Annotated in this window: 55 protein-coding genes (2 of these 55 only partly in view); 25 read left to right on the top strand and 30 right to left on the bottom strand. The window is 69.4% G+C overall.

Translation table 11 applies throughout. The features are described 5' to 3' along the window. Both HNP51_RS03255 and HNP51_RS03250 read left to right on the top strand, forming a co-directional pair. Positions 1-1,037: the 3' portion of a PAS domain-containing sensor histidine kinase gene (locus HNP51_RS03255; protein ID WP_184267000.1), read on the top strand. Its footprint begins 1,276 nt before the window's first position; 1,037 of the gene's 2,313 nt are visible here — the last part of the coding sequence; the start codon falls outside the window, past its left edge; it ends in the stop codon at positions 1,035-1,037. 54 nt (positions 1,038-1,091) lie between these two features. Further along, on the top strand, positions 1,092-1,946 hold the full coding sequence (locus HNP51_RS03250; protein WP_114817173.1) for an HAD family hydrolase: 855 nt from the start codon (positions 1,092-1,094) through the stop codon (positions 1,944-1,946). A 60-nt stretch (positions 1,947-2,006) separates the two neighbouring features. Here the strand turns inward: HNP51_RS03250 and HNP51_RS03245 are convergent, their stop codons facing one another. The 8 genes from HNP51_RS03245 to HNP51_RS03210 all read right to left on the bottom strand — a co-directional run bounded on the left by HNP51_RS03245 (position 2,007) and on the right by HNP51_RS03210 (position 7,962). Beyond that, positions 2,007-2,789, bottom strand: coding sequence for a kinase (locus tag HNP51_RS03245; protein ID WP_184266998.1), 783 nt, complete (start codon positions 2,787-2,789; stop codon positions 2,007-2,009). A 1-nt stretch (position 2,790) separates the two neighbouring features. Beyond that, positions 2,791-3,111: a 2Fe-2S iron-sulfur cluster-binding protein gene (locus HNP51_RS03240; protein WP_184266996.1), complete on the bottom strand. Its 321-nt coding sequence runs from the start codon at positions 3,109-3,111 to the stop codon at positions 2,791-2,793. A gap of 115 nt (positions 3,112-3,226) precedes the next feature. Continuing rightward, positions 3,227-4,024 (bottom strand): succinate dehydrogenase iron-sulfur subunit, encoded by a 798-nt coding sequence (locus HNP51_RS03235; RefSeq protein ID WP_184266994.1) that lies wholly within the window; start codon positions 4,022-4,024, stop codon positions 3,227-3,229. Between the two features lie 13 nt (positions 4,025-4,037). Next, a complete protein-coding gene (gene sdhA / locus HNP51_RS03230) occupies positions 4,038-5,822 on the bottom strand; it encodes a succinate dehydrogenase flavoprotein subunit (RefSeq protein ID WP_184266992.1) in 1,785 nt (594 codons plus the stop codon). Positions 5,823-5,829: 7 nt separating this feature from the next. After that, a complete protein-coding gene (locus HNP51_RS03225; RefSeq protein WP_184266990.1) occupies positions 5,830-6,228 on the bottom strand; it encodes a succinate dehydrogenase, hydrophobic membrane anchor protein in 399 nt (132 codons plus the stop codon). Then, positions 6,225-6,602, bottom strand: coding sequence for a succinate dehydrogenase, cytochrome b556 subunit (sdhC, locus tag HNP51_RS03220; RefSeq protein ID WP_184267558.1), 378 nt, complete (start codon positions 6,600-6,602; stop codon positions 6,225-6,227). The genes HNP51_RS03225 and sdhC overlap by 4 nt, the downstream gene beginning before the upstream one ends. Positions 6,603-6,802: 200 nt before the next feature. Further along, positions 6,803-7,219 carry an HIT domain-containing protein gene (locus HNP51_RS03215; protein WP_184266988.1) on the bottom strand — a complete coding sequence of 139 codons (417 nt, stop codon included), beginning with the start codon at positions 7,217-7,219 and terminating at the stop codon, positions 6,803-6,805. Further along, the gene (locus tag HNP51_RS03210) at positions 7,216-7,962 is read right to left on the bottom strand and encodes an EcsC family protein (protein ID WP_184266986.1); all 747 of its coding nucleotides are present in this window, start codon (positions 7,960-7,962) and stop codon (positions 7,216-7,218) included. Before HNP51_RS03210 ends, HNP51_RS03215 begins: the two co-directional genes overlap by 4 nt. 142 nt (positions 7,963-8,104) lie before the next feature. Here HNP51_RS03210 and mdh point away from each other — a divergent pair, with 142 nt between their 5' ends. Further along, the gene (gene mdh, locus HNP51_RS03205) at positions 8,105-9,067 is read left to right on the top strand and encodes a malate dehydrogenase (protein WP_184266984.1); all 963 of its coding nucleotides are present in this window, start codon (positions 8,105-8,107) and stop codon (positions 9,065-9,067) included. A gap of 256 nt (positions 9,068-9,323) precedes the next feature. Here the strand turns inward: mdh and zapE are convergent, their stop codons facing one another. Next, entirely contained in the window at positions 9,324-10,457 is a 1,134-nt protein-coding gene (gene zapE / locus HNP51_RS03200) for a cell division protein ZapE (RefSeq protein WP_184266982.1), read from the bottom strand. A 161-nt stretch (positions 10,458-10,618) separates the two neighbouring features. Between zapE and HNP51_RS03195 the strand changes: the two genes are divergently transcribed. The 3 genes from HNP51_RS03195 to HNP51_RS03185 all read left to right on the top strand — a co-directional run bounded on the left by HNP51_RS03195 (position 10,619) and on the right by HNP51_RS03185 (position 13,417). Then, on the top strand, positions 10,619-11,665 hold the full coding sequence (locus tag HNP51_RS03195; protein WP_184266980.1) for an aspartate-semialdehyde dehydrogenase: 1,047 nt from the start codon (positions 10,619-10,621) through the stop codon (positions 11,663-11,665). A gap of 141 nt (positions 11,666-11,806) precedes the next feature. Further along, complete coding sequence (rarD, locus tag HNP51_RS03190; RefSeq protein WP_184266978.1) at positions 11,807-12,811, top strand: EamA family transporter RarD; 1,005 nt, start codon at positions 11,807-11,809, stop codon at positions 12,809-12,811. Between the two features lie 54 nt (positions 12,812-12,865). Then, on the top strand, positions 12,866-13,417 hold the full coding sequence (locus HNP51_RS03185) for a nuclear transport factor 2 family protein (protein ID WP_184266976.1): 552 nt from the start codon (positions 12,866-12,868) through the stop codon (positions 13,415-13,417). Here the strand turns inward: HNP51_RS03185 and HNP51_RS03180 are convergent. The 3 genes from HNP51_RS03180 to HNP51_RS03170 form a co-directional block, all read right to left on the bottom strand. Next, entirely contained in the window at positions 13,414-14,559 is a 1,146-nt protein-coding gene (locus HNP51_RS03180; protein ID WP_184266974.1) for a serine hydrolase domain-containing protein, read from the bottom strand. The genes HNP51_RS03185 and HNP51_RS03180 overlap by 4 nt on opposite strands. 31 nt (positions 14,560-14,590) lie before the next feature. Next, a complete protein-coding gene (locus tag HNP51_RS03175) occupies positions 14,591-16,255 on the bottom strand; it encodes a M28 family metallopeptidase (protein ID WP_184266972.1) in 1,665 nt (554 codons plus the stop codon). Between the two features lie 82 nt (positions 16,256-16,337). Continuing rightward, positions 16,338-17,564 (bottom strand): TIGR03862 family flavoprotein, encoded by a 1,227-nt coding sequence (locus HNP51_RS03170; protein WP_184266970.1) that lies wholly within the window; start codon positions 17,562-17,564, stop codon positions 16,338-16,340. Between the two features lie 48 nt (positions 17,565-17,612). On the opposite strand from HNP51_RS03170, the gene greA reads away from it, so the two are divergent. Next, positions 17,613-18,089, top strand: coding sequence for a transcription elongation factor GreA (gene greA, locus HNP51_RS03165; RefSeq protein WP_184266968.1), 477 nt, complete (start codon positions 17,613-17,615; stop codon positions 18,087-18,089). A 13-nt stretch (positions 18,090-18,102) separates the two neighbouring features. On the opposite strand, the gene HNP51_RS03160 is transcribed toward greA, so the two are convergent. Then, complete coding sequence (locus HNP51_RS03160; protein WP_184266966.1) at positions 18,103-19,746, bottom strand: leucyl aminopeptidase; 1,644 nt, start codon at positions 19,744-19,746, stop codon at positions 18,103-18,105. 123 nt (positions 19,747-19,869) lie between these two features. After that, positions 19,870-20,016: a hypothetical protein gene (locus HNP51_RS03155; protein WP_184266964.1), complete on the bottom strand. Its 147-nt coding sequence runs from the start codon at positions 20,014-20,016 to the stop codon at positions 19,870-19,872. An 89-nt stretch (positions 20,017-20,105) separates the two neighbouring features. Here HNP51_RS03155 and HNP51_RS03150 point away from each other — a divergent pair, with 89 nt between their 5' ends. Next, positions 20,106-21,050: a LysR substrate-binding domain-containing protein gene (locus tag HNP51_RS03150; RefSeq protein ID WP_184266962.1), complete on the top strand. Its 945-nt coding sequence runs from the start codon at positions 20,106-20,108 to the stop codon at positions 21,048-21,050. A 235-nt stretch (positions 21,051-21,285) separates the two neighbouring features. Here the strand turns inward: HNP51_RS03150 and groL are convergent, their stop codons facing one another. Together groL and groES are read right to left on the bottom strand one after the other, a co-directional pair. Continuing rightward, positions 21,286-22,929 (bottom strand): chaperonin GroEL, encoded by a 1,644-nt coding sequence (gene groL / locus HNP51_RS03145; protein WP_184266960.1) that lies wholly within the window; start codon positions 22,927-22,929, stop codon positions 21,286-21,288. 53 nt (positions 22,930-22,982) lie between these two features. Further along, the gene (groES, locus tag HNP51_RS03140; protein ID WP_008259448.1) at positions 22,983-23,270 is read right to left on the bottom strand and encodes a co-chaperone GroES; all 288 of its coding nucleotides are present in this window, start codon (positions 23,268-23,270) and stop codon (positions 22,983-22,985) included. Positions 23,271-23,507: 237 nt separating this feature from the next. Between groES and HNP51_RS03135 the strand changes: the two genes are divergently transcribed. After that, entirely contained in the window at positions 23,508-23,927 is a 420-nt protein-coding gene (locus tag HNP51_RS03135) for a hypothetical protein (protein WP_184266958.1), read from the top strand. Positions 23,928-23,985: 58 nt separating this feature from the next. On the opposite strand, the gene HNP51_RS03130 is transcribed toward HNP51_RS03135, so the two are convergent. Together HNP51_RS03130 and pgi are read right to left on the bottom strand one after the other, a co-directional pair. Beyond that, positions 23,986-24,384, bottom strand: coding sequence for a DNA breaking-rejoining protein (locus tag HNP51_RS03130; protein ID WP_184266956.1), 399 nt, complete (start codon positions 24,382-24,384; stop codon positions 23,986-23,988). 57 nt (positions 24,385-24,441) lie between these two features. Further along, on the bottom strand, positions 24,442-26,046 hold the full coding sequence (gene pgi / locus HNP51_RS03125) for a glucose-6-phosphate isomerase (RefSeq protein WP_184266954.1): 1,605 nt from the start codon (positions 26,044-26,046) through the stop codon (positions 24,442-24,444). A gap of 153 nt (positions 26,047-26,199) precedes the next feature. On the opposite strand from pgi, the gene HNP51_RS03120 reads away from it, so the two are divergent. Next, positions 26,200-26,676 (top strand): hypothetical protein, encoded by a 477-nt coding sequence (locus tag HNP51_RS03120; protein WP_184266952.1) that lies wholly within the window; start codon positions 26,200-26,202, stop codon positions 26,674-26,676. Between the two features lie 130 nt (positions 26,677-26,806). Here HNP51_RS03120 and HNP51_RS03115 read toward each other — a convergent pair whose 3' ends face one another. The 3 genes from HNP51_RS03115 to HNP51_RS03105 form a co-directional block, all read right to left on the bottom strand. Continuing rightward, positions 26,807-29,002, bottom strand: a complete 2,196-nt coding sequence (locus HNP51_RS03115; protein WP_184266950.1) for a protein-disulfide reductase DsbD — start codon at positions 29,000-29,002, stop codon at positions 26,807-26,809. A gap of 117 nt (positions 29,003-29,119) precedes the next feature. After that, positions 29,120-29,578 carry an OmpA family protein gene (locus HNP51_RS03110; protein ID WP_311769893.1) on the bottom strand — a complete coding sequence of 153 codons (459 nt, stop codon included), beginning with the start codon at positions 29,576-29,578 and terminating at the stop codon, positions 29,120-29,122. 122 nt (positions 29,579-29,700) lie between these two features. Continuing rightward, positions 29,701-30,051: a YMGG-like glycine zipper-containing protein gene (locus HNP51_RS03105; RefSeq protein WP_114817114.1), complete on the bottom strand. Its 351-nt coding sequence runs from the start codon at positions 30,049-30,051 to the stop codon at positions 29,701-29,703. 154 nt (positions 30,052-30,205) lie between these two features. On the opposite strand from HNP51_RS03105, the gene HNP51_RS03100 reads away from it, so the two are divergent. Then, a complete protein-coding gene (locus HNP51_RS03100; RefSeq protein ID WP_184266946.1) occupies positions 30,206-31,138 on the top strand; it encodes a diacylglycerol kinase family protein in 933 nt (310 codons plus the stop codon). Beyond that, a complete protein-coding gene (locus HNP51_RS03095; RefSeq protein ID WP_184266944.1) occupies positions 31,138-32,004 on the top strand; it encodes a metallophosphoesterase in 867 nt (288 codons plus the stop codon). The genes HNP51_RS03100 and HNP51_RS03095 overlap by 1 nt, the downstream gene beginning before the upstream one ends. Positions 32,005-32,070: 66 nt before the next feature. On the opposite strand, the gene HNP51_RS03090 is transcribed toward HNP51_RS03095, so the two are convergent. The 3 genes from HNP51_RS03090 to HNP51_RS03080 form a co-directional block, all read right to left on the bottom strand. Continuing rightward, positions 32,071-32,247, bottom strand: a complete 177-nt coding sequence (locus tag HNP51_RS03090) for a DUF1328 domain-containing protein (RefSeq protein ID WP_105562042.1) — start codon at positions 32,245-32,247, stop codon at positions 32,071-32,073. 107 nt (positions 32,248-32,354) lie between these two features. Further along, entirely contained in the window at positions 32,355-32,678 is a 324-nt protein-coding gene (locus HNP51_RS03085; protein WP_260398320.1) for a hypothetical protein, read from the bottom strand. Between the two features lie 68 nt (positions 32,679-32,746). Beyond that, entirely contained in the window at positions 32,747-33,091 is a 345-nt protein-coding gene (locus HNP51_RS03080; protein WP_184266940.1) for a glycine zipper domain-containing protein, read from the bottom strand. Between the two features lie 158 nt (positions 33,092-33,249). On the opposite strand from HNP51_RS03080, the gene HNP51_RS03075 reads away from it, so the two are divergent. The 9 genes from HNP51_RS03075 (at position 33,250) to HNP51_RS03035 (ending at position 45,191) form a co-directional block, all read left to right on the top strand. Beyond that, the gene (locus HNP51_RS03075) at positions 33,250-33,906 is read left to right on the top strand and encodes a fumarylacetoacetate hydrolase family protein (protein ID WP_184266938.1); all 657 of its coding nucleotides are present in this window, start codon (positions 33,250-33,252) and stop codon (positions 33,904-33,906) included. Beyond that, positions 33,903-34,535 carry a maleylacetoacetate isomerase gene (gene maiA, locus HNP51_RS03070; protein ID WP_184266936.1) on the top strand — a complete coding sequence of 211 codons (633 nt, stop codon included), beginning with the start codon at positions 33,903-33,905 and terminating at the stop codon, positions 34,533-34,535. Before HNP51_RS03075 ends, maiA begins: the two co-directional genes overlap by 4 nt. 70 nt (positions 34,536-34,605) lie before the next feature. Continuing rightward, positions 34,606-35,505, top strand: coding sequence for an aldo/keto reductase (locus tag HNP51_RS03065; protein WP_184266934.1), 900 nt, complete (start codon positions 34,606-34,608; stop codon positions 35,503-35,505). Between the two features lie 93 nt (positions 35,506-35,598). After that, the gene (gene mutS / locus HNP51_RS03060) at positions 35,599-38,307 is read left to right on the top strand and encodes a DNA mismatch repair protein MutS (RefSeq protein WP_184266932.1); all 2,709 of its coding nucleotides are present in this window, start codon (positions 35,599-35,601) and stop codon (positions 38,305-38,307) included. A 65-nt stretch (positions 38,308-38,372) separates the two neighbouring features. After that, positions 38,373-41,063, top strand: a complete 2,691-nt coding sequence (gene glnD, locus HNP51_RS03055; RefSeq protein ID WP_311769892.1) for a [protein-PII] uridylyltransferase — start codon at positions 38,373-38,375, stop codon at positions 41,061-41,063. 31 nt (positions 41,064-41,094) lie between these two features. Continuing rightward, positions 41,095-42,801, top strand: coding sequence for a murein biosynthesis integral membrane protein MurJ (gene murJ, locus HNP51_RS03050; RefSeq protein ID WP_184266928.1), 1,707 nt, complete (start codon positions 41,095-41,097; stop codon positions 42,799-42,801). Positions 42,802-42,959: 158 nt separating this feature from the next. Next, complete coding sequence (gene trpS / locus HNP51_RS03045; protein ID WP_184266926.1) at positions 42,960-44,018, top strand: tryptophan--tRNA ligase; 1,059 nt, start codon at positions 42,960-42,962, stop codon at positions 44,016-44,018. Between the two features lie 5 nt (positions 44,019-44,023). Then, complete coding sequence (locus HNP51_RS03040; protein ID WP_184266924.1) at positions 44,024-44,713, top strand: GNAT family N-acetyltransferase; 690 nt, start codon at positions 44,024-44,026, stop codon at positions 44,711-44,713. Between the two features lie 13 nt (positions 44,714-44,726). Next, positions 44,727-45,191: an OsmC family protein gene (locus HNP51_RS03035; protein ID WP_184266922.1), complete on the top strand. Its 465-nt coding sequence runs from the start codon at positions 44,727-44,729 to the stop codon at positions 45,189-45,191. On the opposite strand, the gene HNP51_RS03030 is transcribed toward HNP51_RS03035, so the two are convergent. Both HNP51_RS03030 and purH read right to left on the bottom strand, forming a co-directional pair. After that, on the bottom strand, positions 45,188-45,937 hold the full coding sequence (locus HNP51_RS03030) for a dienelactone hydrolase family protein (protein WP_184266920.1): 750 nt from the start codon (positions 45,935-45,937) through the stop codon (positions 45,188-45,190). The genes HNP51_RS03035 and HNP51_RS03030 overlap by 4 nt on opposite strands. Positions 45,938-46,085: 148 nt before the next feature. Beyond that, the gene (gene purH, locus HNP51_RS03025) at positions 46,086-47,690 is read right to left on the bottom strand and encodes a bifunctional phosphoribosylaminoimidazolecarboxamide formyltransferase/IMP cyclohydrolase (protein ID WP_184266918.1); all 1,605 of its coding nucleotides are present in this window, start codon (positions 47,688-47,690) and stop codon (positions 46,086-46,088) included. A 133-nt stretch (positions 47,691-47,823) separates the two neighbouring features. On the opposite strand from purH, the gene HNP51_RS03020 reads away from it, so the two are divergent. Continuing rightward, positions 47,824-48,228, top strand: coding sequence for a GIY-YIG nuclease family protein (locus HNP51_RS03020; RefSeq protein ID WP_260398290.1), 405 nt, complete (start codon positions 47,824-47,826; stop codon positions 48,226-48,228). Here the strand turns inward: HNP51_RS03020 and HNP51_RS18800 are convergent. Together HNP51_RS18800 and rpe are read right to left on the bottom strand one after the other, a co-directional pair. After that, a complete protein-coding gene (locus HNP51_RS18800) occupies positions 48,225-50,039 on the bottom strand; it encodes a heparinase II/III family protein (RefSeq protein WP_184266916.1) in 1,815 nt (604 codons plus the stop codon). The two genes, HNP51_RS03020 and HNP51_RS18800, sit on opposite strands and share 4 nt — an antisense overlap. Continuing rightward, entirely contained in the window at positions 50,036-50,719 is a 684-nt protein-coding gene (gene rpe / locus HNP51_RS03010) for a ribulose-phosphate 3-epimerase (protein ID WP_184266914.1), read from the bottom strand. The genes HNP51_RS18800 and rpe overlap by 4 nt, the downstream gene beginning before the upstream one ends. A 209-nt stretch (positions 50,720-50,928) precedes the next feature. Here rpe and HNP51_RS03005 point away from each other — a divergent pair, with 209 nt between their 5' ends. Together HNP51_RS03005 and HNP51_RS03000 are read left to right on the top strand one after the other, a co-directional pair. Continuing rightward, a complete protein-coding gene (locus HNP51_RS03005; RefSeq protein ID WP_184266912.1) occupies positions 50,929-51,345 on the top strand; it encodes a DUF2141 domain-containing protein in 417 nt (138 codons plus the stop codon). Positions 51,346-51,369: 24 nt separating this feature from the next. Next, the gene (locus tag HNP51_RS03000; RefSeq protein WP_184266910.1) at positions 51,370-52,833 is read left to right on the top strand and encodes a carotenoid oxygenase family protein; all 1,464 of its coding nucleotides are present in this window, start codon (positions 51,370-51,372) and stop codon (positions 52,831-52,833) included. A 148-nt stretch (positions 52,834-52,981) separates the two neighbouring features. On the opposite strand, the gene HNP51_RS02995 is transcribed toward HNP51_RS03000, so the two are convergent. Together HNP51_RS02995 and HNP51_RS02990 are read right to left on the bottom strand one after the other, a co-directional pair. After that, positions 52,982-53,746, bottom strand: a complete 765-nt coding sequence (locus tag HNP51_RS02995; RefSeq protein WP_184267554.1) for a LytTR family DNA-binding domain-containing protein — start codon at positions 53,744-53,746, stop codon at positions 52,982-52,984. Next, complete coding sequence (locus HNP51_RS02990) at positions 53,746-54,477, bottom strand: TetR/AcrR family transcriptional regulator (protein WP_184266908.1); 732 nt, start codon at positions 54,475-54,477, stop codon at positions 53,746-53,748. The genes HNP51_RS02995 and HNP51_RS02990 overlap by 1 nt, the downstream gene beginning before the upstream one ends. A 266-nt stretch (positions 54,478-54,743) precedes the next feature. On the opposite strand from HNP51_RS02990, the gene HNP51_RS02985 reads away from it, so the two are divergent. After that, positions 54,744-54,972, top strand: the beginning of a protein-coding gene (locus tag HNP51_RS02985; protein WP_184266906.1) for a TonB-dependent receptor. 1,979 nt of this gene lie beyond the right edge of the window; only the first 229 of its 2,208 coding nucleotides appear in the window; its start codon is at positions 54,744-54,746; its stop codon lies beyond the right edge, outside the window.

Here is a 54,972-nt window from a genome sequence, read left to right as displayed (position 1 = left end):
GCTTGCGGCTGCACAACGACGCCTTCGAGAGCTTCTGGGGCGTATCCGCCGAACGCCTGGCCGAGGCTGGAGACTTTGACGCCGTGGCCGCCCTGTGCCGCCCGGTGCTGGACGACGCCGCCCTGTGGCTGGGGCTGAAGGCGCGCGTGGCCGATCCCGACCCGGAAAGCCGCGTGCCCATCTCGGGCGAGGGCCGCACCGACGACGACCGCGTGGTGTCCTGGCAGACCCGCCCCCTGCCCGACGGCGCCACCCTGGTCGCCTTCTCCGACGTCACCGCCCACCGCCAGCTGGAACAGGCGCTGGCCGCCAAGGAAGCGGCCCTCGCCGAAAGTCAGGCGCTGAAGCGCGAGTTCGTCGGCAGCGTCTCCTATGAGCTGCGCACCCCGCTGACCACCATCGTCGGCTATTCCGAACTGCTGGAGGCCATGGGCGACCTGCCCGAACGCAGCCGCCAGCACGCCGGCGCCATCCGCGTCGCCGCCAGCCATCTGGCCCGCTCCATCGACGACGTTCTGGACATGGCCCAGATCGACGCCGGGGAGATGGAGCTGACCCTGGGCGACATGCGCGTCTGCGACCTGCTGGAGGCTTGCGCCGAGAAGGTGCGAGGCAAGGTCGAGGGCCGCGGCGCCGTTCTGAGCGTCGCCTGCCCGCCCCGGCTGAAGCCCGTCCGCGCCGACGCTCGCCGCATCGCCCAGGCCGTCGACCACCTGCTGGAGAACGCCTGTCGCGCCGTCTCCGAAGGCGGGGCCGTGACCCTGACCGCCGAGGTCGGGTCGGGCGAGGTGCGCATCCGGGTCGAGGACACCGGGCGGGGCATCCCCTATCATCTGCAGGCTCACGTCTTCGACCGCTTCGTGCGGCGCGAGCGCGGCGGGCCGGGCGTGGCCCTGGCCCTGGTCAAGGCCCTGATCGAACTGCACGGCGGTTGGGCCGAGGTCCAGTCGGAGCCAGGCAAGGGCGCGGCCTTCATCCTGCACCTGCCGGTCGAGGCCACGGCCCCGACGGCGGCGCCGGAACTTCTGCTGGGCTGATCTTTGCGTCGATCTCGTGCTAGAGGGCCTGTCCACGCCCTCTAGGACGCCCCCATGGCCGACACGACCCGCCCCCTGCTCAAGACCGCCATCATCTATGATTTCGACGGCACCCTGGCGCGGGGCAATATGCAGGAGGTCAGCTTCATTCCCTCGATCGGGATGACGCCGGCCCAGTTCTGGAACGAGACCGTCCGTCCACGGACCATCGCCTCCGATGGCGACGGCATCCTGATGTACATGCAGATGATGCTGCAAACGGCGCGCGAGCAAGGCTCGCCTGTCACGCGTCAGACGTTGCGGGATCACGGCCGCGACGTGGCCCTGTTCGAGGGGCTGCGCGACCGTTCCTGGTTCGACCGCATGAACGAATTCGGCGCCCAGTACGGCCTGGAGATCGAGCACTACATCATCTCGGCCGGCCTGGAGGAGATGATCCAGGGCTGCCCCATCGCTGAGGCCTTCACCCACGTCTTCGCATCGAAATACGCCTATGACGAAAACGAGGTCGCCGTTTGGCCCGCCGTCGGCGTCAACTACACCACCAAGACCCAGTACCTGTTCCGCATCAACAAGGGCGTGCACAACCACTGGGACGACGAGCGCATCAACCGCTTCATCCCCGACGAGGAACGCCCCATCCCCTTCGACCGGATGATCTTCCTCGGCGACGGCGACACCGACGTGCCGACCATGAAGATGATGCACACCAAGGGCGGCTTCTCCATCGCCGTCTATGACCCCGACAACACCCCGCGCGACCACAACAAGATCCACCGCCTGATCTCGGAAGACCGCGTCAACTTCGTCGCCGAGGGCGATTATCGCGAGGGCACGCCGGTCGACCTGATCGTCAAGGGCCTGATCGGCCGCATCGCCGTCAACTACGGCCGGATGCCGGCGGACTGAGGCAGAAACTGCCGCTCATCCCGGCGAAGGCCGGGATGAGCGGTTAGGGGGATGTGTGATCTAGGGTCTGAGGTTCCGATCCTCATCCAGATCAAACGCCACATCCGCCCGCACCCCGCCCGCCAGCATATGGCGGGTGATTCGCTCGAAATGCTGAATGAAGACGGCCACTGCGGCGCGACGTTCGGGCGGCAGGTCTGCCAGGCCCATCAACCCCGCCTCCTGTTCGCAGCGCCAGTCCAGCACGGCGTCGAACGTGGGCGCCTTCAGGAACAGGACGGCGTCGAAGCGGGCGAACAGGTCGGCGTAGGGCCCGGCCAACGCCTCGTTGACCGCGCGTCGCCATACCCCCTGCCCGTCCTGCTCGCGTTCCAGCCCGTTGATCGGTTCGGCCAGTTCCGCCTCGGCCTGCGCCGTCGCTCCCAGACACCAGCCATCCACCAGCACCGCCGACGGGCGGCCCGCGAACACCGGCCATTGCGCCTCGGGGCGGCGATCATCGGAAAGCTTGTCGAAGGCGGGCAGCGGCGTGCGGCTGTCGGGACGGGCGGCTCGCAGGGCCTCCACCGTCGCCTCCAGCAGCGCCAGGTCATGCGCGCCCGGCGGGCCGCGCATGGCGAACAGGGGATGGACCGCCCTGCCCTTCGCTGTCCGCTCGGCCTTGGTCAGATAGACGTCGTCCAGAGACAGACGCGCCGCGCCCCAGCGTTCGGCGGCGGCGCGGGCCAGCGTGGTCTTGCCGCTGCCTTGCGCCCCGGCGATCCCGATCAACGGGACATGGCCGGGCCGCCCATGGGCGTTGATGAGGGCCCCGACCGCGTCCAGCAGCCGGGCGTCGATCATCTCAGTGCTGGCTTTGCGGCAGGCGCACGATCAGGCCGTTCAGGTCGTCGCTGACGCGGATCTGGCAGGACAGGCGGCTGTTCGGCTCGACGTTCTCGGCGAAGTCGAGCATCGACTCCTCCATGGCCGAGGGGCGGCCGGTCTCGGCGGCGAAGGCCTCGTCGACATAGACGTGGCAGGTGGCGCAGGCGCAGGCGCCGCCGCAGTCGGCATCGATGCCCGGCACGTTGTTGCGGATCGCGCCCTCCATGACGCTGAGGCCGTTCTTGACTTCGACCGTGTGCTCGGTCCCGTCGTGCTCGATGTAGGTGATCTTGGCCATGCAGGCGTCTTAGCCCAGGCCGCGCCGGAGGCAAGCCCCGGGGCGTATCGCAGCCATGAAAAACCCCCGGGGCCTGACGGCGCCGGGGGCTGTTCGGATGGCAGGGCCTGAAGGCTTAGGCCGCCGCGCGCTTGCGGCTCGGCGCGACCATCAGCTTCTTGGTCTCGGCGATCGCCTTGGCCGGGTTCAGCCCCTTGGGGCAGACCTGGGCGCAGTTCATGATCGTGTGGCAGCGATACAGCTTGAAGGGGTCCTCAAGGTCGTCGAGGCGCTTCTGGGTCGCATCGTCGCGGCTGTCCGAGATCCAGCGGTAGGACTGCAGCAGGGCCGCCGGGCCGAGGTACTCTTCCTGGTTCCACCAGTAGCTGGGGCAGGAGGTCGAGCAGCAGGCGCACAGGATGCACTCGTACAGACCGTCAAGCTTCTCGCGGTCGGCGGGCGACTGCAGGCGTTCCGTTTCCGGATCGGGATCGTCGGACTGCAGGTAGGGCTGGATCGAGTCGTACTGGGCGTAGAACAGGCTCAGGTCCGTCACCAGGTCCTTGACCACCGGCTGGTGGGGCAGGGGGGCGATGGTGATGTTGTGCGACGAGCACTCGTCCATGCCCTTGGTGCAGGCCAGGGTGTTGCGACCGTCGATGTTCATCGAGCACGAGCCGCAGATGCCTTCACGGCACGAGCGACGGAAGGACAGGGTCGGGTCGATCTCGTTCTTGATGTGGATCAGGGCGTCCAGAAGCATGGGGCCGTGATCGTCGGACGAGACCTCGAAGCTGTCCCAGCGCGGATCGGAATCCGTTTCCGGGTCATAGCGATAGACCTTGTAGGTCTTGACGTTCTTGGCGCCGGCCGGGGCCTTGTGGACCTTGCCGGTCGTGGGCTTGGAGCCGCGCGGGAGAGTGAGCTGAACCATCTGCGGGACTCCCTTAGTAAACCCGAGCCTTGGGCTCGATGTACTCAATGTCCTTGGACATCGTGTATTTGTGGACCGGACGGTAGTCGATCTGGACGCCTTCGCCGGGACGCTTCCAGGCCAGGGTGTGCTTCATCCAGTTGACGTCGTCGCGATCGGGGAAGTCCTCGCGGGCGTGGGCGCCGCGCGATTCCGTGCGGTTGGCCGCGCCTTCGATGGTCACCAGGGCCTGGGCGATCAGGTTGTCGTATTCCAAGGTCTCGATCAGGTCCGTGTTCCAGATCAAGCCGCGGTCGGTCGTCTTGATGTCCGAACCGGCGGCGTCGATCGAGCGCAGCTTCTGGACGCCTTCGTCCAGGGTCTTGCCGGTGCGGAAGACGGCGGCGTCCGACTGCATGGCGCGCTGCATCTCAAGGCGCAGCTTGGCGGTCGGGGTCGAGCCCGAGGCGTTGCGGAAGCGGTCCAGGCGGGCCAGGTGCTCGTCGGTCTGGGCCTTGGAGGCCGAGGGCACAGCCGAGGCCTTGTCCACGACTTCACCGCAGCGCAGGCCGACGGCGCGGCCGAACACCACCAGGTCGGTCAGGGAGTTGGAGCCCAGACGGTTGGCGCCGTGCACCGAGACGCAGGCGGCCTCGCCCACGGCCATCAGGCCCGGAACCACGCTGTCGGGATTGCCGTCGCGCAGCGTCAGGACCTCGCCGTGATAGTTCGTCGGGATGCCGCCCATGTTGTAGTGGACCGTCGGCAGGACCGGGATCGGCTCCTTGGTCACGTCGACGCCGGCGAAGATCTTGGCCGATTCCGAAATGCCCGGCAGACGCTGGTGCAGGATCTTCGGGTCTAGGTGGTCCAGGTGCAGGAAGATGTGGTCCTTGTTCGGACCCACGCCGCGGCCTTCGCGGATTTCGATGGTCATGGAGCGCGAGACCATGTCGCGCGGGGCCAGGTCCTTCACGGTCGGCGCATAGCGCTCCATGAAGCGCTCGCCTTCCGAGTTGGTTAGATAGCCGCCTTCACCGCGTGCGCCCTCAGTGATGAGGCAACCGGCGCCATAGATGCCGGTCGGGTGGAACTGCACGAACTCCATGTCCTGCAAGGGCAGGCCGGCGCGCAGCACCATGGCGTTGCCGTCGCCGGTGCAGGTGTGGGCCGAGGTGGCCGAGAAGTAGGCGCGGCCGTAACCGCCGGTCGCCAGCACCACCATCTTGGCGCGGAACTGGTGCATCTGACCGGTGTCGAGCTGCAGGGCGGTGACGCCGGTGCAGGCGCCGTCCTGCATGATCAGGTCCAGGGCGAAGTATTCGACGAAGAACTTGACCTCGCGACGGACCGACTGGCCGTAGAGGGTGTGCAGGATGGCGTGCCCGGTGCGGTCGGCGGCGGCGCAGGTGCGCTGCACCGGGCCTTCGCCGAAGTTGCGGGTCATGCCGCCGAAGGCGCGCTGGTAGATCTTGCCTTCTTCGGTGCGGCTGAAAGGCACGCCCCAGTGTTCCAGCTCGTAAACGGCCTTGGGCGCGTTACGGACCAGGTATTCGATGGCGTCCTGGTCGCCCAGCCAGTCCGACCCCTTGACGGTGTCGTACATGTGCCACTGCCAGCTGTCCTCGCCCATATTGCCCAGCGAGGCCGAGATGCCGCCCTGGGCGGCCACGGTGTGCGAGCGGGTGGGGAAGACCTTGGTGACGCAGGCGACCTTCAGGCCCTGCTGGGCGGCGCCGAGCGCCGCGCGCAGGCCCGAACCGCCCGCGCCGACGACGACGACGTCGTATTCGTGATCGATAAGCTCGTAAGCAGCCATGACGGGATCAGACTCCGGCGGGCAGCGGGGCGGAGCCCATCGCCACACGCACGATGAAGAAGATGCTGGCGGCGGCCAGCACGAGGAAGACGAGGTTCGACAGGTTGATCAGGGTCGTCCGGGCCGAGGGCGTCGGGACGTAATCCTCGATGATCACCTTCCAGGCCAGGCTGGCGAACAGGAAGAAGACGATGGCCGTCACGGCCAACAGGCCCATGTTCAGGGCGTTGCCGAACCAGGCGACCACGGCCTCATAGCCGGCGCCGGCCAGGGTGAGGGCGCTGGACAGGACCCACAGGCCCAGCGGCATCAGGGCCAGCAAAGCCAGCTTCTCGATCTTCCACTCACCGGCGCCGTGACGCTCGGAGATCTTCACATGGTTCTTGAACTTGGGGGCGGCGCTCACAGCGAGACCTTTCCGGCGGCGAACAGGATGACCCAGAACAGCACGGTCAGGACCAGGGGGCCCCAGACGGCGATGTTGGCCATCAGATTGGCGGACTTCAGATCAAGGCCCTTGCCGGCGTCGTTGATCAGGTGGCGCGTCCCGTTCAGCAGGAAGGAGAACAGGACCAGCGACAGGCCGAACCAGATGAACAGGCCGAACGGCGAGGACGAGCAGGCCAGAACCTTGGCGTAGGCTTCGGGTCCGGCGGCGACAGCCGCGACCCAGGCCAGCAGCAGGACGGCGCCGACGGTGGCCGCGCCGATGGTGACGCGGAACAGGATGGAGGCCGTCATGGTCACGTGCCACCGCCAGACGTCGGTGAAGGGCGACATCGGCGCCACATGGCCATTGGGATGGCGGACGTAGCGGCCAGTCGGGTCGCCCGCACCCTGGGGAAGGTTCGACATGCGAATGATTCTCAAAAAACCTGTGGAAAAACAGGTCCGGTTGCAGTGCGATAGGCTTTAGTGACCGCAAAGGCCGGGTGTCAACGAACCGGGCCGGATAAGCGCTGCGGATCGCGATTTCCTGATCAGGCCTCGCGAATCGCTCGCAACAGCGCGGCCTTATCGTCCGCAGACAGAGGCCGGGCGCCGGGGCGGCCCCAGATCGGATCGGGCCACAGGCCGTCGTCGCGTCGGCGCCCCACCACGTGGACGTGAAGCTGGCGGGTGACATTGCCCAGGGCCGCCGTGTTCAGCTTGTCGACGGGGCGTCCCGCCGCCCGACCCAAGGCGCGCACCAGTTCACCCGCCCGCACCACCTCTTCCATCAGCGCCGCGCGCTGATCGCGGCTCAGGTCGTCCAGCTCGACCGCCCCATCCACGCGGGGCAGCAGGATCAGCCAGGGAAAGCGGGCGTCGTCCTGCAGCCGCACCTGGCACAGGGGCCATTCGGCGGCGAAGACGGACCCGGCCTCGAAGGCGGGATCAGCGCGAAACTCAGTCATGTCAGATGCTCGTCCTCGAACCAGCGCAGGCGATAGGCGTTCATCGCCGTTGTCGCCAGCCGGGTCGTCAGCCGCCAGTTGACCACGGCCCCGACCGGCGCGCCGATGACGGGGATCAGCTGGGCCAGCTTGGCCAGGTCGATGTAGTCGCGGTACTCCAGCTGGAACTTGCGCCAGTCGAAGTCCTGGATGCGTTCGGGCTGATGCAGGCCGCGCCCCGCCGCCTCCAGCGCGGACAGGGCCTCGGGCCGATGCCGGGCGCTGGAAAAGGCCAGTTGGAAAATCCGCAACAGATAGAGCCGCTCCGCCAGGCTCTTGCCTGAGTGGCCGTACAGGGCGCCGATCTCGGCCAGCAGCTTGATCTTGATGGCCAGCAGGGCCGGAAAGTCCGCCGCCGCCAGCAGGAAGCCGCCCGCGCCGGCCACCCCGCCCTCGACGCTGGCCGTGGTGCGGTAAAAATCGACGCGGGTCTGGATCAGCTCTTCGCGCTTGCGAAGGCTGCCGTGCAGCAGCGGTTTGGCCGTGGTCCAGTCGGCGCCGGTCATGATGCCCCGCGTCGTCAACTCGACGCCCGAGGTGACGATCTGGTGCACCCGCTCGGGGATGATCCGGTTGATCCGGTCCTGCGTCGCCCGCGTGGTCATGTCCCACAGGCCCGGGCGGCGCAGCTGGCGTTCGCGCCAGGCCTCGGCTTCCGCGAGGACGCGGGCCTCATACTGTCGATCGTCTTCCGCAGGGGTCATCATGCTTCTCTGGATCAGCGCGACCCTCGCAGGGGCCGACGAAAGGCGCAACGCCCGACGCTTGCTCCCGCTCCGCTGCGGGTCTAGACCGCCCGACATCGAGTACCGTTTCGCACACGCAACATCGACTGGAGAGACCTCTATGGCTCGCGCGAAGATCGCCCTTATCGGCGCCGGAATGATCGGCGGAACCCTGGCCCACGTGGCTGCGCGCGAAGCGCTGGGCGACGTCATCCTGTTCGACATCGCCGAAGGCACGCCGCAAGGCAAAGCCCTCGACATCGCCGAGGCCTCGGCCGTCTTCGGTCAGGACGTGGCCCTGAAGGGCGCCAACGACTACGCCGACATCGCGGGCGCCGACGTCTGCATCGTCACCGCCGGCGTGCCGCGCAAGCCGGGCATGAGCCGCGACGACCTGATCGGCATCAACCTGAAGGTCATGAAGGCCGTCGGCGAGGGCATCAAGCAGCACGCCCCCAACGCCTTCGTCATCTGCATCACCAACCCGCTCGACGCCATGGTCTGGGCCCTGCAGAAGTTCTCGGGCCTGCCCAAGGAGAAGGTCGTCGGCATGGCCGGCGTTCTGGACTCGGCGCGTTTCGCCTACTTCCTGGCTGAAAAGACCGGCGTCTCGGTGCAGGACATCCACGCCTGGACCCTGGGCGGTCACGGCGACGACATGGTGCCGATGGTGCGCCACTCGACCGTGGGCGGCCTGCCGCTGCCGGACGCCGTCGCCGCCGGCTTCCTGTCGCAAGCCGACCTGGACGCCATCGTCGAGCGCACCCGCAAGGGCGGCGGCGAGATCGTGGCCCTGCTGAAGACCGGCTCGGCCTTCTACGCCCCGGCTGAATCCGCCATCGCCATGGCCAAGTCCTACCTGCTGGATCAGAAGCGCGTCCTGCCCTGCGCCGTCTGGCTGTCGGGCGAGTACGGCCTGTCGGACCTCTACGTCGGCGTCCCGGCCATGATCGGCGCCGCCGGCGTCGAGAAGATCGTCGAGTTCACCACCAACGACGACGAAAAGGCCATGTTCGCCAAGTCGGTGGAATCGGTGAACGGCCTGATCCAGGCCTGCAAGGACATCGAGCCGTCGCTGGCTTAAGGGCGCTAACGCGAGCCGCGCGGCGGCTCGCTGCTTGAGCGCTTAGGCGTCTGAAATTGGAAGGGGCCGTGTCGAAAGATGCGGCCCTTTTTCATGCGTGTGCTCCTTCACGCCCCCTCCTTGTCATCCCGGAAGCGGCGCAGCCGCTATCCGGGACCGCTGGAAGCGCCGACGTCGGCTGCTCGAAGTCCAGATGGTAGCGCCTTGGGCGGTCTCGGCTCTCCGCTGCGCTACGGCCGGGATGACGGGCTCCAGGTCAGGCGTGAACCGCCGCCTCTTCCGCCTCGTCGTCTTCGCCCCGCTGCTCCAGCCAGGAGGCGCTGCGCATCTCGTTGAGGCGCGACACCGTGCGCTCGAACTCAAAGGCCCCGACCCCCTCGGCATAGAGGCTCTCGGGCTCGGCCTCGGCCAGGACCACCAGCCGCGTCTTGGCCTCGTAGAGGGCGTCGATCAGCGTCACCAGACGCCGGGCCTCGTGGTGGTTGGCCGGGCTGAGCCTCGGCACGTCGGACAGGAAGAGGGTGTGAAAGCGTCGAGCGACGGCCAGATAGTCCTGCGGCCCCAGCGGCGATCCGCACAGCTCGCTGAAACTGGCCCGCGCCATGCCGCCGACCGTGCGCTGGACCCGGACCTGACGGCCCAGCACCGGCAGGGCCGCCGGCTCCTCCGGCTCGCCGCCCTTGAGGTCCGACCACAGGGTCTCGAAGCCGGAACGCGCCGCGTCATCCAGCGGCGCGAACCAGACCTTGGCCCCGGCCATCCGGTCCAGGCGGAAGTCGCGCGCCCCCGCCGTCTCCACCACCTCGCAACGTTCCCGAAGGATGTCGATGAAGGGCAGGAAGAGCTGGCGGTTGATGCCGTTCTTGTAGAGGTCTTCCGGCGCGCGGTTAGAGGTGATGGCCAGCACCACCCGCTTCTCGAACAGGGCGTCGAACAGTCGGCCCAGGATCATGGCGTCGGCGATGTCGGTAACCTGCAGTTCGTCAAAGCACAACAGCCGGGCTTCCGAGGCGATCAGGGCCGCGATCGGCGGAATGGGGTCGTCGCCCTTGCTGGTCCCGAATACCGCCTTGCGGGTGCGGGCGTCGCCGTCCCGCCACTGCTTCACCAGGTCGTGGATACGGGCCATGAAGGCGTGGAAGTGGGCGCGGACCTTCTTTTGCTCGGGCGTGGCCGAGTAGAAGAGGTCCATCAGCATGGACTTGCCGCGCCCCGGCGGGCCCCAGATGTAGATGCCTTTCACCTCGGGCGGGCGTCCGAACAGGCCCTTCCTGGCCAGGTCCGCTTCCAGCCGTTCCAGCGCGGCCAGCAGCTCCAGCTGCTTGGGATCGGGGGCGATGACGCCCTCTTCGACGCGGATGTCGTAGGCGTTGCGGATACGAGAGGTCATGGTCAGCGGCATAGCCTCAAGGGGCCGATCAGGAAAGGCGGCGGGCTTTCCGTTGCGCGGCGGACGGAATATTTGGGTAAAACTGGTTGCTTCGCGCTTGCGAAAGACCCAAATGCAGAACCGCTTTTCTCCCCAGCGCCCCTACTAAGGATAAATAAATCATGGGCTATCGCGTCGCCGTCGTTGGCGCCACCGGCAATGTCGGTCGCGAAATGATGAACATCATCGAGGAACTGAACTTCCCCGTCGATAAGATGCATGCGATCGCCTCGCGAAAATCCAAAGGCGTGGAGGTCTCCTTCGGCGACAAGACGCTGAAGTGCGAAGACCTGGAGCAGTTCGACTTCTCGACCGTCGACCTCGTCCTGATGAGCGCCGGCGGCAAGGTGTCCAAGGAATGGTCGGAGAAGATCGGCAAGGCCGGTCCCATCGTCATCGACAACTCCTCGGCCTTCCGCATGGACCCCGACGTGCCGCTGATCGTGCCGGAGGTGAACCCTGACGCGGTCAAGCTGGCGCGCAAGAAGAACATCGTCGCCAACCCCAACTGCTCGACCGCCCAGCTGGTCGTGGCGCTGAAGCCCCTGCATGACGCGGCCAAGGCCAAGCGCGTCGTCGTCTCGACCTACCAGTCGGTTTCGGGCGCCGGCAAGGAAGGCATGGACGAGCTGTGGAACCAGACCAAGGCCATCTACGGCCTGGGCGACGCCACGCCGAAGAAGTTCCCCAAGCAGATCGCCTTCAACGTCATCCCCTACATCGGCGCCTTCCGCGACGACGGCTATACCGACGAGGAAGCCAAGATGTGGGACGAGACCCACAAGATGATCGACCCCTCGATCAAGCTGACCGTGACCTGCGTCCGCGTGCCGGTCTTCGTCGGCCACTCCGAGGCCGTGACGGTCGAGTTCGATCGCCCGATCGAGCCGGACGAGGCCCGCGAGATCCTGCGCGAGGCGCCCGGCGTCATGGTCATCGATAAGCTGGAGCACGACGGCTACATCACCCCCGTCGACGCCGCCGGCGACCACGCCGTCTTCGTCAGCCGCATCCGCAAGGACCCGACGGTCGAGAACGGCCTCAGCTTCTGGGTCGTGTCCGACAACCTGCGCAAGGGCGCGGCCCTGAACGCCGTCCAGATCGCCCAGCTGCTGGACGAAACCGGCGTCATCACCCCGTCGAGCGGCTATCGCACGCTGACGGTTTAAGTAGCTGTTTGCCGTCATCCCGGCCGAACCCTCGCGCAAGCGAGGGGCAGAGCCGGGACCGCAACGAACGTCGCCGTTTGATGCGGTCCCGGATCGACCCTTCGGATCGTCCGGGATGACGATTTTCAAGGCGTCCGCCCTGTGACCGCGTCTCCCTCCACCCACTCGTCCGAAGCCCGCACGGCCCTGGCGGCCGGGGTCATCTGCTATCTGATCTGGGGCTTCGTGCCTCTGATCTTCCAGCAGATGGCGCATCAGGGCGCGAACGCCTGGGAGATCATGGGGCACCGTGCGGTCTGGGGCCTGGTCTGGTCGCTGTTGCTGGTCTTGCTGGCGCGCCAGTGGTCCCAGGTCATGGCCGTGCTGCGTCAGCCCAAGGTGCTGGGCTGGCTCAGCCTCTCCGCAATCCTGATCGCCACCAACTGGACCGTCTATATCGTCGCGGTGAACAACGGGCGGACGCTGGACGCCTCGCTCGGCTACTATCTCAATCCCCTGCTCAACATGGCCGCCGGCGCCTGGCTGTTCCGCGAGCGGATCGACTGGGCGGGCAAGATCGCCATGGCCCTGGCCGCTATCGGCGTAGTGTTGCAGACCCTGGCCCTGGGCCATGCGCCCTGGGTGTCGCTGGTTCTGGCGCTGACGTTCGCCGCCTATGGCATCATCAGGAAACGGGTGTCGGTCGACGCCCAGACCGGCCTCTTCCTGGAATGCCTGCTGCTGGCCTTGCCTGGCCTGATCTGGCTGATCCACATCGAAACCACGGGCGCCGGCCACTTCACCGCCACGCCCGCGGCGACCCTCTGGCTGCTGTTCGCGGGCCCGGCCACGGTCATACCCCTGGCCCTGTTCGCCTGGGCGGCGCGGCGCATGCCCCTGTCCAGCATGGGCTTCCTGCAGTTCCTGGCCCCGACCATCGTCTTCATCATCGGCGCGCTGCAAGGCGAGGCCCTGGGCCCGCTGCGCATCGCCTCCTTCGTCTTCATCTGGGTCGCCGTGGGCGTCTTCGCGGTCGGGGCGGTGCTCAAGGTGCGCCGGGGCAGCCGCACCGCCGAAACCATCGTCGCCCCCGAGCCCGGCCTGCTGGACGACCCCGCCGAGGATCGCATGGCCGCGATGGACGACGCCCCGCCCTCCTCGCGCTGAAGCGCGGCCAGAACCCACGTTGAGGTCCGGCGCCGTTCCAGCCTAGAAGGGGTGATGATCCGCGCCCGCTCTCTCGCCGCCCTCACCCTGTCTGTCGTCCTGGCGGCGGGCTCGTCCGCCTGCGCCCAGAGCGTGGGCATGCAGGGGGGCGGCGATGAAGTCATCCGCACCGCGCGGACGGAGGCGCCCGTCACCTCGACCCCGCCGGTCGTCGTACCGACCACGGCCGAGACCTTCGACGCCGTCAGCAACACCCTGGACGCCGCCGCCGAGGCCTGGTCGTCGGGCGATGTGGACGCGGTCATGGCCACCTATGTCGCTGACGAGCCCCTGCTGGTCTTTCTCGGCGACACCCCGCTGAAGGGGCCGGACGCCGTGCGCGCCGCCCTGGAAGCCCGCGCCGCCCAGCCCGGCGGCCTGGGCCAGATGACCTATGAGTGGTTCGAGACCCTGCAGTTCGACGTCAACACCACCGTGGTCTCGGGCCGCGTGGTCATGCGCCGCGAAGGCAAGACCCATCGCGGCCTGTTCACCCGCGTCCTGCGCCGCACCGAAGACGGCTGGCGCATTGTCCACGATCAGCTCGCCTGGGGCGCTGACGCCTAAAGCGCCGCGTAGAGCGCCTCGACCAGGCGCAGGGCGCGCGGGTCGCCGATCAGATGCGGCGACTGGCGCGTCATGACATAGGCCGCCGAGACGCGCGCATCGGGATCGGCGAAGGCCATCGACCCGCCCCAGCCGCAGTGGCCGACCGCCAGCGGGTTGGGACCGAAGACGTTCAGGCCTTCGTTGCGGGTAAAGCCGGCCGCCCAGCTCATGACATAGGGCAGGACCCTGTCCTGACCGTGGATGCGTTCCCGTGTCGCCTGAGCCAGCGTCTCCTCCGACAGCACCGCCCGACCGTCCAGGGCGCCGCCCGTGGCGATCATGGACATCATCCGCGCCAGATCCTTCGCCGTGCCGTGCAGGTTGGCCGAAGGGATTTCCGCCATGCGCCATTCGGTCGAGCCGCGCCCGCCCGGCGCCGAGCCCCGGTCGAGGAAGGCGGCCTTCTTGATTGCGTCGATGGGGCCGAGGTCCGGCGCAGCGGCGGGCTTACGCAGTTGCGCCACCCGTCCATGCTCGCCCTCGGGCAGACCGATCCACAGATCCAGGTCGAACGGCTGGGCGAAGTCTTCGCGCAGCGCCGTCCCCATGCTCCGCCCATCGACGATGCGGAACAGTTCGCCGGCCAGATAGCCGATGGTGATGGGGTGATAGCCCGACGCCGTGCCCGGTTCCCACAGCGGGGTCTGGGTGGCCAGCCGGTCCAGCACGGCTTGCCGGTCAAACCAGATGGCCGGCTCGACGCCTTCGGAAAAGCCCGGTAGGCCGGACTGGTGGCTCATCAATTGGCCCACGGTCAGCTGGTCCTTGCCCGCCGCGCCAAAGGCCGGCCAGTGGTCGGCGACCCGGTCCTCATAGGACAGCAGACCCTTGTCCACGCAGCGCGCGATCATCAGGGCCATGACCGCCTTGCCGGTCGAGAAGACCGGAACCAGGGTCTTCTCGGTAAAGGGCGTCGCCCCCGCCAGATCCGCCGACCCGGCCCATAGATCGACCGCGACCTCGCCGTCGATGGTCACGCTGAACCGCGCCGCCAGCTCGTTCAGCCCTTCGGGCGCATCGGTGAAGTTGGCGGCGAAGGCGTCCTTCACCGCATTGAACGGGGCAGGGCAGAGGCCGTGGATTTCGGGCGCTTGGGTCATGGCGGCGGTCTAGCGCGTCAGGCGGTCGGGGTCACGGCTTGCGCGCATCTGCCGAGGCGTTGCGCGCCGCCGCGAATTCGTCGCCCGGCTTCCACGCGGGCCAGTCGCGCGAGTTGGCCAGGGCGGCGCCGACCTCATACAGCAGCTGCACATCGGCGGCGGCGGCGTCCATCTTCCACTCCGGCGTCCATTCGTCCGTGGGCTGATGATAGCGGTTGGCGACGTAGTCGCGGCTGGCGGTGTTGTGGCCGGTGAAGCCGGCGGCGGCGAACAGGGCGGGGACGCCCTTCCTCGCCAGCGGGAAGTGGTCCGAGCGATAGAAGGCCCCGGCCTGGGGCGCCGGATCGGGGATCAGGCGGCGGCCTTCGCGGCCCGCCAGTACGGCCAGCCGGTCGTCCAGATCATTCTTGCCCGCGCCGATGACCACGATATTGGGGTCGATCTCGGTCCCCGGCAGCAGGCTGTCCATATTGATGTTGGCCACCGTCGTCTCAAGCGGCCAGACCGGGTTGGCGGCGTAGTATTCGGCCCCCAGCAGCCCTGTCTCCTCAGCCGCCCAGCTGACGAAGACCGTCGAGCGTTGGGGGCGCGGCCCCTCGGCGAACAGGCGCGCCAGCTCCAGCACCGCCGCCACGCCGGTCGCATTGTCCACGGCGCCGTTATAGATGTCGTCGCCCCCCTTGGGCGTGGCGCGGCCATAGGCGTCCCAGTGGGCGCCGAACATGACGGTCTCGTCCGGGTGGGTCGTGCCCGGCAGGCGGGCGATGACGTTGCGCGTCTCGACCCGGTCGGCGGTCTGGCCGAAGTCGATCGACAGGGTCACCCCGTCCAGCGTGACCGGCTGGAACTGGGGGGTGCGCGCCTGATCCTTCAGCGCCGCGAAGTCGAGGCCGGCGTCCTGGAACAGCTTTTCAGCGACCGGACCCTGGATCCAGCCCTGCGCCGCCACCCGCTCCTTGTCCGGGTCGGCGCGGACGATGTCGAACTTGGGCGCGGTCGAGGAATTCTCCAGCGTCGACCAGGGATAGCCCGCGCCAGCGGTGTCATGGATGACCAGAACCCCAGCCGCCCCCTGCGCCGCCGCCTCCTGGAACTTGTAGGTCCAGCGTCCGGCGAAGGTCATGGCCTGACCGTCGAACTTGCCCGCCACCGGGTGGCCTTCCGGCGCGCCGAAGTCGGGGTCGTTGACCAGGACCAGCATGATCTTGCCGCGCAGATCGACGCCCTTGTAGTCGTCCCAGCCGCGCTCCGGCGCATCGACGCCATAGCCGACGAAGACCAGGGGCGCATCGGTCAGGGTCACGTGGCTGACCGGCCGGTCCGACGAGACGATGACGTCCGTGGCGCGGTTCAGGGCCATGGTCTGGCTCTTGCTGGTCACGCTGATGGTCGCGGGGCCGTCCTGCCTGGTGCGGCTGACCTGGGCCACCTGGACCCAAGATCCGTCCGGACCGCCGGGCTCCAGCCCCAGGGCCTGAAACTGTTCCGTCAGCCAGGCGATGGTCCTGTCCTCGCCCGGCGTGACCGGGGCGCGGCCCTCTAATTCGTCCGAGGCCAGAACCCGCGTCGCCTCGTTCAGCCGGGCCGGATCGACGCGACCCGGCGCGGTCTGGGGCGCCATATGGGCCAGTGCCGAGGTCGAGGTCATCAGCACGGCGATCAGGCCGAGCGTGGCGGCGTAACGGGGCATCGACATGAGGCGCACTCGAACGGCGGCTAAAGGGGAGCCGCCACGCTGCCCCCTCCCAGCCTCGCTGTCGACCCCCGCCCCTGGTCGATCAGCGCGCCTTTAGCCAGGCCGCTGCGCCGTTGGCGGCCACGGCGCCCGAGGCGAAGGCGGCCTGCAGCAGATAGCCGCCGGTCGGCGCCTCCCAGTCCAGCATCTCGCCCGCCACGAAAACGCCGGGCTTGGCCTTGAGCATCAAATGGTCGTCCACGGCGTCCAGCGTCACGCCGCCCGCCGAGGAGATGGCGCGGCTCAGGCCCTGAACGCCGGTCAGGGTCAGGGTCACCCCTTTGATGCGCGCGGCCAGAGGGCCGGGCTCGCTCGGCAGAGGTCCGCCCTCACGCAGCAGGGCGATGGCGGCGGGGTCCAGATGAAGAATCTTGCGCAGCCAGTTCGACAGGCTGTCCTTGCCGCGCGGCTTCAGCAGCTTCTGGGTCAGGGCCTGGCGGCTGATGGCGGGGCGCAAGTCCAGCGTCAGCTCGGCCTTGCCGTCACGGGCGATGGCGTCGCGCAGATCGGCCGACAGGGCATAGACGCCGCCGCCCTCAATGCCATAGGCGGCGATCATGGCCTCGCCGCGCACGGTGCGTCCGGCGTGGGTCAGGGCCACGCCCTTGATCGGCTGACCGGCGAAGCGCTCGCGCAGCAGGGGCGACCAGGCGACGTCGAAGCCGACGTTGGAGGGCTGGAAGGGGGCGACGGCCACGCCCGCCGTCTCCAGTTCTGGGACCCAGGCGGCGTCGGAGCCCATCCGGGCCCAGCTGGCCCCGCCCAGCGCCAGAATTACGGCGTCAGGTTGCTCCAGCTGTTCGCCCTCGGGCGTGTCGAAGCTCAAAGCCCCGTCCTTCCAGCCGGTCCAGCGTGAGCGGACGCGGATCTCGACGCCGAGGCTCTCCAGCCGCGTCAGCCAGGCTCGCAGCAGGGGCGAGGCCTTCATCGTTCGGGGAAAGACCCGGCCCGACGAGCCGACAAAGGTCTCCTGCCCCAACCCCTCGGCCCAGGCGGTCAGATCGGCGGGGGAAAAGGCGGCCAGCCATTCGGCGACCCGCTCACGGGCCGGGGCGTCGTAGCGGTCGAGGAAGGGCGCCAGCGGCTCCGAATGGGTCAGGTTCAGTCCGCCGCGACCGGCCAGCAGGAACTTGCGCCCGACCGAGGGCATGCGCTCATGGACCGTGACGCGCAGACCCGCAGAGGCCAGGCGCTCAGCGGCCATCAGCCCGGCGGGGCCGGCGCCGATCACGGTTACGGTAGAGGGGGCGGAGGAAGGAGCGTCGGTCATCGGCTCTTCTAGACCGGAACGTCCGCGAACGGCATACGCTGTGTCATCATGAGCGTCGCCTTCACCCGAGAAGAAGATCTGGAAGCCACGGCCGCCGACCTGGTGGACCGCCCGATCTCGCCCCATCCGAACCATGTCACGCCCGAGGGGATGGCCGCGATCGAGGCTGAGCTGGCCTCGGCGCGAGCGGCCTATTCGGCGGCCCAGGCCAAGGGCTCGATCGAGGCGGACCGCACGGCCATGGCCCGGGCCACGCGCGACCTGCGCTACTGGTCGGCGCGGCGGGCCTCGGCCCAGCTGCTGGAGACCAAGTCGGACGGTCGGGTGCGCTTCGGCGGCTCAGTCACCATCGAGCGCGAGGACGGCCGCACCCAGACCTGGCGCATCGTCGGCGAGGACGAGGCCGATCCGGCCCAGGGCTCGGTCAGCCACGTCTCGCCCCTGGCCCGCGCCCTGATGGGCAAGCGGGTTGGCGACGAGGCGACCGTGGCGGGCCAGTCGGTCGAGATCGTCGCCGTCGACTAGAGGTTAGGGCGGCCTAGAAGCCGCCGGTTCCCTTCACCTTGGCCACCGGCTGGAAGTCGCGCACGAAGCGTTCCAGCAGACGCACGCTGAAGCCCGCCGAGCCCGCCGGCTTGACGTCGCTGGCGCCGCCATAGGCCATGTTGGCGATGTCCAGATGCGCCCAGGGCGTTTCTGGCCGGGCGAAATAGCCGATGAAGTGGGCGCCTGTGCCCGCGCCCGCGCCGCCTTCGCCCGAGTTCTTGATGTCGGCGATGGGGCTGCTGGTGGCGCCTGCATAGGAGGGGTGCAGCGGCAGGCGCCACAGGCGCTCGCCGGTGGCATCGCCCGCCGTTTTCAGCTGGTCGGCCAGGGCGTCGTGGCGGCTGAACAGGCCGGCGTAGTCATTGCCCAGGGCGCCGCCGACCGAGCCGGTCAGGGTGGCCACATCGACGATGGCGGCGGGGTTCAGGCGTGTGTCGGCCCAGACCACGGCGTCGGCCAGGACCAGACGCCCCTCGGCGTCGGTGGAGATGACCTCGATGGTCTTGCCGTTCATGGCGGTCAGGACGTCGCCGGGCCGGATGGCGTTGGCGTCGGGCATGTTTTCGGCCAGGGCCGCGACGGCGGCCACGTCGACCGGCGCGCCCGCCTTGGCCAGGGCCAGCACGGCGCCGACGACGCTGGCGGCGCCCGACATGTCCATCTTCATATTGCCCATATTGGCGCCCGGCTTGATCGAGATGCCGCCGGAATCGAACGTGATGCCCTTGCCCAGCAGGGCGATCGGGCCGGCCTCGGGCGCGCCCCGTCCCTTGTAGCGGACCACCAGCAGGCGCGGCGGGCGCGCGGAGCCCTGACCGACGCCGAGCAGCGAACCCATGCCGAGGGCCTGCATGGCCGGCACGTCCAGCACCTCGATCTCGACGCCGGGCAGGCCGGCGAAGGCGGCGCGGGCGCGCTCGACGAAGCTCTCGGGATAGATGACGTTGGCGGGTTCGTTCGACACGTCGCGGGTCCAGGCCATGGCCTCGACCAGGGCCGCGCCGCGCCGCCAGGCGGCCTGAGCGCCGGACACGTCATCGGCGACCACTATGATCCCGCCCGGCGCGGCGGCGTCGCGGCCCGTGGTGCGGTGCAGGTCCGAGCGGTACTGGCCGAGGCCGAGGCCCGCAGCCAGCTCGGCGGCGCTGTCGGCGGACAGGCCGGCGGTCAGGACGGTCATCGCGCCGGGCTGGGCGATCAGGGCCCGGCCCACGACGGTTCCGGCGGTCTGGCTGTCGGCGGGCTTGGCGTCAGCGGGCAGGCCGACGATCAGGATGCGGTCCCAGCCGCCGACGCCATGCAGGCTGAGCGTCTGGCGCGCCTTGTAGTCAAAGCGGGCGGCGGTCAGGGCGGCGGCGATCGCCTCACGCACGGCGGGGCTCAGGGCGGCGCCGCGCGTCGCCAGGTCGGCCTCGGCGCCCAGCGGCAGGACCAGGGCGCCCGAGGCCTGGCCGGGCGTGGCGGCGAAGGTCACGGCGCGCTGCACGGCGGGGGCGGCGCGGGGCGTCAGGGACGCAGGCGCTTCGGCGCTGGCTGCGCGACGCGACTGCGCCTCGGCGGGCATGGCGACGCTCAGGCTGACGGCGGCCAGAGCAGCGGCGGCGGCGAAGGTCGGGAAATTCTTGGTGCGGCGCATCGGCGGAGCCCCCTCGGTGACGATGAAGGGGTTCTTATGGCCAAGGTCGCCGGAGCGGCGCAAACCGTTCCGGCGAAGGAAGGACCGACCGCGACGCCGTGTCGCGGCGCGGCGGTCGGCTGGTCAGGCGGCGGCGCGGCGGGGACGCAGGCGCGGCGCAGGCTTGGCGGCCAGCGGGTTCGCGACGGGCGCGGCGGCCTTGCGGGCGTCCAGCAGGGCGCCGATCCAGCCCCACGCGGGTTCCTTATGAGTGCTGTAAATGTAGTCCATCGGTCGTCCTCCTTTCTTGAGGCCTGAATATGCAGTTGACGGCGGGCGTTCACAAACGAGACAACAGGGTCAACGCATAAGGCTTGCTTATGAATGATATCCTGTCTCGCATTCCCGTCGACGCCTTGAGGGTGTTCGAGACCGCCGCGCGCCTGCTCAGCTTCACCCGCGCCGCCGAGGCCCTGGGCATGAGCCAGGCGGCGGTCAGCTGGCGCATCCGCGACCTGGAGCAGAGGCTGGACCGCCCCCTGTTCGTGCGCGGCGTGCGCCAGGTGTCGCTGACGCCGGAGGGCGAGCGGCTGGCCACGGCCTCGATCGAGGCCATGACCCTGTTGCGGCGCGCCGTGGCCGACGTGGTCGAGGCCGATCAGGGCGTGCTGGCCATCACCACGCTTCAGACCCTGGCGACCCAGTGGCTGGCGACGCGGCTGGGGTCGTTCCAATTGGACAACCCCGATCTGGCGGTGCGGGTGGACACCAGCCCCACCCTGTCGATGCTGGGCGCCGACGGGCTGGACGTGGCCTTGCGGTTCGGCTCGGGTCAGTGGGCGGGGCTGGAGAGCCGCTTCCTGATGCCCGCCGTCTTCACCCCCCTGTGCACCCCCGCCATGCGCGACCGGCTGGACCTGAAGATCCCCGCCGACCTGAAGCGCGCCCATCTGGTCGGCGAGCCGCGCGAATGGGCCGCCTGGTTCGCTGCCGCCGAGGTCTCGCCCGCCGACACGGCCCCGCCGCCGCGTCTGACCGCCGACAACCAGGCCATGGAGGTGGCGGCGGCCCTGGGCGATCAGGGCGTGGCTCTCGGCTCGCCCATCCTCTACGCCCGCGAACTGGAGCGCGGCCTGCTGGTCCGGCCCTTCGATCAGACGGTCGCCTTGGCCGAGGGCTACTGGATCTGCTACCCGCCCGCCCGCCGCCTGACCCCCAAGATCGCCCGCTTCCGCGACTGGCTGCTCGACACGGCGCGGGCGGACCCCGCCGTGGTGGAGGGCGCGCGGCTGGCGGGACGGGAAGTGGGGGAGGTTGGTTCCTGATCCTTCTCCCCTTGAGGGAGAAGGTGTCATGCGCCGCATGACGGATGAGGGGTGTCGGCACCGCCTCTGAAAATTGGAAAGTCGAGGCGTGACGACACCTAGCGATACGTCGCGCTCACACCCCTCATCCGAGCGCCTCCGGCGCCCACCTTCTCCCTCAAGGGGAGAAGGAAAAAGAAAGGGCGGGACCTTTCGATCCCGCCCTTCCGTCGTCTCAGCGTGAGGAGGCTTGGACTTAGAAGTCCATGCCGCCCATGCCGCCCATACCGCCCATGTCGGGGGCGCCGCCGCCGCCCTTCTTGGGGGCGTCAGCGATAGCGGCTTCCGTGGTGATCATGATGCCGGCGACCGAGGCGGCCGACTTCAGAGCCGAACGGACGACCTTGGCCGGATCGATCACGCCCATCTGTACGAGGTCGCCGTACTCTTCGGTCTGGGCGTTGAAGCCGAACGAAGCGTCGTTCGAGTCCATGACCTTGCCGACCACGATCGAGCCTTCGACGCCTGAGTTTTCCGAGATCTGACGGATCGGAGCCTGCAGGGCGCGACGGACGATGGCGATGCCGGCGTTCTGATCGGCGTTGGCGCCTTTCAGATCGATCAGCTTCTTGGAGGCTTGCAGCAGGGCCACGCCGCCGCCCGGGACGATGCCTTCATCGGCAGCGGCGCGGGTTGCGTTCAGGGCGTCGTCGACGCGGTCCTTCTTTTCCTTCACTTCGACTTCGGTCGAGCCGCCGACGCGCAGGACGGCGACGCCGCCGGCCAGCTTGGCCAGACGCTCTTGCAGCTTCTCTTTGTCGTAGTCCGAGGTGGTGTCCTCGATCTGACGCTTGATCTGCGAGACGCGGGCTTCGATGCCTTCTTTCTCGCCGGCGCCTTCGACGATGGTGGTGTCGTCCTTGGTGATCTGGACCTTCTTGGCCTTGCCGAGCATGTCGAGGGTGACAGTCTCAAGCTTGATGCCGAGGTCTTCCGAGATGACCTGGCCGCCCGTCAGGATGGCGATGTCTTCCAGCATGGCCTTGCGGCGGTCGCCGAAGCCCGGAGCCTTGACGGCGGCGACGCGCAGGCCGCCGCGCAGCTTGTTGACCACCAGGGTGGCCAGGGCTTCGCCTTCGATGTCCTCGGCGATGATCAGCAGGGGGCGACCCGACTGAACCACGGCTTCCAGCACCGGCAGCATGGGCTGCAGCGAGGTCAGCTTCTTCTCGTGGAGCAGGATGAGGGGCTCTTCGAGGGCGACCTCCATCTTGTCCGCGTTGGTGATGAAGTAGGGCGACAGGTAGCCGCGGTCGAACTGCATGCCTTCGACGATGTCGACGGTGGTTTCAGCCGTCTTGGCTTCTTCGACCGTGATGACGCCTTCGTTGCCGACCTTGGCCATGGCCAGGGCGATCAGCTCGCCGATTTCAGCGTCGCCGTTGGCCGAGATGGTGCCGACCTGGGCGATTTCCGAGTTGTTCGAGACCGGCTTGGAGATGGCCTTGACCTCGTCCAGAGCCACGCCGACGGCCAGATCGATGCCGCGCTTCAGGTCCATCGGGTTCATGCCGGCGGCGACGGCCTTGAGGCCCTCTTGCACGATGGCCTGAGCCAGAACGGTGGCGGTGGTGGTGCCGTCGCCCGCATTGTCGTTCGCCTTGGAAGCGACTTCGCGGATCATCTGGGCGCCCATGTTCTCGAAGGCGTCTTCCAGCTCGATTTCCTTGGCGACCGAGACGCCGTCCTTGGTCGAGCGCGGAGCGCCGAACGACTTCTGGATCACGACGTTACGGCCCTTGGGACCGAGCGTCACCTTGACGGCGTCAGCCAGGACGTTGACGCCGCGCAGCATCTTGTCGCGAGCATCGGTGTTGAATTTTACGATTTTAGCGGCCATGGGGCAGCTCCTATCTAGATGTTTTTACGAGAGAAACCGGAAACCTAGAGTGCTTACGAGAGCACGCCCAGGACGTCGGATTCCTTCATGATGATCAGGTCGTCGCCGTCGATCTTCACTTCCGTGCCCGACCACTTGCCGAACAGGATGCGGTCGCCAGCCTTCAGTTCCAGAGCGTTGACCTTGCCGGATTCATCGCGAACGCCGGGGCCGACGGAGACGACTTCGCCTTCCTGGGGCTTTTCCTTGGCCGTATCGGGGATGATGATCCCGCCCTTGGTCTTGGATTCTTCTTCAACGCGCTTGACCAGCACGCGGTCGCCGAGAGGACGAAACGCCATCTGATGATCTCCCAATAGAATGTCGGTTTAAGCCCCGGAGCCAGCAGCTTTAGCAGCCGCCCGCCCCGAGTGCTAACCCGATGGGAGTTAGGGGGAGGCCCCCCCACCGTCAAGGGCGAGCCCCATCGAATCTTGGCTGCGAGATGACTGGAAAATGAACGAGGCCCCTTGGGAGCGTTCAGCGGGCGCGGCCTAAAAGGAGACAACGGATCAACAGGCTTTCGAAGGGAGCCCGCCATGAAGACCATTTCCAAGCTCGGCGTCGGCGCCATCGCCCTGACCATGCTGGCCGCTTCTCCGGTCGCCGCCCAGTCCTATCGCGACCGCGATCGCGACAACACCGGCCGCGACGCCGTGCTGGGCGCCGTCGTCGGCGGGGTGGCGGGCGCTCTGATCGGTCAGGGCGACGGACGCTATGTCGCCGGCGGGGCCTTGGCGGGCGCCGCCCTGGGCGCGGTCGCGTCGGACAGCGACCGCGACGGCTGCAACTATTACCGCGGCGGCCGCTGCTACCGGAATCAGGGCCACTGGGAGCGTGACCACGGCATCAACAGCCGCGATGGCTACTACAACGGCCGCTATCAGGGCCGCGACCGCTACGACCGTCGCGACCGCCACGACAACCGTCGCGACTATCGCTACGACCGCCGCTGGTAGGTTCCTGCGCGCGATGAATGAAGGCCCGGCGGCGACGCCGGGCCTTTTCGCGTTGGGCTCAGCGGACGCCGATGGTCAGGGTGTAGTTGGCGTGCTCGTCGCGACGGGCGGCGTTGCGCATCAGATAGACCCGCACGACGTAGTCGCCGTTGGCCGGCAACTGGCCGCTGAATTGATTGCCTGAGGTCGAGCCGATGAACAGGGCCTCGTCCGCGCCCTGTCTGGTGACGTTGAAATAGGCCGAGGCGTTGGTGGGTTGCAGCCGAACGTTCAGCGTCTGGCCGCGGCGGGCGCCCAGCACATAGTCGACCGTGTCGTAGCCGTGCAGGTTGCCGTGCAGGGTGGCCGAGGACGCACCCCGCGCGAACTGGACCCGCTCGGTGCGGCTGTGATCCTGAGCGGCGGCGGGCGACGTCAGGGCCAGCGCCATGGCGAAGGAAGCGAAGGTCTTCAGCATCAGTCTGTCCTTGCAGCGATTCGCACCACAATCCTTTTCAGCGGGTTCCGTTCCCCTCTAGCCGAGCAGCCGGGTCAGCAGGGCCGCTGTCGAGGGATCGAGGTCGGGGGAGGGGGCGCCCGCCGCCACGTCCTTGAGGACCGCCTTGGCCAGGACCTTGCCCAGTTCCACGCCCCACTGGTCGAAGCTGTTGATGTCCCAGATCACCCCCTCGACGAAGGTCTTGTGCTCATAAAGCGCGATCAGGGCGCCCAGGGCCTGCGGCGTCAGGCGGTCCATGACGATGGCGGTCGAGGGGCGGTCGCCGGGGAAGGTCTTGTGCGGGGCCAGGCGGTCGGCCTCGGCCTCCGACGCGCCTGAGGCGATCAGTTCGGCATGGGCCTGGGCCTCGGTCTTGCCCTGCATCAGGGCCTGGCCTTGGGCCAAGGCGTTGGACCACAGAGGGCTCTCCGACTTGTCGTCGAGAGTGGAGGCGACGATGACGAACTCGGCGGGAACCACCTGCGGGCCCTGATGGATCTGCTGGAAGAAGGCGTGCTGGCCGTTGGTGCCCGGCTCGCCGAAGACGACGGGGCAGGTCTGGCGCCCGACCGGGGCGCCGTCGCGGCGCACCCGCTTGCCGTTCGATTCCATCTCCAGCTGCTGCAGGAAGGCGGGCAGACGCCGCAGGCCGTGGGCGTAGGGGGCGACGGTGCGCGACGGGCGGTGCAGGCCGTCGACATTGTAGATCTGGGCCAGGGCCAGCAGGACCGGGGCGTTGGCCTCCAGCGGGGCCTCGAGGAAGTGCCGGTCCAGTGCGGCGGCGCCGTCGAGGAAGCCCTGGAAGACGTCCCAGCCCAGGCCGATGACGCAGGACAGGCTGACCGCCGACCACAGGGAATAGCGGCCGCCGACCCAGTCCCGGAAGGCGAAGGTGCGGCCGCAACCGAAGACGGCGGCCTTCTCCGGCGCGGCGGTGACGCCGATCAGGTGCCTGTTCATGCCCTCAGCGGGCAGGGCGGCGGCCAGCCAGGCCTTGGTCGCCTCGGCGTTGGCCAGGGTTTCCTGGGTGGTGAAGGTCTTGGAGACGACGACGACCAGGGTCGAGGCCGGATCGAGTCCGGTCAGGGCCTCGGCCATGTCGCGCGGATCGACATTGGCCACGAAGCGCACGTCGATCGCCGGGTCGAGCGGGCGCAGGGCGTCCCAGATCAGGCGCGGCCCCAGGTCCGAGCCGCCGATCCCGATATGGACCACGGTCTCGAACGGCCGACCGGTGGCCCCCGTCTCGATACTGGACCGGACGGCGTGGGCGTAGTCGCGCATCTGATCACGGACGGCCTCCACCTCAGCCGAGACGGCGTCGCCCAAGGCGTGGAAATCGGCGCCGTCGGGCGCGCGCAGGGCCGGGTGCAGGACCGCGCGGCCCTCGGTGGAATTGATGGGCTCGCCGCCGAACAGGGCGGCGCGACGGCCCTCGACGTCGGCGGCGCGGGCCAGGGCCAGGGCGGCGTTCAGCCCTGCGCGGGTCCAGCTCTGCTTGGACAGGTCCAGATGCAGGCCGGCGGCGTCGAGCGTCATCCGCGACAGGCGGTCGGGATCGGCGGCGAACTGGTCGAGGATGCGGGCGTCGGCGTCGCGACGGGCGACGGCCTCCAGTTCGGTCCAGGCGGCGTGCGGCATCGACGTCTCCCCCCATCGCCGTCCCCTGGTCTGGTACGGCGTTTGCAAGCCTTTGTTTATGGCTCAGGCCTAAAAGAGTTCAATCAAAGACCGGGTAAACATGGGTTTCCGACTGGAAATTCTCGCCTCGGCCGCCAGTGAAAAGGGATGCCCATGTCCTGCGGACTAGTTCTCGCCGCCGTGCTGATGCTCAGCGATCCGTCCGTGGCCGAAGCCGCAGCTGTGGCGCCGGTCCCCGCTGACGCCCCCGTCTCGGTCGCGCACGAGCCCCTGTTCGCCGATCTGGTGGCACGCTCGGGCGCGCTGAAAGCTATCGTTGACGGCTGGATCGCCTCGGGCGAGGCCGACGCCAGCGGCTTCCTGACCAGCACGGTCTTCACCGGCTTCAAGGCTAAGGCGGCCGATCTGGCCGCGCGCGATCTTCAGGGCCATCTGGTGCTGAAGGAACGCGGCACGGACAACGATCTGAAGTGCATCCTGCGCGGCATCTCGGAAGACATGCCCAAGAAGGTCGCCGCCGTCGAAGCCGCCCCCAACGCCGCGGAACGCAAGGTGGCGCTGGAAGAGCTGGCCTATCTGCTGAACGACAATGTCGAGGTCATCACCGCGCCGCCTCACCCGGCGGCGTAGCCGCCCGGCGAGGCTTTTCTTTCTGGGACCTATCGCGCTTTGCGCTACTTGAGGCCCGCCCCCTATCGTCATCCCGGCCGCAGCGGAGCGGAGAGGCGGGACCGCCCAAGACGCCGCGTCTGGCTCAGCTCTACTTCGCGCCGAGGGCGTCGATGATGAGGCCTTCGGTCAGCAGTTGCGGCAGGATGCGCGGCTCAGGCTGACCGGGCGTATAGAGGAGGTAGAGCGGCACGCCCGAGCGGCCGTGGCGCTCCAGTTCGGCGGTGATGGCGTCGTCGCGGCGGGTCCAGTCGCCCACCAGATAGACGGCGTTGTGGGCCTGCAGAGCCTCGGCGGTGCGGCGCGAGGTCAGGGCCGTGCGCTCGTTGATCTTACAGGTCACGCACCAGTCGGCGGTGAAGTTGACCAGGACGGGACGTCCCTCGGCCAAGGCCGCCTGCACCGCCTCGGGCGACCAGGGTTGCGAGGCCAGGAGGTCGGAGGCTTCAGCCGAAGCCGGACCCGAAAGCGGCGCGCGGCCCGCGCCGATGGCCAGACCCAGGGCCAGGATCAAGACGACCAGAGCGGCGAGGCCCGACAGAAGGCCGCGTTGCGCAAAGGCCTGCGCCGCCTGATGGCGCCCCGCTAGCCACAGGCCCAGCGCCAGCATCAGACCCGCTGCGAACAACAGGGCCAGGGCGTCGCCGCCCGTCTGACGCGCAAACACCCATACCAGCCACAGGGCCGCGCCGTACATGGGGAAGGCCAGCAGGTTCCTGAGCATTTCCATCCACGGGCCGGGACGCGGCAGGCGGGCCAGGAGGCCGGGACTGAGGCTGATCAGGACGTAGGGCAGGGCCAGGCCGAGGCCCAGCATGAGGAAGACCGCCAGGGCCATGGGCCAGGGCATCAGCAGGGCGGCGCCGAGCGCAAAGGCCATGAAGGGGGCGGTGCAGGGCGCGGCCACGACCACGGCCAGAACCCCGGTGAAGAAGGCGCCTAGCGCGCCGGGCAGACGAGACATCGGCCCAGAACCGGCGCCTTGCAGGCCCGCGCCGATATGAAAGACGCCCGACAGGTTCAGCGCCACGGCCAGCATCAGCAGGGCCAGACCCGCGATCACGGCGGGCGACTGCAGCTGGAAGCCCCAGCCCAGCGCCTGACCGCCGGCGCGCAGGGCCAGCAGGGCCCCGGCCAGGATCAGGAAGGTCGTCAGCACGCCCAGCAAGAAGGCCAGGCCGTCGCGCCGCGCCTCGGCGGGTTCATGGGCCGAGCGGCTGAGCGCCGCCGCCTTCATCGCCAGGATAGGGAAGACGCAGGGCATGAGGTTGAGGATCAGCCCGCCGAGCAGGGCGAACAGGGCGGCTTGTGCAAAGGCGCTCAGATTGACGGCGGGCTTGGCCGTTTCCTCGCCGCTGGCCAGGGCGCCGTTTCCGCTCGCGCCGGCCAGGGCTGGGCCGGGTGTCGCCGAAATCTCCCAGGCGCCGAGGTCGGTGGCGAGGACGCCGGCGACCGGCCCCTTCAGGCCTTCGGCGATCAGGCCGCGCGCGGCGGCGACGGACAGGGTCAGGCCCTCGGGGCCGTGCTGACCGGTCTGGACGGCGGCGTGGTCGATGACGCCGCCCTCGAAGGGGAAGAAGTAGGCCCATTTCGGCGCCGCGCCGGTCCCGATCTTGGCAAGCGGTCCGCCGGTGGCGGTCAGGGTCAGTTGGCCGTCAGCAAACTGGGCGCGGGCTTCGATCCCGGCGGGACGCGGGGCGGATTGGACCACGGACTGGATGGCGGCGCCGTAGCGAGGATCCAGCGGGGCGGCGCCGTCCTGAACCTTGAGGTCCAGCGTCAGATCGAGATCCTCGGGCACGCACATCTGGTCGCTGCAGACGAAGACGTGGGCGACGACCTCGAGCCGCAAGATCTGACCGAGACGGGCGTCGGCGGGGATGTCGATGGGGACCGGCAGGAAGACGAGGTCTGAATAGCCGTAGTTCATCAGACTCTGCAGCCGCTGACGTTCGGGCAGGGGCCAGACAACAGCGCCGGCCTTGACCCCGGCGGGCAGGGTCCAGTCCAAAGTCGTCGGGCCGCCGGAATCCCCCGGGTTGCGCCAATAGGTGTGCCAGCCGGGCTGAATCTTCTGGCGCACGGCGACGATGGCGGTCGAGCCGGGGGCGGCCCAGGCGCTCATCGGGACCAGTTCCGCCTCGATCCGCTCGGTGCGCTGCGGTCCGGCAGACGGCGACGCGGCGCCCGCCCTCAAGGCGTCGTCCAGAGCGGACGGCGATGACGGCGCGGCGAAAGCCGAGGCGGCGAGGGTCAGCCAGACGAGGAAGGCGGAGAGCAGACGCAAGGGGCAGAGGACCGGGCGGTTGAGAACGAGCCGAGACCTTAGCCGCCGCGCGCGCCGACAACCACCGCCGACGTGGGCGGCGGCGCGAGACCGACTGACGCAACCTCCGTGGGAAGCTTAGGTCCTCGGCCTGGCCTCGATCAGCACTTCGGTGCGGCGGCGCAGGGGATCGTTGACCCCGTTGACCTTGGCCCCGTCGGCGCCGCCTCCAGCGACCTCAAAGGCCGGAGCAGGCAGGCCGACCCCGACCAGGGCCTCGGCCACCGACCGGGCGCGCTGTTCGGACAGGGTCTGGTTGGCCGCCGCCGTGCCGCTGCGGGCGTCGGACAGGCCGAGCACCTGAACCTTGGTGACGTCACAGCCTTGAAGCTGGGTGGCGGTCAGGCTGATGGCCTGACGCGCGGCGGCGGTCAGGCGCGCCTGATCCTGATCAAAATAGACCTCGAACCGCTTGGCCCCGCAGGCGGCGGGATTGCTGACCAGATCGCTGCGCTTCTTGTACACGCCGGGCGTGGTGCAGCCCGCCACAAGGGCCATGGTCAGTCCAGCCACGGCGACAGGGAGGATCGGTTTCATCATTCAGCCCCTCGACAAGCGCCCAGCCCCGGGCGCGCAATTCTACAGCAGTAAAAAGGGCGGCCCGCGCAAACGGACCGCCCCCTGAACCTGACCCGAAAAAGCTCCGGGCGCCAGTCGCCTTAGTAGCGGCGCTGGCCGTTCTCCCAGTAGCATTCGGTCTGGCGGTTATCGTAGCAGTAGTAATAACGACCTTGGTTGTCGCGATAGCGCTGCTGGTTGTTGCGGTCCGAGTTGGAGCCGCGGATGGCGCCCGCAGCGCCGCCGGCGAGAGCGCCGATGGCAGCGCCCGTGGCGGCATTGCCGCCGCCGACGTTGTTGCCGATGATGGCGCCGGCGACCGCGCCGATGCCGGCGCCGATGGCGCCTTGGCGCACGGCCTGGTCGTTGTTGCCGCCGCCGTAGTACGGGTCACTGGCGCAGGCGGTGACCAGAAGGCCGGCGCCGGCGATGGCGATAATCGCCTTGTTCATGGATCTGTCCTTCATCCCGAGGGGGCTCCCCTGAAGTCCACAGAACGCAGGGCAAAGGCGACGGTTCCGAGGCCAAGAACCAAGCTTTGCATTATTTTGTTCGAAGAGTTCGGGTTCAGCGGAACCGGGCTGTGAAACGAGGCGTTCGCCGCCCATGACCGACGCCCCTGCGCCTATCGACCCTCCTGTCGCGCCCCGTCTTACACCCCATGTGTCGATGAAACGGGTGACGATTCTGGTCAATCCGCTCTCGGGAGGGGTCGGTCCCCAGGCGGCGGCCGAGGCCGAGGCCATCCTGTCGGTCTATGATTTCGAAGCGACGGTGACGACGCTGGAGGGGCCCAGGATCGCGGACCAGATCGGTGAGGCCCTGGCGGCCAAGCCCGACGTCCTCTTCGTTCTGGCCGGTGACGGCACGGCGCGGTCCGTCGCCGCGCGCGCCGGCGCCAAGGGGCCGCTGATCGCCCCCCTGCCTGGCGGGACCATGAATATGTTGCCCAAGGCCCTCTATGGCACCGCCGACTGGAAACTGACCCTGCGTCTGGCGCTGGAAGACGGTGCGCCGCAGGTCGTGTCGGGAGGCGAGGTCGAGGGTGAGGCCTTCTATTGTGCGGCTATTCTGGGGGCGCCGGCCCTGTGGGCGCCGGCCCGCGAGGCGATGCGGACCGGCAAACTGAAGCTGGCATGGCTCTATGGCCGGCGAGCGCTGAAGCGGGCCTTCAGCGGCCATATCCGCTTCAGCCTGGACGGCGGCGACAGGCGTCGGGCCGAGGCCCTGGTGCTGATCAGTCCGATGATCTCCAAGGTCATGGACGAACCCGTGGGGCTTGAGGCGGCGGCCATGACGCCCTCGGACGCCGCCCAGGCCTTCGCCCTGGCGGCTCGCGCCGTGTTCGACGACTGGCGTCACGATCCCAATGTCATGACCCAGCCGGCGCGCCGGATCACGGTTTCGGCCCGGTCGAAGATCCCGGCGGTGATCGACGGGGAGCCCATGCTGTTGGGGCGAAACGCCACCGTGGTCTTCCTGCCGCGGGCCTTCATGGCCCTGGCGCCCCTGCCCCCTGCCGCCGAGGGCAGCATCTGATGGGGCGGGTGCTCCAGTTCTCGGACGTGCATTTCGGATGCGAGCATGTTCACGCCGTCGCCGCCGCGCTCGACTACGCCCACGCGACGCCGCACGATCTGGTGCTGATCACCGGCGACATCACCCAGCAAGGTTTTCCTAAGGAGTTCGCGGCGGCGGGCGCCTGGATAAGGGCCATGCCCCAGCCGGTCTTCGTCACCGTCGGCAATCACGACGTGCCCTACTGGGATGTGATGGCGCGGTTGTTCTGGCCCTGGCGGGCGTTTGAGCGGGCCACCGGGCACCCGGCGCATGACCATGAGTTCCAGAGTGAACATCTGATGGTGCGTGGCGTGACGACGGCGCGGGGATGGCAGGCGCGGCCCAACTGGTCCAAGGGCGTCATCGATCTGGGGCAGACGCGCCGCGCGGCCGAGGCGCTGCGCAACGCGCCGATCGGGGCGCTGAGGATTCTGGCCTGCCACCATCCGCTGATCGAAATGATCGGCGCGCCGATGACCGGCGAGGTCAAGCGCGGCGACAAGGCGGCGCTGATCTTCGCCGAGGCGGGGGTGGACCTGATCACGACCGGTCACGTCCATGTGCCGTTCGCCCTCCCTGTGGAATTGGGGGGCATCGACCTGTCGGATCGCTGTTCCTACGCCATCGGCTGCGGGACCCTGTCGCATCGGGAGCGCGGAGCGCCGCCCAGCTTCAACCGCATCGAATGGGACGCCCGCGAGATCGTGGTCACGGCGGTGGTCTGGACCGGCCATCGCTTCGAGGATCATCAGACCTGGCGCCTGCCACGACGCCAGGACACGCGCCGGGTCGAGACGGCGCCGGATCCCGTCACCCCGGGCGAAATGGAAGCCGCCGACATCTGAACGGCAAACGAAGAAGGCCCCGGCGGATCGCCGGGGCCTTCTTGCTGACAGCGCCTGAGGGCGGCGTCAGATTCGCGGACCGCGTCCCCTCATGCCGCCGACAACCAGCGAGACGACGAACAGGATCACGGCGATGATGGCGATGAATTTGGCGATCTCGAAGGACATGCCCGAGATACCGCCGAAGCCGAGGACAGCAGCGACCAAGGCGACAATAAAGAAAATGATGGCCCAGCGAAGCATGGACGACCCTCCGAAGCGTTGTTGAAAGGAGCAAAACCATCGACCCCTCCCGTCGATCGTTCCGCCTGACTTAACAACGCCCCGAAGGCTTGGCCGTTCCGTTCTTTTTATCGACGGCGCGGACGGCTCTTTTCAGTAAAGGCGGCCGCGACCATGGTGGCCAGGGCCGGGTTGCGCAGGAAGATGAAGCCCCCGGCCAGAGCCGCCGCCGCGCCGAGAATGGGACGTTGCTGGAACAGGTGGAAGGCCCGCATGCCCAAGCCTTCGGGCTCATATTCCTCTTCCTCCTCCTCGCCGTGGGCGCGGCGTACGAAGAGGAGGGCGACGATCAGAGCGACTGCCGCAAAGATGGCCGCAGTTATGGCCGCCGCCGCCAGGGGCGGAACGGCCAGCGCCAGCAGATAATAGACCGTGGCCCCGAGGGCGACCATGGCCACGAAGCCCGCCCCGGCCGCGACTAAGGTCGCGACCGCGCGATTGATCAGCCCCCGCCCCAGCATCAGCGGCGACGACCGGCGAGCAGCAGGCCCAGCACGACGCCGACGCCGAGGGCGATGGCGGTGGACTGCACCGGGCGTTCCTGGACGCGTTCGACGACATAGCGCTGGGCTTCTTCGAAGCGCTCGGCGGCGTCGTCATAGTACTCGCGACCGCGCACGCGGGCGTCGTCGTAATAGCCGCGCGCTTTTTCCCGCAGCTCCTCGCCCTGCTCGCGCAGACGAGCTTCGGCCTCGGCGGCCTTTTCCTTGAGGCGCTGCGTTTCCTCGCGCGCGCCGACCTTCAGATCCTCCTTGAGGGTCTTCAGGTCGTTCTTGATGTCTTCCCGAGCCTTGGTAGTGGCCATGATGCGCGCTCCGCTGGATTTGTAAGCTTGACGATTAAATAGAGAACCCCCGCCTCGAACGCCACACCGACGATCAAGGTTCCTGCAAAGCCGCAGACCAAGGCCGTAGCGCGACCGCCTTCTGGCGTCGCTGGAGAGGTCGTCATACAAGGAACGCCATGACCCAATGGCTGTTCCCACCCGCGCCCACGCCGTCCCTGCCCATCGTCGGCGACGCGCGTCGTTTCCCGGTGCGCCGCGTCCTGTGCGTCGGCCAGAACTACGCCGCCCATGCCCGTGAGATGGGCGCCGATCCGGCCAAGCCCGCGCCCTTCTTCTTCGCCAAGCCGGCCGACGCCCTGGTCGTGGACGGGGCCGATCCGGTCTATCCGCCGGCGACGGCCAACCTGCATCACGAGGTGGAACTGGTCGTCGCCATGGGCGAGGGCGGCGCCATCGCCGGCTGGGCGGTCGGCGTCGATCTGACGCGGCGCGATCTGCAAGCGGAAGCCAAGGCCAAGGGACGGCCGTGGGAGGCGGGCAAGGCCTTTGACCAGTCGGCGCCGTGCGGCGCCCTGACGCTGGGCGACCTGCCCGATGCGGACGCGGCGATCACGCTGACGGTCAATGGCGAGACACGCCAGTCGGGGCGGCTGTCGGACATGATCTGGGACCCGGCGGGAATTCTGGCCCAGGCAAACGCGCTGTGGATCCTGCAACCCGGCGACCTGATCTTCACCGGCACGCCCGAGGGCGTCGGACCTCTGGTCGCCGGGGACCGTGTCGAGGCGCGCATCGACGGCCTGGCCCCGCTCAGTTTTACGGTAAAAGCATGATCCTGCACGGCTACTGGCGCTCGGGCACCAGCTATCGCATCCGCATTGCGCTCAACCTCAAGGGGCTGGACTATCAGACGGCGCCGGTCGATCTTCGGACGGGGGCGCAGAAGTCCGACGCCTATCTGGCGCTGAACCCGCAGGGCTTGGTCCCGGCGCTGGAGACCGGCGACGGCCTGGTGATGACCCAGAGTCCGGCCATTCTGGAATGGCTGGAAGAGGCCCATCCGGCCCCGGCCCTGCTGCCGGCCAACGCCGCTGACCGCGCCGTGGTGCGCGCCATGGCCGCCCTGATCGGCTGCGACATCCATCCCCTGAACAATCTGCGGGTGCTGAAGGCGGTGCGCGATCTCGGCGCCGATCAGGCGGGGGTGGACGCCTGGGCCGGGCGCTGGATCACGGATGGCTTTGCGGCGCTGGAGGCTCTGGTGGTGCGTCACGGCGAAGGGTGGTGCTTCGGCGGCGCCCCGACCTTCGCGGACTGCTACCTGATTCCGCAGATTTATTCGGCGCGGCGTTTCAACGTGGATTTGACGCCTTTTCCGCGTCTGCTGGAGATCGAGATGCGGGCGGAAGCCCATCCGGCCTTCATTGCCGCGCACCCGGACAATCAGCCGGACGCGGATTAAGCCTCTTCGTTCACCAACGGCATTGATTTCGGTCAATCTCCCTTAAGCTTTGGCGCTGAATATCGGCGTCGTGAGATTCGCCCTTCCGCCCTCTCCGGCCGACCGGCTCGCCATCGCTGTGGTGACTGAGCCCGAACGGTCGCGCCCGCTGCCCCCCGGCCAGCGGGAGGACGCCATGCGCCATCTGCTGCAGACGGCGGGCGACGCGGGCGTCGGTCTGGTCGCGACCCGGCCCGAGGGCGACGTCGAGCGTCTGCTGGGTCAGGCCTGGCCCTTCCCTTCGCCTTTCCGCGTCACCGTGCGCACCGTGCCTCTGGCCGACGGTCTGGACCGGGTCGAGGCCCGCGCCCGCCGCTCGCTGGAACGCATGGGCCTGCCGCGCGGCGACGCCGTCCTGGTGCAGAACGCCGCCGATCTGGCCGGAGCCGAGGGCCGCGCCCTGTGGGGCCGGTTGCAGGCGCTGAAGGAGCGGGGGATCTTCCGCAAGATCGGCTTCGTCGCCACCGTCGAGGACGGTCCGGCCCTGATCGCCCGCCGCTTCCAGCCCGACGTGGTGCAGGTCGCCTGCAATATTCTGGACCAACGCGCCGCGCGCAGCGGCGTCATCGACACCCTGGCCGCGCAAGGCGTCGAGGTGCATCTGGCCTCGGTCTTCGCCCAGGGTCTGCTGTTCGCCAACCGCGAGAGCCTGCCGCCCGAACTAGCGGCCCACGGCATGGCCCTGTCGCGCACGCGCCGGCGTCTGGCCGAGGCCCGGGTCGATCCTATGCAGGCGGCCCTGGCCTATGCCCTGAACCTGCCCGGCGTGGCCTCGGTGATCGCCAGCGTGGCCTCGGCCGCCGAACTGCGCGCCATCGTCGCCGCCTCGCACGCGGCCAAGCCCGACATCGACTGGGACGCCCTGGCCCTGGACGAAGCCCCCGCCGCCGTCGCCTCGCGTCTGCGCCTGCACGTCAGCAACGCCGCCTGATCCACAGGCGCGGCGGTCTTGCGCGCCCGCCTGTGCATAATCGCCGCCGATCCCGCTTGAGGCGGGCGCCCCGATCCGTCACCCTGACGGACAATGAACGCGCCCATCGCCCATCCCCCGCAAGCTGATCTGAAGCCCGACGCCAAGGCGGATTCGGGCACGACCCCGGTCATGGCGCAATTCCTGGCGGCCAAGGCCGATCAGCCGGACGCCATCCTCTTCTTCCGCATGGGCGACTTCTACGAGCTGTTCTTCGACGACGCGGTGAAGGCGGCGGCGGCCCTCGGCATCACCCTGACCAAGCGCGGCAAGCATCAGGGCGAGGACATCCCCATGGCTGGGGTGCCGGTCCACGCTCTGGACGGCTATCTGGCGCGGCTGATCCGCATGGGCTTCAAGGTCGCCATCTGCGAGCAGCTGGAAGCCCCGGCCGAGGCCAAGAAGCGCGGCTCCAAGGCGGTGGTGCATCGCGGCGTGGTGCGGGTGGTGACGCCCGGCACCCTGACCGAGGATACGCTGCTGGACGCGCGCGGCGCCAACCGGTTGGCCGCCGTGGCGATCCGCAAGGGACGCGCCGCCGTGGCCGTGGTCGAGCTGTCGGCCGGGGCGGTGGACTCGGTAGCCTGCGACCTCAGCGATCTGGGCGCGGCCCTGGCGGCCTTCCGCCCGTCGGAAGTGCTGGTGCCCGACCGTTTGTTCTCGGATGAGGCGCTGAAAGGCGCGCTGGACGGTTCCGGCGGCGTGGTTCAGGCCATGCCGCAGGCTCTGGCCGAGCCGGTCGGCGCCCGCGACCGGGTGCAGCGCCTCTATGGGGTGTCGGCGCTGGACGGGTTCGGCGCCTTCGAGGAGGCCGAGGTCTCGGCGCTGGGCCTGATCGCCGCCTATCTGGAGACGACCCAGGCCGGCAAGATCCCCGCCCTGGCCCCGCCGCGCCGCTCGGGCGAGAGCGGGTTTCTGGCCATCGATCCCGCCACCCGGTTGAGCCTGGAGATCGACCGCACCCAGCGCGGCGAGCGCGACGGCTCCCTGCTGCACTGCATCGACCGCAGCGTCACCTCGGGCGGGGCGCGGGCGCTGGCGGAACGCATCTCGCGACCCCTGCGCGATCCGGCGGCGATCAACGCCGGGCTGGATGCGGTGGAATGGCTGCTGGAGCGGCGCGATCTGCGCCGCGACCTGAGGGACGGGCTGCGGTCCTCGGCGGACGTGGCGCGCGCCACCTCGCGGCTGGCGCTGGGGCGCGGCGGACCGCGCGACCTGGCGGCCATCCGTTCGGGTCTGACGACGGCGCAGGCTCTGGCGAGCCTGTTCGCCGCCTCGGCGCGCGATCCTCTGGCCGGGCCGCCCGCGCGGGTTCTGGCCTGCCTCGATCGGCTGACTTTGGACGGGGAGCTGTCGCATCTGCTGGCTGATCTGGGCGACGGCCTGATCGAGGAGCCGCCGCATCTGGCGCGCGACGGCGGCTTCGTGAACCCCGGCCACCGCCCCGAACTGGACGCCGCCCGCACCCTGCGCGACGATAGCCGCCGCGTGGTCGCCGACCTGGAAGCCCGCGCCGTGGCCGAGAGCGGCGTGGCCTTCAAGGTGCGCCACAACGCGGTGCTTGGCTACTTCCTTGAGGCCTCGGCCAAGGCGGCGGAAAACCTGCTGCGCGCCGGGCCGGACAGCCCCTTCATCCACCGCCAAACCCTGGCCAATCAGGTCCGTTTCACCACGGTCGAGCTGTCGGAGCTGGACGCCAGGATCAGCCAGGCCGGGCATCGCGCCCTGGCCATGGAGGGCGAGACCTTCGAGACCTGGCGGCGCGAGGTCGCGCGGCTGGCCGGGCCGTTGCAGGGCGTGGCCGAGGCCCTGGCCGAACTGGACGCCCACGCCGCTCTGGCCGAATGGGCCGAGGATGTCGGCGCCGTCCGCCCCGTGGTCGATGACAGTCTCTGCTTCGATGTCGAGGCCGGGCGTCACCCGGTGGTCGAGGCGGCGGTGACGGCCCAGGGCGATCCCTATACCCCCAACAACTGCCGACTGGCCGGGGACGGTCAGGGCGCGTCGCGCCTGTCGATCGTGACGGGTCCGAACATGGCCGGTAAGTCGACCTTCCTGCGTCAGAACGCCCTGCTGGTGGTGCTGGCCCAGGCCGGGGCCTTTGTCCCGGCGCGCGCCATGCGGCTGGGCGTGGTGGACCGGCTGTTCAGTCGCGTCGGCGCCGGCGACGACCTGGCGCGCGGCCGCTCCACCTTCATGATGGAGATGGTCGAGACCGCCGCCATCCTGACCCAGGCCACGCCGCACAGCTTTGTCGTTCTGGACGAGATCGGGCGCGGCACGGCCACCTATGACGGTCTGGCCATCGCCTGGGCCACCGCCGAAGCCCTGCACGAGACCAATCGCGCGCGCACCCTGTTCGCCACCCACTATCACGAGCTGGCGCGGCTGGAGGAGCGGCTGGACTACGTCTGCAACCTGTCGATGAAGGCGCGCGAATGGAACGGCGACCTGGTCTTCCTGCACGAGGCGGCGCCGGGCGCGGCGGACCGCTCATATGGGGTGCAGGTGGCCAAGCTGGCGGGGGTGCCGAGCGCCGTCGTGGGCCGCGCCCGCGAGGTGCTGGAGCGGTTGGAGAGCGAAAAGGCGGCGGCGGCGCGTCTGGACGACCTGCCCCTGTTCGCCGCCGTGGCCGAGCCGGCGCCGGCGCCGATGTCCTCGGCGCTCGATGACGCGGTCGCAGCCATCGACCCGGATGAACTGACCCCGCGCGAGGCGCTGGAGGCGCTCTATCGGCTGAAGGGATTGGCGAAGGCTTGAAAATCCGCTCATCCCGGCGGACGCCGGGATGAGCGGAAAGGGAGGGGCGTGGTATGACGGTCGACGTGACCTCTTCTTCCCCTCTTGACCCGCGTCTCGTCGAAGCCGCCGCGGCGCCCGATGCGCGCGCCGCCGTCACCGAGGTTCTGCGCGAAAGCTTCGCCATCGAGCGCGCTCGCGTGGCCCGGCGACTGGAGGGCGGCATCGACGGGGCCGAGGCGGCGCGTCTCTACGCCGCCGCCGCCGACGCGATGCTGACCAGCCTGTGGCGGGTGGCGACCGAGACCCTGTATCCGGCGCCGCAGGACCGCCTGTCGCTGCTGGCCGTCGGTGGGTACGGGCGCGGCGTTCTGGCGCCCTTTTCCGATCTCGACCTGTTGTTCCTGCGGCCGGGCCAGAGCGCCAGCGCCCGCGCCGAGGCGGTGATCGAGTTCGTCCACTACGTCCTGTGGGATCTGGGTCTGAAAGTCGGCTCGGCCTCGCGCTCAGTTGGCGAGACCCTGGACCTGGCCCGCAGCGACATGACGGTGCGCACCACCCTGCTGGAGGCGCGGGTCCTGGCTGGCGACGCAGCCCTCGGCGCCAACCTGCTGCGGCGGTTCCGCGCCGAGGTCGCTCGGGCCGATCCCCGGCCCTTCATCGCCGCCAAGATGGAGGAGCGCGACGTTCGGCTGCAGAAGACCGGCGCGGTGCGCTACCGCGTCGAGCCCAATATCAAGGACGCCAAGGGCGGGCTTCGAGACCTGAACACCCTGTTCTGGATCGCCCGCTCGCTGGCGCCGGACAGCGAGCGCGGACAGGCGGCGCTGGAGGGCCTGTTGAGCGCGCGCGAGCTGCGCAGCTTCCGTGAGGCCATCGGCTTCTTGTGGAGCGTACGCATCCATCTGCATCTGGCGGCGGGCCGGGCCGAGGAGAAGCTGACCTTCGACTACCAGCCCGAGATCGCCCGGCGCATGGGCTGGCGCGGGCGCGGCGACGAACTGGCGGTCGAGCGCTTCATGCGCCGCTATTTCCAGGTGGCGCGCGAGGTCGGCGCCCTGACCCGCGCCGTCTCGGCCCAGCTGGAGGCGCGCCAGCAGAAGAAGGCGCAAGGCCTGGCGCGCGGCCTGTCGCGCCTGATCCCCCGCAGACGCGCAAAGTTGGCGTTCGACGGACTGGCCGTCGAGGGCGGGCGTCTGACGGTGAGCGGCGGCTCGGTCTTCGCCCATGATCCGGTGCGGCTGCTGCTGCTGTTCGTCGAGGCCGACCGGCTGGATCTGGACCTGCACCCGGACGCTTTCGCCGCGGTGATCCGCGCCCTGTCGCTGGTGACGCCGGCGTTGCGACGCGACCCACGCGCAGCCGAGGCCTTCCTGACGGTGCTGGCCCATGGGCAGCGGCCCTATCGCGTCCTGTCGATCATGAACGAGACCGGTCTCCTGGGCCGGTTCCTGCCCGAATGGGGGCGGATCGTCGGCCAGACCCAGTTCAACATGTATCATGCCTATACGGTGGACGAGCACACCCTGCAGGCCGTGGGCGTCATCAACGACATCGCCCGCGGCAAACTGGAGACCGAACACCCGGCCTCGACCGCCATCATCCCCCGCATCGCCGACATCGAGGTGCTGATGCTGGCCATGCTGCTGCACGACGTGGGCAAGGGCGGCGACCGGGGGCAGCTGGAGGACGGGGCCATCGCCGCGCGCCGGGCCTGCGAGCGGCTGGGCGTCGATCCGCGCCGGATCGAGCTGGTGGTCTGGCTGGTGCGCCATCACCTGTTGATGAGCGACTATGCGCAAAAGCGCGACGTCTCCGACCCCTCGACCGTGCGGGCCTTTGCGGAAGCCGTGGGCGACCCGGAACGTCTGCGCATGCTGATGGTCCTGACCGTGGCCGACATTCGCGCCGTGGGGCCGGGGGTTTGGAACGGCTGGAAGGGCCAGCTGATGCGCGCCCTGTTCGAGGCGACCGAGGCCCTGTTCCGGGGCGACGCGGTGACGCGCGAGGACCCGCTGGTGGATCACCCGGCCCTGGTCGAGCGGGCGCGGCGCGAAGGGGCGGCGGTCGAGGCTCTGCCTGCCGAAGGGCCGCTGGAATCCACCGCGCGGGTGGCCGTGGCGGCGCTGGACCGGCCGGGCCTGTTCGCCGACCTGGCTGCGACTTTAGCCAAGGCGGGGGCCGACGTGGTCGGGGCGCGCCTGGCCACCGCTGCGGACGGCACGGCGCTGGACGTGTTCGAGATTCAGGACGGGGCGGGCGAGGCCTATGGCCAGCGCGAGCCGCGCCGGCTGGCCATCTTGGTCAAGGCGCTGGAGCGGGCGGCGCAGAAGGGGGCGCGCGCCTCGGCGGTCGAGACGCCTCGGGTTAGCGCGCGCCGGGCGGTGTTCGAGGTCCGCCCGGTGGTGCGCATCGACGTCGAGGCCGGGACCAGCGCCGTGGTGGTCGAGGTCTCGGGCGCCGACCGGCCCGGCCTTCTGGCCGATCTGGCGCGGACCATCTCGGCCCACGGCTATTCGACCCGCTCGGCCCACATCGCCAGCTTCGGCGAGCGGGCGGTGGACGGCTTCTACATCACCGACGCCGACGGGACGAAGCCGAGCGACGCAGCGCGTCTGGAAGAGCTGAAGGCCGGGCTTCTGGAGGTTCTGGACCGGGCGCCGCAAGGCCCGGCGGGCCGGCGCATCACGCCGGTGCGGGCCAGCGTGCGCGACGTCTCCGATCTGGAAGGCGAGATCGGACGCAAGCCCGTATCCAGCGGATCGCGGGCGCGCTAAGGCGATGGTCGGGCGAGCATAGAGACCAGCTGTGAACGACAAGACCGACCCCATCGAACCGGCAGCCCCGGTTTCGGCCGCCAACGCCACGGTGGAGCCGATTGTTCAGCCGCCCGCCGCCTCGACGACGCTGGACGGCGACGCGCCCAAAACGGGCGGCGTCATGCGCTCCTCGGCCATCTTCAGCGCCATGACCCTGCTCAGCCGTCTGGCGGGCTTTGCGCGCGACGTGGTGATCTCGGCGGCGCTGGGCGCCTCGGCGGGGCCGGCGGCGGACGCCTACAACACGGCCCTGAACTTCCCCAACCTGTTCCGCCGCATCTTCGCCGAAGGGGCCTTCGCCGCCGCCTTCGTGCCCGCCTACGCCAAGACGTTGAAGACGGAAGGGCAGGCCGTGGCCGACCAGGTGGCCACCGACGCCCTGGCCGCCGTGGCCGCCGTCACCGTGGTTCTGACCATCCTTGCCCAGCTGACCATGCCGTGGCTGATGACCGTCATCAACATCGGCTTCCTCGACGATCCGGCGCGCTTCAAGCTGGCGGTGATCCTGACCCAGATAACCATGCCCTACCTGCCCTGCATGGCCGTCGCGGCCTTGCTGAGCGGCGTGCTGAACGCGCGCGGGCGTTTCATCGTCTCGGGCGCCTATCCCATCCTGCTGAACCTGATCATGCTGGCCGCCGTCTGGCCGGTGAAGGGGGATCAGATCGAGGCTGCCTACGCCGCCTCGTGGGCTGTGCTGGTCGCCGGCGTGGCCCAGGCGGGTCTGTGCTGGTGGGCGGCGAGGAAGGCGGGCGCCAATATCCGCCTGACCCTGCCCAGGCTGACCCCGGCGGTGAAGGCCATCATCATCACCGCCGTGCCCGCCGCCATCGGCAATAGCGCGACCCAGATCAACGTCTTCATCTCTGGCAACCTGTCCAGCTTCGTCGCCGGCGGGCGGACCTGGCTGGCCACGGCGGACCGGCTGTATCAGCTGCCGCTCGGCCTGGTCGGGGTGGCCATCGGCATCGCCCTGCTGCCCAAGCTGTCGGCGGCGGTGGCGTCAAAGGACCACAGCCAGCAGCAGGCCTCGATGGACGAGGCCCTAGCCCTGTCCATGGCCCTGACCCTGCCGGCGGCGGCGGCCCTGCTGGCCATGCCCTATTTCCTGATCGACGCCCTGTTCACCCGCGGCGCGTTTCTTCAGATCGACGCCGTCAACACCGCCCAGGCCCTGTTCCAGTTCGGCTGGGGCGTGCCGGCCTTCGTCCTGATCCGCATCCTGGCCCCGGCCTTCTTTGCGCGCGGCGACACGCGTCGCCCCATGGTCTTCGCCCTGGTCTCGGTGGCGGTCAACGCGGCGCTCGCCATCGCCCTGTTCAACCTGGGCATGGGCATAGCCGGAATCGCGGCGGCGGTCAGTGCGGCGGCCTGGACCAACGCCCTCTTGCTCGGCGCGACCCTGTGGCGGCGCGGCCATTATCGGCCCAGCCCGGCGGCGGCCTCGCGGCTGGCGCGCATCCTTCTGGCCAGCATCGGCCTGGGTCTGGTGGTCGGCCTCGCCTCCTGGGCCCGCCCTATGCTTCAGGCCCCGATAGAGGCCCTGCTGGCCGCGCTAGGCTCGGATCACGGCGCCAAGGAGCTGACCCTGCTGGCCGTCGTGGCGGCGGGGGGGCTGACCTATGTCGTCCTGGCCTTCGCCACGCGGGCGATCACCGTGGCCGAGATCAAGGGGCTGATCCGCAAGGGGCGGTAAGCTTGCCCTTCGCGCCCCGAGGCGATAAGCGCGAGGGCATGGCTTATTCGGGACACCCTTTCGTCGCCCGGCGATGGCGCGGCTGACTGTTCACCGCCTGCCGCCGCACGCCTGCGCGTGCGCCGAATTCCAGCCTTTACGCTTCCCGAGAAAATCCCATGACTGACCAGACCCCGGCCCCCGTCGCTCCGGCTGCGCCCGCCTATGCCGGCCCGCGCCGCATCCTGTCCGGCATCCAGGCCTCCGGCGCCCTGCACCTGGGCAACTATCTGGGCGCCTTGAAGCGCTTCACAGAACTTCAGGACACGGGCGCGCCCCTGTTCGTCTTCGTCGCCGACATGCACGCCATCACCGTCTGGCAGGACCCCGAGAAGCTGACGGCCCAGACGCGCGAGATCGCGGCGGCCTATCTGGCGGCGGGCCTGGACCCGGCCAAGGCGACCATTTTCCCGCAGTCGGCGGTGCCCGCCCATGCCGAGCTGGCCTGGATCTTCAACTGCGTCGCCCGCCTCGGCTGGCTGGACCGGATGACCCAGTTCAAGGAAAAGTCGGGCAAGCACAAGGAGCGCTCCAGCGTCGGCCTCTACACCTATCCGGTGCTGCAGGCGGCGGACATCCTGCTCTACAAGGCGACCGAGGTGCCGGTCGGCGAGGACCAGAAGCAGCATCTGGAACTGACCCGCGACATCGCCGCCAAGTTCAACAACGACTTCGGCGCGCCCGGCTTCTTCCCCCAACCGGAGCCGCTGATCCAGGGACCGGGCACGCGGGTGATGAGCCTGCGCGACGGTTCGGCCAAGATGTCCAAGTCCGATCCGTCGGACCTGTCGCGCATCAACCTGACCGACGACGCCGACACCATCGCCGCCAAGATCAAGAAGGCCAAGTCGGACATGGATGTCCTGCCCGACACGGTCGAGGGTCTGGACGGGCGCCCCGAGGCCAAGAACCTGGTGGCCATCTATGCGGCCCTGTCGGACACGACGCGCGAGGCCGTTCTGGCCGAGTTCGGCGGTCAGGGCTTTGGGTCCTTCAAGCCGAAGCTGGCCGAGCTGGCCGTCACGTCGATGGCGCCGGTCACCGCCGAGATGCGCCGCCTGATGGCCGATCCGGCCGAGATCGACCGCGCCCTGGCCGTCGGCGCCGAGCGCGCCCGCGAGGTCGCCCAGCCGGTGGTGGACGAGGTCAAGAAGATCGTCGGCTTCTGGCAGGGCTGAGGCCCATGAGCCATCCGCTCGACCGCCCGATCTGGAGCGCCCTTACGTCCGAGCGTCAGGCGTCTCTGGCGGTCGGGGCCGACGGAGCGCTGCGGTTCGCCCCCGGCTATGGCGTCTTCGCCGCCAGTGAGGATCAGTCGCCGGCCAGCCTGGCGGCCATGGCCTTGCTGGAACGGCCCGAAGGCGTGATCTGCACCGTCGAAGGGCAGCCCGTTCCGGTTCCACCGGGCTTGCGCGTGGTCAAGGCGGCGACGCTGACGCAGATGGTGCTGGTCGAACTGGCGCCCGCCAAGGCGCGGGACATCATCATCGAGCCCCTGACCGAGGCGGACGCCCCGGCCATGCTGGCGCTCGCGACCCTGACCGAACCCGGTCCCTTCTTCGACCGGACGCATCAGCTGGGCGGCTTCTTCGGCGTCAAGCAGGACGGGCGGCTGCTGGCCATGGCCGGCGAGCGGATGAAGCCCGACGGCTTCACCGAGGTCTCGGGCGTCTGCGCCCACCCCGACGCGCGCGGGCGCGGCTATGCCGGGGCCCTGATGCGGACGGTGATCGAACAGATTCTGGCGCGTGGAGAGACGGCCTTCCTGCATTCCTACGCCGACAACGCCGGGGCTATCGCCCTCTATCGCGCCCTGGGTTTCGAGGTGCGCAGCGAAATGGCGATGAGGATGTTAGGCTCGGCGGAAACCTGAACGGGAGAGCGGCATGAGCGGTCACGGCGCAACAGTGGAATGGACGCGGGGCGACCAGGCCTTCGTCGACAAGCGATACAGCCGCGCCCACGTCTGGCGCTTCGACGGCGGGGCGGTGGTGCCGGGATCGTCGGCCCCCTCGGGCGTGCCCGTGCCGATGTCGGACCCGGCGGGCGTGGACCCTGAGGAGGCCATGGTCGCCTCTCTGTCCAGCTGTCACATGCTGTGGTTCCTGGCCTTCGCCGCCAACGCCGGTCTGACGGTCGACCGCTATCTGGACGAGGCCTCGGGCGAGCTGGACAAGAACGAGGCGGGCAAGCGCTATCTGGCCCGGGTCGCCCTGAAGCCGGTGACGACCTTCACAGGCCGCCAGCCGGATCAGGCCGAGCTGGACGCCCTGCACCACGCCGCGCACGAGCACTGCGACATGGCCCATTCGGTGCGCTCCGAGATCACGGTCACGGCCCGTCTGGGCTAGGCCTCCGGGGCCACGTCTCTGAGGAAGGCGGTGAAGCGGCGCAGGGCTTCCAGCGTCAGCTCTGGGTGATGGCGCATGGGGCCGTTGCTGGTCGGCTCATCGAAGGCGTGGGTGCCCTCGGCGATCCAGCTTTCGACCTCGGAGCCGCAGTCGCGGATCATGGCGTTGACCCGCTCGGCGTTGGTCACCGTGGTCAGATGGTCGCGCCTGGCGGTCATGGCCAGGACGCGCGGGCAGTGCCTCCACGGTTTCATCCGGTTGAAGGCCCAGGCGCCGATATAGGGATAGGCTAGCCACACCGCCTTGACCCCCGACAGGTCGCAATCGCCGGGATTGGCCAGGCCGAGACGACCCGGCAGCGGGTCCTCGCTCATCATCTCCATGATCGACCAGCCGCCGTGGCTCCAGCCCGCCAGCGACAGCATGGTCGGATCGACGTCGGGCCGTCTTGAAATGCCATGGATGGCGGCCAGCAGATCGCCCGCCCGCTCATAGCCGCGCAGCACCAGGCCTGTGCAGACCGTGGTCAGGGTGAAGGCCCGGTTCCAGCCGCGCGGGCCGTAGGAATCGACGATGAAGGCGCGCCAGCCCGCCGCCTTGGCCGCCTCGGCATAGCGCGGCAGGTGGTCCCGCAGACCGCCGCAGCCGTGGAACAGCAGCACCGCCGGGCGCGGCCGGTCGTCGTCGGGCCCGACCACGGTCGTGTGCGGTTCCAGCATGGCCCAGCGGGCGTCGAGCGTATCCATGAGCGGCAGCATACCGCGCGGCTTGCAAAGAAAAAGCGCCGCGATCTCTCGACCGCGACGCTTCTGCTTTTCTTCCTCGCCAGACCGGCGCGCGTGTCTGCGCTCAAGCAGCGAGCCGCCGCGCGGCTCGCGTTAGCGCCCTTCCAGCTTAATGCCGGAACACGCGAACGCCGGTGAAGGCCATGGCGATGTTGTTCTCGTCGGCCGCGGCGATGACCTCGGCGTCCCGCATGGAGCCGCCGGGCTGGATCACCGCCGTGGCGCCGGCCGCGATGGCTTCCAGCAGGCCGTCGGCGAAGGGGAAGAAGGCTTCGGACGCGCAGGCGGACCCTTGCGCCAGCGAATGGGCCAGACCCTTGGCCTCGCCCGCTTCCTTGGCGCGGATGGCGGCGATGCGGGCGCTGTCGCGGCGGTTCATCTGGCCGGCGCCGATGCCCGCCGTCTGGCCGTCCTTGGCATAGACGATGGCGTTGGACTTGACGTGCTTGGCCACGGTGAAGGCGAACAGCATGTCCTGGATCTCGGTCGGCGTCGGCTGGCGACGGGTGACGATCTTCAGGTCGGACGGCTTGATGAGCGAGCGGTCGCGCGACTGGACCAGGAAGCCGCCGGCGACCGAACGGAAGACCTCGCCCGCGCCGTGCGGGTCGGGCAGGCCGTCGGTGATCAGCAGGCGCAGGTTCTTCTTGGCGGCGAAGACTTCCTTGGCCTCTTCATCGGCGCCGGGGGCGATGACGACCTCGGTGAAGATGCCGGTGATGGCGCGGGCGTCCTCGCCGTTCAGCGGGCGGTTGACGGCGATGACGCCGCCGAAGGCCGACACCGCATCGCATTCCAGCGCGCGGGCGTAGGCTTCCGACAGGGTGGCGCCGACGGCCACGCCGCAGGGGTTGGCGTGCTTGACGATGACGCAGGCCGGGCTCTCGAACTCGGCCACCAGCTCATAGGCGGCGTCGGCGTCGGCGATGTTGTTGTAGCCCAGCTCCTTGCCCTGGACCTGTTCGGCATAGGCCACGCCGGGACGTTTCTCGCCGGTGCGGTAGAAGGCGCCGGTCTGGTGCGGGTTCTCGCCGTAGCGCAGGGTTTGCGCCAGCGAGCCGGCGATCGACTTGCGGGCCGGGGCGGCGTCGTTCAACTGGCCGGCGAACCAGGACGAGACGGCGGCGTCATAGGCGGCGGTGCGGGCGAAGGCGCGGGCGGCCAGTTGCTTGCGCAGAGCCAGCGTCGTCGCGCCGTCGGCCTTCAGGGCCTCGATGATCAGGCCGATGCTGATCGAGTCCACGGCGACGGCGACGTGGCCGTGGTTCTTGGAGCCCGAACGGATCATGGCCGGGCCGCCGATGTCGATGTTCTCGATGGCCGCTTCAAAGCCGCCGCCGTCCTCGACCGTCTTCTCGAAGGGGTAGAGGTCGATCCAGACGATATCGATGGCGCCGATCTCGTGCTCGGTCATGGCGGCGGCGTGGGCCGGAGCGTTGCGCACGCCCAGCAGGCCGCCGTGGACGACGGGGTGCAGGGTCTTGACCCGGCCGTCCATCATTTCCGGGAAGCCGGTCAGATCGGCCACGTCCTTGACCGGCAGGCCATAGCCCGCGATCGCCGCCTTGGTGCCGCCGGTCGAGACCAGCTCGACGCCGAGGCCGGCCAGGGTGCGCGCGACATCCTCCAGCCCCGCCTTGTCCGACAATGAAATCAGGGCGCGGACAGGCTTGATCGCGTCCGGGGCGGGCGGAAAGTCGGGAGCGGCGGGCATGGGCGGCGTCCGTTAACAGCTGGGGCGGGGAGATGGCGGGCGCTCTAGCATCAACGGGGCGCGGCGTCAGCCCTCGGGCGTCCGCAGCATCCAATACCCCTCCGTCATCCTCGGGCTTGACCCGAGGATCGAGTTGTCCGCCACTCGACGGTCGATGAACGAGCGCCGCCCCTTCATCGCCACCTACATCCTGGCCAGCCGTCCGCTCGGCGTTCTGTACGTCGGCATGACCTCGAACCTTTACGAGCGCATACGTCAACATCGCGAGGATCGGGTAGAGGGCTTCGCTAGCCGCTACGCTTGCAAGACGCTGGTCTGGTACGAGACGCACGGCTTCGTCACCGAGGCGATCCGGCGTGAGAAGGCGCTCAAACGCTGGAATCGCACATGGAAGTTGGAGCTGGTCGAGCGGACCAACCCGGAGTGGCAAGACCTCTATCCCTGCCTGTTCGGACTGGCGCCCGATCCTCGGGTCAAGCCCGAGGATGACGGAGGAGGAGGCGTCGAAGCCTTTCTGAAACGGCTCAACGGCGCCTAGTGCGGATCCCCCGCCGCGCCGGCCGGGCTCAGCTTCCAGCGGATCTTGGTGTCGGCGTCGGTGCGGGCGGAGCCGCGGACGACGATCTGCAGCGAACGCCGGGTCAGGCCCTCGTCGACGTGGACGGCGGGTTCGATAGCCACGTCGGGACCGTCGCTGCGGAACCACCAGCCGCGTCCCGAATGCCCGCGCAGCAGGATGGAGCGGCGGTCGCGGGCCAGGGAGGCCTGAACCCCCGGCTCCAGCTGGAAGCGCAGGGCGTAGGGGGCGGCGATGGTGCGAGTCACGTCGGGACGGTTCTCGGGCGGATGCAGGCGCTCCTCGGCGCGCAGTTCGTCGAGCCGCTGATCCAGATAGAGGCGGCGCTGGTGCATCAGGCCGTAGCCGGGCATCCAGCCGTCGTGCTCGACCTCCAGCCAGACGGCGCCGTCGCCTTCGCGGTGGTCGCGGGTGACGTGCAGGGCCGGGCCGATCAGGCGCGGACCCAGCAGGTCGGCCTTCCAGCCGGACAGGGGCTCGCCCAGCGGTTGTTCGCCCAGCGTCAGCGTCGAGGCGCCCGGCGTCAGGCGCAGCGCCTGACGATCAAGCGCGCGCGGGGTCCAGCCGGCCGAGGTGAACAGGCGGTCGCGGCCGCAGACGACTTCCAGGGCTGCGGGCTGGCCGCAGGCGGCGGCCGACCAGGCGCCGCGCGCCGGGGCCTCGACGTCGACCATGGCGGTCAGCAGGGGGCTGGAGACGCGCACCAGACCGCCGACGGCGCCGCTGGACGGCGGGGCGGGCGTATCGTCATGGGCGCGGGCGGCGGCGACGCGCTCGGGCGTCGAAGGTCCGCCGCCCTGGAAGGCGGCCAGGCGGCCGTCGGGCAGGGCGAGGACGCGAAGACTGGTCGTCAGGCGCGAAATGGCGGCGGCCACCGGCTCGGGCGTCGGCTCGGACAGCTGGGCCAGGGCGTCGTCCAGGGTCAGCAGGTCGAGCAGCAGCTCCAGCCCCATCTCCGGGGCGCGGGCGGCGTGATGGCCGTCGGCGGCGACGGTGGCCTCCAGCGCGGCGGGCAGGCGTTTCAGCGCGGCGCCGCGAATGCCCGCGCCGGCCTTGCCCGCCAGGGCGCAGCCGGCCACGGCGGCGGCGGTCAGGCGCTCGGCCCGGCCCATGAGGCCGCCGGGCGGACGCAGCAGCTGACGCGCCTGGCGCGCCAGGATGTCGGTCAGGCGCAGGCGCTCGACCTCGGTCGCCACTCCGGCCAGACGCCGTCCGGCGCAGGCCAGATGATAGGTCCGCCGCGCCAGAATGTCGGGATCCCAGGAGAAGGGCGACCAGCGGTTGAACAGGTCGTCCCAGGCCAGGGTCAGGGCCAGGGCCTCGCGCGCGCCGCGGTCGCCGTGGGCCATCATCTCGGGCATCCAGACGAAGGCGTGCAGCTCGACGGCGAAGGCGCGGCTGGGGGTGGGGCGGTTCCACAGGTCGGCGGGGCCCTCGGCGTCGAGGCTGAGCCCGGCCAGGGTGAAGCGGCCGGACAGCAGCGGGCGCGGGGCCTCTTCGCGCAGGGGCCGGAAGTCGCGCGGGCTGACGGCGAAGCCGTCGGCGCGGGCGCCCTTTAGCGTCCAGGTGTAGCCGGGCAGGCCGTAGAGCTCGATCCACAGCTGGCGCGCGGCCAGTTGTCCGGCGACGGCGGCCCACAGGGCGGGGTCGGCCTTGGGACCGCCTGCGGCGCGCACCGGGGTGCGGACCGGGGCGCCCTTGAGGCCGGGGATATGGCCCTCGGTCAGGCCGCCTTCTGTTTCGCGCGGGGCGAAGGGGCCGAGGGGGCTCACGCGGCGGCGGCCTTCAGGGCCTGGATGTTGGCGGCGTAGGCGTCCGGCCCGCCCTTGAAGACGAAGGAGCCCGCGACCAGGGCGTCGGCCCCGGCGGACAGGCAGGCCCCGGCGTTGGCGGCGACCACGCCGCCGTCCACCTGCAGGTGGGCCTTGGAGCCGGCGCGGTCGAGGATGGCGCGGGCGCGCTCGATCTTCTTCAGCGAGGACTCGATGAATTTCTGACCGCCGAAGCCGGGATTGACCGACATGATCAGCACCAGGTCGACCAGGTCGACGGCCTCTTCCAGCACGCTCAGCGGCGTGGCCGGGTTGAAGACCAGACCGGCCTTGGCGCCCAGCTGGCGGATCTGGCCGAGCGTACGGTGGACGTGCGGGCCGCTTTCGGGATGGACGCTCAGTATGTCGGCGCCGGCCGCGCGGTAGGCCTCCAGCCAGTTGTCGACCGGAGCCACCATCAGGTGGACGTCGAACGGAAGGCGGGTGTGGGGGCGCAGGGCCTTCACCACGTCCGGGCCGATGGTCAGGTTGGGCACGAAGTGCCCGTCCATGACGTCGACGTGGATCCAGTCGGCGCCCGCGGCCTCCAGCGCGCGGACCTCTTCGCCCAGCTTGGCGAAGTCGCTGGCGAGGATGGAGGGGCAGATCAGCGGGGCGCTTGCGGCGGCGGTCTGGGTCATGGTTCTGCGACTTACGGCTATGAGGCTCGAGGGGCAAGCCGGACCGCTGACGCAGGGCGACGCGGCAGGTGTTCACTGGCGCTTCGCGAACGGTCGGCGGTGGTCGTTGGCGAAGGCGCGGCGGTCGCGGACGCAAGGTCGCTGGCGAGCTGAGCCAGGGCGGGGGAGGAAGGCGGCGACTTCTTCAGCCGTCCCCGAAAGGACCTCTCATGATCCGCTCTCTCGCCATCGCCGCCGTCCTGGTCTTCGCCGCTCCGGCTTATGCCCAATCCGCCGACAACCGCCTGACCCTGACTTTCGAAACCGGTGCCGAGACGGGCGCGGTCCTGGTCGCTCTCTATGACAGCGAGGCCGCCTATGAGGGCGGACAGCCGACGCGCGTGGCGCAGGTCGATGTGGCGGCGGGCCAGCGCGAGGCCGTGTTCGACCTGCCCGCCGGGACCTACGGCATGAAGGCCGTCCACGACGTCAACGGCAACGGCAAGATGGACGTCAATCCCTTCGGCATGCCGAGCGAGCCCTTCGCCTTCTCCAACAATGCGGTCGGCAACATGGGGCCGGCCAAGTGGGACCGCGCCCGCTTCGAGGTCGCGGGCGCCACGGCCCAGACCATCCGCATTCGCTAAGCCCAGTCGTCCGGAGCCCTCGCCATGACCCCGACCCGCCGCACCCTGTTCATGGGCGCCGCCGCCCTCGCGGCCGCCCGCGTCCTGACCCCTGATCGGGCCTATGCCGCCCAGGCCATGGCGGCGAGCGCCGACTGGGCGCTGGCCACCGCCGACGTCGAGGGCGACGTGGCCCCGCGCGCCTTGACGCTGGTTCACGGTCGGGCGCCCGCCGGGCTGGCCGGCAGCCTTTACCGCAACGGGCCAGCCAAGTTCCGTCGTCCCGGCGGCGCGTCGCAGCACTGGTTCGACGGCGACGGCCTGATCCGCCGCTGGCGGGTCGAGGATGGTCAGGCGACGCTCGCCGCCCGCTTCGCCGACACCCCCAAGCGGCGACAGGAGGCCGAGGTCGGGGCCATGCTGATGCCGGGCTTCGGCACGATCGCCGACCCGCGCGCCCGGATCGGCTCGGCCGACGACGCCAGCCCGGCCAACACCTCGGTGCACAAGGTCGGCGGCAAGCTGTGGGCGCTGTGGGAGGCGGGCTCGCCCCTGGCCATGGACCCCGAGACCCTGGCGACCGAGGCGTTCGTGACCCTGCGGCCCGATCTGAAGAACATGCCCTTCCTGGCCCACCCGCGCATCGAGCCGGACGGCCGCATCTGGAACCTGGGCGTGGGCGGCAAGCAGGCCATGGTCTGGCGTCTGGCGGCGGACGGGACGCTGGAGGACGCCGAACTCGTCCCCCTGCCGCGCGCCAGCTACATCCACGACTTCAGCGCCACGGCCCGGCATCTGGTGATCGTGCTGCAGCCCTGGGTGCATGCGCGCAACGTCATGCCGATGTCAGCGGCGTTTGCGTGGACGCCCGAGGCGGGGACCCAGGTGCTGGTGATCGAAAAGGCGGACCTGACGAAGCGCCGGATCTACGACCTGCCGCCCTTCGGCTTCTTCCATGTCGGCGACGCCTGGGAGGAGGCGGACGGGACGATCCGCTTCGATCTGTGCGCCCACAAGGACATGGATTTCGCCGCGCGCGGCGCCCACGAGGTGCTGAACGGCGTGCCGCTCGGCCACGATCCCGCCGAACTGGCCATGGTGGTGCTGGAGCCGAACGGGCGCGGGCGGCTGGAACGGACCGGCGTGGTCGGCGAGTTCCCGCGCAGCGACCCGCGCCGCGCTGGTCTGGCGCGCCGTTTCAGCCTGCACACCACGGGCGAGCGCGCCGACCGGCCCCTGGCCTCGGCGGTGGCCGTCACCGACTGGCGCTCAGGCCGCACGCGGTCCTTTGACTTCGGCCCCGGCCATGTGACCGACGAGATGGTCTATGTGCCCAAGCCCGGCAGCGTGCACGAGGCCGACGCCTGGCTGGTCGGCCCGACCATCAACCTGAAGGCGGGGGTCAGCGAACTGCACGTCCTGGACCTGATGCACGTCGAGGACGGCCCCGTCGCCACCTGGCGCGCCGACGTGGCCCTGCCGGCGGCGTTTCATGGGAACTGGGTGTGAGCCCTGCGCCCTCAGCTGTCATCCCGGGGCCGCGCAGCGGAACCCGGGACCCAGGCGGTTGCGGGGCCCCGGTCGGTCGCTGCACTCGCGCAGCCGCCTGGGCCCCGGATCGCCTATCGGCGTCCGGGGTGACGGCGTCGAAAGGGGATCACCACCACCCCGCCTCACGCAGCGCCTTGGCGTAGCGGCGACTGACGGGAGCCACGGCGCCGCCGTCCAGTGTCAGGGCTGCGCGACCGTCGCCGCGGGCGACGGCGGCGACGGCGTCCCTGGCCACCCACCAGCTGCGATGGGTCTGGGCGCCCTCCAACCCTTCCAGCTCGGCCAGGGCGTCGGACAGGCGCATCAGGATCAGGTCCGAGCCGCGATCGGTGTGCAGGCGCAGGTAGTGGTCCTCGGCTTGGACGGCGATCAGACGGGCGCCGCGCAGCCGGGGCGGCAGGCGCTCCAGAAAGCGGGCGGGGGCGGCCCCGGGGGCGGCGGCGTGGGTCTCGACGGGCGTTTCTCGACCCAGAAAGACGTTGAGGGCGCTGAGAACGGCGGTGATCAGCAGCACCGCCGGCAGGAAGTTGACGAGTACCGCGATCGGCAGCAGGCGCTGGTAGAAGAACAGGCCGGTCGCGGCCCAGACGCCGACGGTCAAGGGACCGGTGATGACCGCCGTCAGGATCGCTGCGGTCGCCCAGGGCCTCGCGTCGGCGTCGATGAAGCGCGTGATCAGGGCGCCGCACACGTGGCCCCAGAGACCGCCCAGAACCAGCATGGAAATCCAGTAGATCAGCCTCTGGCCCATGGGGGTGCCGCCTGAGCCGAAGGCCCCGCTGAAGGCCAGAAAGGCGCCGGCGACGAAGGCGACGATCAGGCCGCGCACGACATCGCGCCCCTTGCCCTTGAGCAGACCGGTCAGCGGCATCAAGCGTTCGACTTCGGACCGCAGACGGCGCGGAAGCCGGCGGCGGCGAAACGCACCATGTAGTCGCAGGCGCTGTCCAGATCGCCGGATTTGCACAGGCCGCCCGACAGGCGGTCCAGACGCCCGGTCTCGCCCAGCGTCAGGGTCAGGGCGCCCGACAGGTTGTGCCAGGCCCAGTAGAGGTCCTGGTCTCGGGCCTCGGGATGGATGCGTTTGACCAGCTCCAGCAGGCGGCGAATGGCCGGGTCGAAATAGCGAGCCATGGTCTCGCCTCCAAAGGCCGGATTGGCGTTGGTCTGGGCCACCAGGGCGGCGTAGTGTTTCCAGCCGGGTCCGCCCTTCAGCGACCACTGGAAGGGCGGGCGCAGGAAGGCCTCGAACAGGCCCTCCAGGGTCATGGCGTCGCCGGCGGCCTCGGCGTAGCGGTCGACGGCGGCGACGCGTTCGCTGTTCCAGACTTCGGCGCGACGGATGAAGACGGCGTCGAACAACTCCTTCTTGGCCCCGAAGTAATAGTGGACCAGGGCCGTATCGACGCCCGCCTCGCGCGCCACCTCGCGGATGGTGACGCCGTAGAAGCCGTGTTTGGAGAACAGGTCCTCGGCGGCGTTCAGAATGGCGTCGCGCGTCTCGCCGGCGGCGGCGGTCTTGGTCTTCTTCGGCCGGCCGCGTCGGGCCGGCGCGGGGACGGCGGGCGGCAGGGTCGGGGCGAGGTCGTCGTCGGCTTTCATGCGCGCAAGCTAGAGCGAAACCGGTTCAGATGCGAACGCCCCTGAGCGCAGATATTCGCTCCAGCATCCATCCGGGCGCCTGACGCCGTGCATCAGGCCCGGGCGCGGTTCGACCTTCAGTGCAACGGCGCCACAGGCGCGGCGGATTTGCGGCGGTCTTTAGCGTGGCCGTTTGACAGACCGGTGAAAGATCGGCACCTTCCATGAAAATCATTGAACGCTGAATAAAAGCGTCGATTGGGCTGGAAACAGAGATTGGGATCCAAATGAACAGACTCGTGAAGACCGCCTTGCTGGCGGGCGCCGCCTGGGGCGCGCTCTCGGCCAGCGCCGTGGCGCAGCAGGCCTCGACCGAACCACAAGCCTCCAACGTCGATGATGTCATCGTCACCGCCCGTCGCCGCGAAGAAACCCTGAAGGACGTGCCGATCTCGGTTTCGGCCCTGGGCGCCGAGCGTCTGGAAGAAACCGGCGCGACCGACATCACCGCCCTGC

The organism is Brevundimonas bullata, assembly GCF_014207965.1.
GTDB lineage: Bacteria > Pseudomonadota > Alphaproteobacteria > Caulobacterales > Caulobacteraceae > Brevundimonas > Brevundimonas bullata_A.
Note: the sequence above shows the minus strand (reverse complement) of the source record. Positions and strands in the feature narration are given on the sequence as shown.

What these genes read in the sequence shown, in the direction of transcription:
- groL (WP_184266960.1), bottom strand. Translation starts at nt 22,929, where the DNA reads ATGGCCGCTAAAATCGTAAAATTCAACACCGATGCTCGCGACAAGATG.
- sdhA (WP_184266992.1), bottom strand. Translation starts at nt 5,822, where the DNA reads ATGGCTGCTTACGAGCTTATCGATCACGAATACGACGTCGTCGTCGTC.
- HNP51_RS03090 (WP_105562042.1), bottom strand. Translation starts at nt 32,247, where the DNA reads ATGCTTCGCTGGGCCATCATTTTCTTTATTGTCGCCTTGGTCGCTGCT.
- HNP51_RS03095 (WP_184266944.1), top strand. Translation starts at nt 31,138, where the DNA reads ATGGGGCGGGTGCTCCAGTTCTCGGACGTGCATTTCGGATGCGAGCAT.
- HNP51_RS03215 (WP_184266988.1), bottom strand. Translation starts at nt 7,219, where the DNA reads ATGACTGAGTTTCGCGCTGATCCCGCCTTCGAGGCCGGGTCCGTCTTC.
- greA (WP_184266968.1), top strand. Translation starts at nt 17,613, where the DNA reads ATGAGCGTCGCCTTCACCCGAGAAGAAGATCTGGAAGCCACGGCCGCC.
- pgi (WP_184266954.1), bottom strand. Translation starts at nt 26,046, where the DNA reads ATGCCGCACGCCGCCTGGACCGAACTGGAGGCCGTCGCCCGTCGCGAC.
- HNP51_RS03085 (WP_260398320.1), bottom strand. Translation starts at nt 32,678, where the DNA reads ATGGTCGCCCTCGGGGCCACGGTCTATTATCTGCTGGCGCTGGCCGTT.
- HNP51_RS03080 (WP_184266940.1), bottom strand. Translation starts at nt 33,091, where the DNA reads ATGGCCACTACCAAGGCTCGGGAAGACATCAAGAACGACCTGAAGACC.
- HNP51_RS03000 (WP_184266910.1), top strand. Translation starts at nt 51,370, where the DNA reads ATGACCCCGACCCGCCGCACCCTGTTCATGGGCGCCGCCGCCCTCGCG.
- HNP51_RS03195 (WP_184266980.1), top strand. Translation starts at nt 10,619, where the DNA reads ATGGGCTATCGCGTCGCCGTCGTTGGCGCCACCGGCAATGTCGGTCGC.
- mdh (WP_184266984.1), top strand. Translation starts at nt 8,105, where the DNA reads ATGGCTCGCGCGAAGATCGCCCTTATCGGCGCCGGAATGATCGGCGGA.
- HNP51_RS03175 (WP_184266972.1), bottom strand. Translation starts at nt 16,255, where the DNA reads ATGTCGATGCCCCGTTACGCCGCCACGCTCGGCCTGATCGCCGTGCTG.
- rpe (WP_184266914.1), bottom strand. Translation starts at nt 50,719, where the DNA reads ATGACCCAGACCGCCGCCGCAAGCGCCCCGCTGATCTGCCCCTCCATC.
- HNP51_RS02990 (WP_184266908.1), bottom strand. Translation starts at nt 54,477, where the DNA reads ATGAAAGCCGACGACGACCTCGCCCCGACCCTGCCGCCCGCCGTCCCC.
- HNP51_RS03250 (WP_114817173.1), top strand. Translation starts at nt 1,092, where the DNA reads ATGGCCGACACGACCCGCCCCCTGCTCAAGACCGCCATCATCTATGAT.
- HNP51_RS03180 (WP_184266974.1), bottom strand. Translation starts at nt 14,559, where the DNA reads ATGACCCAAGCGCCCGAAATCCACGGCCTCTGCCCTGCCCCGTTCAAT.
- HNP51_RS03005 (WP_184266912.1), top strand. Translation starts at nt 50,929, where the DNA reads ATGATCCGCTCTCTCGCCATCGCCGCCGTCCTGGTCTTCGCCGCTCCG.
- sdhC (WP_184267558.1), bottom strand. Translation starts at nt 6,602, where the DNA reads ATGTCGCCCTTCACCGACGTCTGGCGGTGGCACGTGACCATGACGGCC.
- purH (WP_184266918.1), bottom strand. Translation starts at nt 47,690, where the DNA reads ATGCCCGCCGCTCCCGACTTTCCGCCCGCCCCGGACGCGATCAAGCCT.
- HNP51_RS03110 (WP_311769893.1), bottom strand. Translation starts at nt 29,578, where the DNA reads ATGAAACCGATCCTCCCTGTCGCCGTGGCTGGACTGACCATGGCCCTT.
- HNP51_RS03135 (WP_184266958.1), top strand. Translation starts at nt 23,508, where the DNA reads ATGAAGACCATTTCCAAGCTCGGCGTCGGCGCCATCGCCCTGACCATG.
- HNP51_RS03245 (WP_184266998.1), bottom strand. Translation starts at nt 2,789, where the DNA reads ATGATCGACGCCCGGCTGCTGGACGCGGTCGGGGCCCTCATCAACGCC.
- HNP51_RS03075 (WP_184266938.1), top strand. Translation starts at nt 33,250, where the DNA reads ATGACCCAATGGCTGTTCCCACCCGCGCCCACGCCGTCCCTGCCCATC.
- HNP51_RS03235 (WP_184266994.1), bottom strand. Translation starts at nt 4,024, where the DNA reads ATGGTTCAGCTCACTCTCCCGCGCGGCTCCAAGCCCACGACCGGCAAG.
- HNP51_RS02995 (WP_184267554.1), bottom strand. Translation starts at nt 53,746, where the DNA reads ATGCCGCTGACCGGTCTGCTCAAGGGCAAGGGGCGCGATGTCGTGCGC.
- maiA (WP_184266936.1), top strand. Translation starts at nt 33,903, where the DNA reads ATGATCCTGCACGGCTACTGGCGCTCGGGCACCAGCTATCGCATCCGC.
- mutS (WP_184266932.1), top strand. Translation starts at nt 35,599, where the DNA reads ATGAACGCGCCCATCGCCCATCCCCCGCAAGCTGATCTGAAGCCCGAC.
- HNP51_RS03210 (WP_184266986.1), bottom strand. Translation starts at nt 7,962, where the DNA reads ATGACCCCTGCGGAAGACGATCGACAGTATGAGGCCCGCGTCCTCGCG.
- HNP51_RS03155 (WP_184266964.1), bottom strand. Translation starts at nt 20,016, where the DNA reads ATGGACTACATTTACAGCACTCATAAGGAACCCGCGTGGGGCTGGATC.
- groES (WP_008259448.1), bottom strand. Translation starts at nt 23,270, where the DNA reads ATGGCGTTTCGTCCTCTCGGCGACCGCGTGCTGGTCAAGCGCGTTGAA.
- HNP51_RS03130 (WP_184266956.1), bottom strand. Translation starts at nt 24,384, where the DNA reads ATGCTGAAGACCTTCGCTTCCTTCGCCATGGCGCTGGCCCTGACGTCG.
- HNP51_RS03120 (WP_184266952.1), top strand. Translation starts at nt 26,200, where the DNA reads ATGTCCTGCGGACTAGTTCTCGCCGCCGTGCTGATGCTCAGCGATCCG.
- HNP51_RS03100 (WP_184266946.1), top strand. Translation starts at nt 30,206, where the DNA reads ATGACCGACGCCCCTGCGCCTATCGACCCTCCTGTCGCGCCCCGTCTT.
- HNP51_RS03170 (WP_184266970.1), bottom strand. Translation starts at nt 17,564, where the DNA reads ATGACCGACGCTCCTTCCTCCGCCCCCTCTACCGTAACCGTGATCGGC.
- HNP51_RS03160 (WP_184266966.1), bottom strand. Translation starts at nt 19,746, where the DNA reads ATGCGCCGCACCAAGAATTTCCCGACCTTCGCCGCCGCCGCTGCTCTG.
- HNP51_RS03150 (WP_184266962.1), top strand. Translation starts at nt 20,106, where the DNA reads ATGAATGATATCCTGTCTCGCATTCCCGTCGACGCCTTGAGGGTGTTC.
- HNP51_RS03185 (WP_184266976.1), top strand. Translation starts at nt 12,866, where the DNA reads ATGATCCGCGCCCGCTCTCTCGCCGCCCTCACCCTGTCTGTCGTCCTG.
- zapE (WP_184266982.1), bottom strand. Translation starts at nt 10,457, where the DNA reads ATGACCTCTCGTATCCGCAACGCCTACGACATCCGCGTCGAAGAGGGC.
- HNP51_RS03105 (WP_114817114.1), bottom strand. Translation starts at nt 30,051, where the DNA reads ATGAACAAGGCGATTATCGCCATCGCCGGCGCCGGCCTTCTGGTCACC.
- HNP51_RS03030 (WP_184266920.1), bottom strand. Translation starts at nt 45,937, where the DNA reads ATGGATACGCTCGACGCCCGCTGGGCCATGCTGGAACCGCACACGACC.
- HNP51_RS03240 (WP_184266996.1), bottom strand. Translation starts at nt 3,111, where the DNA reads ATGGCCAAGATCACCTACATCGAGCACGACGGGACCGAGCACACGGTC.
- HNP51_RS03035 (WP_184266922.1), top strand. Translation starts at nt 44,727, where the DNA reads ATGAGCGGTCACGGCGCAACAGTGGAATGGACGCGGGGCGACCAGGCC.
- trpS (WP_184266926.1), top strand. Translation starts at nt 42,960, where the DNA reads ATGACTGACCAGACCCCGGCCCCCGTCGCTCCGGCTGCGCCCGCCTAT.
- HNP51_RS03040 (WP_184266924.1), top strand. Translation starts at nt 44,024, where the DNA reads ATGAGCCATCCGCTCGACCGCCCGATCTGGAGCGCCCTTACGTCCGAG.